This is a genomic window from Niallia sp. FSL W8-0177, from assembly GCF_038006285.1.
GTDB classification, from domain to species: Bacteria; Bacillota; Bacilli; order Bacillales; family Cytobacillaceae; genus Niallia; species Niallia circulans_A.
The window spans coordinates 1-54,303 of sequence record NZ_JBBOUX010000003.1 but is presented as its reverse complement, the minus strand read 5'-3'; the positions used below and the strand labels follow the sequence as shown (position 1 = coordinate 54,303).

At 35.2% G+C, this 54,303-nt stretch carries 42 protein-coding genes; 32 read left to right on the top strand and 10 right to left on the bottom strand.

Annotated elements, in window-relative coordinates; genetic code table 11:
• Nucleotides 1-255 precede the first annotated feature (255 nt).
• On the bottom strand, nt 256-1,377 hold the full coding sequence (gene yfkAB, locus NST77_RS25725) for a radical SAM/CxCxxxxC motif protein YfkAB (RefSeq protein ID WP_095330732.1): 1,122 nt from the start codon (nt 1,375-1,377) through the stop codon (nt 256-258).
• A 192-nt stretch (nt 1,378-1,569) separates the two neighbouring features.
• On the opposite strand from yfkAB, the gene NST77_RS25720 reads away from it, so the two are divergent.
• A complete protein-coding gene (locus tag NST77_RS25720; protein ID WP_095330734.1) occupies nt 1,570-2,058 on the top strand; it encodes a YtxH domain-containing protein in 489 nt (162 codons plus the stop codon).
• A gap of 164 nt (nt 2,059-2,222) precedes the next feature.
• On the opposite strand, the gene NST77_RS25715 is transcribed toward NST77_RS25720, so the two are convergent.
• Nucleotides 2,223-3,008: a tyrosine-protein phosphatase gene (locus NST77_RS25715; protein WP_341123914.1), complete on the bottom strand. Its 786-nt coding sequence runs from the start codon at nt 3,006-3,008 to the stop codon at nt 2,223-2,225.
• Between the two features lie 231 nt (nt 3,009-3,239).
• Here NST77_RS25715 and NST77_RS25710 point away from each other — a divergent pair, with 231 nt between their 5' ends.
• From NST77_RS25710 to NST77_RS25685, 6 genes are all read left to right on the top strand, one after another.
• Nucleotides 3,240-3,845: a TetR/AcrR family transcriptional regulator gene (locus NST77_RS25710; protein ID WP_095330738.1), complete on the top strand. Its 606-nt coding sequence runs from the start codon at nt 3,240-3,242 to the stop codon at nt 3,843-3,845.
• 152 nt (nt 3,846-3,997) lie between these two features.
• On the top strand, nt 3,998-4,183 hold the full coding sequence (locus NST77_RS25705) for an SE1561 family protein (protein WP_047941711.1): 186 nt from the start codon (nt 3,998-4,000) through the stop codon (nt 4,181-4,183).
• A gap of 188 nt (nt 4,184-4,371) precedes the next feature.
• Entirely contained in the window at nt 4,372-5,910 is a 1,539-nt protein-coding gene (locus NST77_RS25700; protein ID WP_341123913.1) for a fumarate hydratase, read from the top strand.
• 94 nt (nt 5,911-6,004) lie between these two features.
• The gene (gene pdaA / locus NST77_RS25695; RefSeq protein ID WP_433780348.1) at nt 6,005-6,826 is read left to right on the top strand and encodes a delta-lactam-biosynthetic de-N-acetylase; all 822 of its coding nucleotides are present in this window, start codon (nt 6,005-6,007) and stop codon (nt 6,824-6,826) included.
• 86 nt (nt 6,827-6,912) lie between these two features.
• Nucleotides 6,913-7,779, top strand: a complete 867-nt coding sequence (locus tag NST77_RS25690; RefSeq protein WP_445668921.1) for a DNA-3-methyladenine glycosylase family protein — start codon at nt 6,913-6,915, stop codon at nt 7,777-7,779.
• A gap of 90 nt (nt 7,780-7,869) precedes the next feature.
• Nucleotides 7,870-8,742: a YitT family protein gene (locus NST77_RS25685; protein WP_095330742.1), complete on the top strand. Its 873-nt coding sequence runs from the start codon at nt 7,870-7,872 to the stop codon at nt 8,740-8,742.
• Nucleotides 8,743-8,787: 45 nt separating this feature from the next.
• On the opposite strand, the gene hmpA is transcribed toward NST77_RS25685, so the two are convergent.
• Nucleotides 8,788-9,996, bottom strand: coding sequence for an NO-inducible flavohemoprotein (gene hmpA, locus NST77_RS25680; RefSeq protein ID WP_341123912.1), 1,209 nt, complete (start codon nt 9,994-9,996; stop codon nt 8,788-8,790).
• Nucleotides 9,997-10,166: 170 nt separating this feature from the next.
• On the opposite strand from hmpA, the gene NST77_RS25675 reads away from it, so the two are divergent.
• Entirely contained in the window at nt 10,167-10,625 is a 459-nt protein-coding gene (locus tag NST77_RS25675) for an RrF2 family transcriptional regulator (protein WP_341123911.1), read from the top strand.
• 80 nt (nt 10,626-10,705) lie between these two features.
• Here NST77_RS25675 and NST77_RS25670 read toward each other — a convergent pair whose 3' ends face one another.
• The 3 genes from NST77_RS25670 to NST77_RS25660 all read right to left on the bottom strand — a co-directional run bounded on the left by NST77_RS25670 (nt 10,706) and on the right by NST77_RS25660 (nt 12,880).
• The gene (locus NST77_RS25670) at nt 10,706-10,846 is read right to left on the bottom strand and encodes a hypothetical protein (protein WP_163184888.1); all 141 of its coding nucleotides are present in this window, start codon (nt 10,844-10,846) and stop codon (nt 10,706-10,708) included.
• A 206-nt stretch (nt 10,847-11,052) separates the two neighbouring features.
• Nucleotides 11,053-12,240 carry a YhgE/Pip domain-containing protein gene (locus NST77_RS25665; RefSeq protein WP_341123910.1) on the bottom strand — a complete coding sequence of 396 codons (1,188 nt, stop codon included), beginning with the start codon at nt 12,238-12,240 and terminating at the stop codon, nt 11,053-11,055.
• Nucleotides 12,241-12,295: 55 nt separating this feature from the next.
• Nucleotides 12,296-12,880 (bottom strand): TetR/AcrR family transcriptional regulator, encoded by a 585-nt coding sequence (locus NST77_RS25660; protein WP_095330750.1) that lies wholly within the window; start codon nt 12,878-12,880, stop codon nt 12,296-12,298.
• A 352-nt stretch (nt 12,881-13,232) separates the two neighbouring features.
• Between NST77_RS25660 and rlmD the strand changes: the two genes are divergently transcribed.
• Nucleotides 13,233-14,624 (top strand): 23S rRNA (uracil(1939)-C(5))-methyltransferase RlmD, encoded by a 1,392-nt coding sequence (gene rlmD, locus NST77_RS25655; RefSeq protein ID WP_341123909.1) that lies wholly within the window; start codon nt 13,233-13,235, stop codon nt 14,622-14,624.
• A gap of 73 nt (nt 14,625-14,697) precedes the next feature.
• Here rlmD and NST77_RS25650 read toward each other — a convergent pair whose 3' ends face one another.
• A complete protein-coding gene (locus NST77_RS25650) occupies nt 14,698-15,792 on the bottom strand; it encodes a GerAB/ArcD/ProY family transporter (protein WP_249937905.1) in 1,095 nt (364 codons plus the stop codon).
• A gap of 663 nt (nt 15,793-16,455) precedes the next feature.
• Between NST77_RS25650 and NST77_RS25645 the strand changes: the two genes are divergently transcribed.
• The 12 genes from NST77_RS25645 (at nt 16,456) to essA (ending at nt 29,891) form a co-directional block, all read left to right on the top strand.
• A complete protein-coding gene (locus NST77_RS25645; RefSeq protein WP_163184897.1) occupies nt 16,456-16,824 on the top strand; it encodes a YwqH-like family protein in 369 nt (122 codons plus the stop codon).
• 86 nt (nt 16,825-16,910) lie between these two features.
• On the top strand, nt 16,911-17,195 hold the full coding sequence (locus tag NST77_RS25640) for a DUF5344 family protein (protein WP_095330787.1): 285 nt from the start codon (nt 16,911-16,913) through the stop codon (nt 17,193-17,195).
• Nucleotides 17,192-18,622: an LXG domain-containing protein gene (locus NST77_RS25635; RefSeq protein WP_095330789.1), complete on the top strand. Its 1,431-nt coding sequence runs from the start codon at nt 17,192-17,194 to the stop codon at nt 18,620-18,622. Before NST77_RS25640 ends, NST77_RS25635 begins: the two co-directional genes overlap by 4 nt.
• 30 nt (nt 18,623-18,652) lie before the next feature.
• A complete protein-coding gene (locus NST77_RS25630) occupies nt 18,653-18,961 on the top strand; it encodes a DUF4176 domain-containing protein (protein WP_095330791.1) in 309 nt (102 codons plus the stop codon).
• Nucleotides 18,961-19,302 carry a hypothetical protein gene (locus NST77_RS25625; RefSeq protein WP_095330792.1) on the top strand — a complete coding sequence of 114 codons (342 nt, stop codon included), beginning with the start codon at nt 18,961-18,963 and terminating at the stop codon, nt 19,300-19,302. Before NST77_RS25630 ends, NST77_RS25625 begins: the two co-directional genes overlap by 1 nt.
• A 22-nt stretch (nt 19,303-19,324) precedes the next feature.
• Nucleotides 19,325-19,870 (top strand): hypothetical protein, encoded by a 546-nt coding sequence (locus NST77_RS25620; RefSeq protein ID WP_095330794.1) that lies wholly within the window; start codon nt 19,325-19,327, stop codon nt 19,868-19,870.
• 129 nt (nt 19,871-19,999) lie between these two features.
• Entirely contained in the window at nt 20,000-20,293 is a 294-nt protein-coding gene (locus tag NST77_RS25615) for a WXG100 family type VII secretion target (protein WP_095330795.1), read from the top strand.
• A gap of 78 nt (nt 20,294-20,371) precedes the next feature.
• A complete protein-coding gene (locus NST77_RS25610; RefSeq protein WP_095330797.1) occupies nt 20,372-20,611 on the top strand; it encodes an EsaB/YukD family protein in 240 nt (79 codons plus the stop codon).
• 14 nt (nt 20,612-20,625) lie between these two features.
• A complete protein-coding gene (essB, locus tag NST77_RS25605) occupies nt 20,626-21,852 on the top strand; it encodes a type VII secretion protein EssB (RefSeq protein WP_095330798.1) in 1,227 nt (408 codons plus the stop codon).
• Nucleotides 21,853-21,899: 47 nt separating this feature from the next.
• The gene (gene essC / locus NST77_RS25600; RefSeq protein WP_341123907.1) at nt 21,900-26,387 is read left to right on the top strand and encodes a type VII secretion protein EssC; all 4,488 of its coding nucleotides are present in this window, start codon (nt 21,900-21,902) and stop codon (nt 26,385-26,387) included.
• Entirely contained in the window at nt 26,387-29,389 is a 3,003-nt protein-coding gene (gene esaA / locus NST77_RS25595) for a type VII secretion protein EsaA (RefSeq protein ID WP_123258911.1), read from the top strand. Before essC ends, esaA begins: the two co-directional genes overlap by 1 nt.
• Complete coding sequence (essA, locus tag NST77_RS25590; RefSeq protein WP_164463960.1) at nt 29,376-29,891, top strand: type VII secretion protein EssA; 516 nt, start codon at nt 29,376-29,378, stop codon at nt 29,889-29,891. The genes esaA and essA overlap by 14 nt, the downstream gene beginning before the upstream one ends.
• An 87-nt stretch (nt 29,892-29,978) precedes the next feature.
• On the opposite strand, the gene NST77_RS25585 is transcribed toward essA, so the two are convergent.
• Entirely contained in the window at nt 29,979-31,532 is a 1,554-nt protein-coding gene (locus tag NST77_RS25585; RefSeq protein WP_047941682.1) for an ABC-F family ATP-binding cassette domain-containing protein, read from the bottom strand.
• Between the two features lie 655 nt (nt 31,533-32,187).
• Here NST77_RS25585 and NST77_RS25580 point away from each other — a divergent pair.
• A complete protein-coding gene (locus tag NST77_RS25580; RefSeq protein WP_341123906.1) occupies nt 32,188-33,138 on the top strand; it encodes a glycoside hydrolase family 43 protein in 951 nt (316 codons plus the stop codon).
• Between the two features lie 213 nt (nt 33,139-33,351).
• On the opposite strand, the gene NST77_RS25575 is transcribed toward NST77_RS25580, so the two are convergent.
• Nucleotides 33,352-33,942 (bottom strand): LysE family transporter, encoded by a 591-nt coding sequence (locus tag NST77_RS25575; protein ID WP_047941680.1) that lies wholly within the window; start codon nt 33,940-33,942, stop codon nt 33,352-33,354.
• Nucleotides 33,943-34,992: 1,050 nt separating this feature from the next.
• Between NST77_RS25575 and NST77_RS25570 the strand changes: the two genes are divergently transcribed.
• Entirely contained in the window at nt 34,993-40,491 is a 5,499-nt protein-coding gene (locus NST77_RS25570; RefSeq protein ID WP_341123905.1) for a 5'-nucleotidase C-terminal domain-containing protein, read from the top strand.
• Nucleotides 40,492-40,840: 349 nt separating this feature from the next.
• Here NST77_RS25570 and NST77_RS25565 read toward each other — a convergent pair whose 3' ends face one another.
• Complete coding sequence (locus tag NST77_RS25565; RefSeq protein ID WP_341123904.1) at nt 40,841-44,260, bottom strand: carbohydrate binding domain-containing protein; 3,420 nt, start codon at nt 44,258-44,260, stop codon at nt 40,841-40,843.
• A gap of 385 nt (nt 44,261-44,645) precedes the next feature.
• Between NST77_RS25565 and NST77_RS25560 the strand changes: the two genes are divergently transcribed.
• The 9 genes from NST77_RS25560 to NST77_RS25520 all read left to right on the top strand — a co-directional run bounded on the left by NST77_RS25560 (nt 44,646) and on the right by NST77_RS25520 (nt 54,057).
• Nucleotides 44,646-45,332, top strand: a complete 687-nt coding sequence (locus NST77_RS25560; RefSeq protein WP_341123903.1) for a response regulator transcription factor — start codon at nt 44,646-44,648, stop codon at nt 45,330-45,332.
• Nucleotides 45,329-46,594 carry a HAMP domain-containing sensor histidine kinase gene (locus NST77_RS25555; RefSeq protein ID WP_341123902.1) on the top strand — a complete coding sequence of 422 codons (1,266 nt, stop codon included), beginning with the start codon at nt 45,329-45,331 and terminating at the stop codon, nt 46,592-46,594. The genes NST77_RS25560 and NST77_RS25555 overlap by 4 nt, the downstream gene beginning before the upstream one ends.
• Nucleotides 46,595-46,710: 116 nt before the next feature.
• Nucleotides 46,711-47,469: an ABC transporter ATP-binding protein gene (locus NST77_RS25550; protein ID WP_163184913.1), complete on the top strand. Its 759-nt coding sequence runs from the start codon at nt 46,711-46,713 to the stop codon at nt 47,467-47,469.
• Nucleotides 47,429-49,816, top strand: a complete 2,388-nt coding sequence (locus NST77_RS25545) for an ABC transporter permease (RefSeq protein ID WP_341123901.1) — start codon at nt 47,429-47,431, stop codon at nt 49,814-49,816. Before NST77_RS25550 ends, NST77_RS25545 begins: the two co-directional genes overlap by 41 nt.
• Before the next feature lie 316 nt (nt 49,817-50,132).
• Nucleotides 50,133-50,498, top strand: a complete 366-nt coding sequence (locus NST77_RS25540; RefSeq protein WP_341123900.1) for a hypothetical protein — start codon at nt 50,133-50,135, stop codon at nt 50,496-50,498.
• Nucleotides 50,499-50,753: 255 nt separating this feature from the next.
• Nucleotides 50,754-51,968, top strand: a complete 1,215-nt coding sequence (locus NST77_RS25535) for a sensor histidine kinase (protein WP_303981487.1) — start codon at nt 50,754-50,756, stop codon at nt 51,966-51,968.
• A 90-nt stretch (nt 51,969-52,058) separates the two neighbouring features.
• A complete protein-coding gene (locus tag NST77_RS25530; RefSeq protein WP_341123899.1) occupies nt 52,059-52,559 on the top strand; it encodes a hypothetical protein in 501 nt (166 codons plus the stop codon).
• A gap of 278 nt (nt 52,560-52,837) precedes the next feature.
• Nucleotides 52,838-53,332 carry a YehS family protein gene (locus tag NST77_RS25525; RefSeq protein WP_095330824.1) on the top strand — a complete coding sequence of 165 codons (495 nt, stop codon included), beginning with the start codon at nt 52,838-52,840 and terminating at the stop codon, nt 53,330-53,332.
• Between the two features lie 17 nt (nt 53,333-53,349).
• Complete coding sequence (locus NST77_RS25520) at nt 53,350-54,057, top strand: M48 family metallopeptidase (RefSeq protein ID WP_095330826.1); 708 nt, start codon at nt 53,350-53,352, stop codon at nt 54,055-54,057.
• Nucleotides 54,058-54,303: the final 246 nt, after the last annotated feature.

Sequence of the window (54,303 nt, the reverse complement as noted above, 5' to 3'; positions counted from 1 at the left end):
GAGGTGTTCATAGGAAGGATGAAAGCAAGAAAAGCGGAGAGGAAAGAGAAAAATGGTGTTCATAAGAGAAATGAAAACCAAAAGGAGGTAAGCTAAGCGGAAAAGTGGTGTTCATAAGGGAGATGAAAGCCAAAAAGAAAAACAGCATTTCTCCTTACCGCAAACTTATACCAATAGTACAAAATCATCATGCAAAAAACTCCCACAACGCACAATAAAAAGTGTCCATCAACTATCAATGGACACTACTTTTTATTATCGACTAATTACTGCATTTCTTTTTGTAAAATCTACATCTTGATAGTAACTGTTTTTTACAAGGACATTTGGTCCAAGGCATTTAACAGCAGGACAATGACAGTTTAGTGAACGAGCTAAATCAGTGGAAAGCCATTTTTGGAAGATATCCTCTAAATTATCTGTTTGAATATTACCAAGAGCTGGAGTGTCACCGAAATCAGTAACGATTACATCGCCAGTAAAAATATTTACGTTTAAACGAGAACGACCATCTGGATCATTTCGAACTGTTACGTTTTTGCTAGAATAAAGGCGATTTAATAACTGTAGGTCTTCTTCTTTCGTATTACATGGATAAAACGGAAGGGTACCGAATAGCATCCACACATTTTCATCGCGAATATCAAGAAGGTGATTGATGCTGTCACGAATTTCGTCTAGTGATAATGTTTCTAAAGCAGAAGCAAAATCTGATGGGTACATAGGGTGAATTTCGTGTCTTTGACATTTCATCTCTTCAACAATTTGCCGGTGGATATGCTCTAAATATGGGAGTGTACGCTTATTTAGCATGGTTTCGGCAGAGACAACCACCCCAGCTTCTACTAAAGCTCTACTATTTGTAATAATGTTGTTAAATAGCTTCCCTCTTTGTTCATAAGTTGGTTTTCTAGCCATCATCGCAAAACCTCGTTCTGCAAATTCCTCTTCTGTTCCCCAGTTATGAGAAATATGCAGTACATCTAAATACGGAATTACGGGTTCATAACGATCCAGACCTAGTGTTAAATTTGAATTTAACTGTGTTTTTACTCCGCGACTATGTGCATATTTAAAAAGAGGGACAACATAGTTTTCTACAGATTTTCGGCTCATCATTGGCTCTCCGCCAGTAATACTTAGTGAGCGTAAATGCGGAATATCATCCAGTTTTTTTAGTAATAAATCAATCGGTAAAGCATTCGGGTCTTTTGGTTGAAGAGTATAACCAACAGCACAATGCTCGCAGCGCATATTACATAAGGTTGTTGTAGTAAATTCAATGTTAGATAAGGTTAATTTTCCATGCTGCTCCATATCCATATAAGCTTCCCAAGGATCAATGCTTGGAGAAATTATGTTTTTTTCAGTAATCATCATAAGCTCCTTTATAAAATAAATAGTTAACTATATCTATGTGTAAAAAAGGTATAGAATGCTTTTTTCATTGTTAGGGATATAAGGCCCCTTGTCATTATTAAAGGAAAAATCCTATCTGTCAAACGTTTTTGTTTAAATATTGCGTAGGCGGGAAAAGAATCTTTAACGAGAAGAAGGGAGATGAATGATATGTCTAATGCAGCAAATCAAGGAAATAAAATTGTAACAGGCTTAGTAATTGGAAGTGTCATTGGTGTCACAGTTTCTCTAATTGATCCAGCTACAAGGAAAAGAACGATGCAGAAATTCGAGAATATAAAAGATGGAAGCACTCGTATTGTTCAGAGTTATAAAGATAACCCAGATGAATTTAAAAAGGATTGGAAGGAAAGATTCCATCGTTCCTCTGATGCCATGAAAGCTATTACGAATGATACCCAGAGATTGTACAAGCAGATTCAATCCACTGTGCGTGAGCGTTCCAAGGACTTAAAAGAAATTACAGAGGATTTCAAACAACTCTACTTTCAAACAAAGAGACAATATAATCAAATTACGAACAGGATAGCTACAACGAAAGATCAAATAATTGAATCATCAGAAATGAAAGAAGGAACCCAGCTTCCTGCTGTTAGAGAAGATATGGAGGTAAAGGAAAAGGGGACAGTCCTACAATAATGTAGAGAAAAGGAGCATCTTAAGTCTTAGAAGATGCTCTTTTTATGTAGCGTTGTCTTCTTTTTAATAAACTTGCTGGGTAGAAAGTTAAGCCAAATCACCAATTAAATTATCTCTAAACCCATCTTCACATGTAATGCCCCTATATTAAAGATCATAACTTTCTATTCAATTAATAATTGTTTGAGCTTGTCTAAATTGCTTTGAGGAATATTACAAGCCACCAGAAGATATGTTTCTATGTTTCCGTACTCCTCGATGATTTTACTATATACGTCTTCTAAGTAATCACGTTGAACCTCTAGCATGGGCTTTAATCGTTCTGGTGATACTTGAAACAAACTCAACCATCTAATAAAGTTTTCGACTTTCTTCATACGAGCAGCTATTAACTGATTTGATACTAGATACTCGTTTATAACCGCCTCATATGGGACACCCACAAGTAATTGAATAATTGCTGATATAAAGCCAGTTCGGTCTTTTCCTCCTGTGCAATGAATCAGGGCAGGAATATTTTGCTGGTTTGAAAGAAAGATAAGAATTTCGCGAATTTCCTTATGACAGCCAAAGGCCATATGTTCATACATTTCTTTCATGATCTTTTCAAAATCAATGGTATTTGACTTGCTAACTAGAAATTTAAAGAATTCAAGACGGGTAAATTCTCGGCTTTTATCATGGATGGATACATTTAATAATTGAATTCTTTTTCCGGTCGGGATACGACTTACCTTTGATTTTTGTTCATTAGGTGTTCTTAAATCACAAATGGCTTTTATATTCAATTTATCGAAGGTTTCCAAATCTTTGTTGGATAACTTAGATAACTCTTCTGAACGAAATAAAACACCAGCTTTCATTTTGCGCCCGTCACTGGTTGTCATACCGCCAATATCACGAAAATTATATAATTTTTCAAATTCAAATGCTTTTTCTAAGGTCTTCATTATCATCTCTCCATCTTTATATTCAATATTGAAAGAGGGGGAATGGATCTAACAATGAATTTCCCCTCCATTGCCATCTCTTTATATGAACAAAAAAGGTCTTATAGTCATATGAATTTAAAAATATGCTATTACTTATTTACTTTTATTTACAAAGAGATTAAGATAAGTATAAACATTATGTGACTAAATGTCTATAAAAAGTCATAAAATATTAAAAGGAGATTTGTCATGCCTAAATTTACAAAACAAGAAAAAGAGCATATTCATCGTTCCCTTATGGAAAAAGGAAGAGAAATTTTTATACAGTATGGACTGGCAAAAACAACTATTGATGATATTGTGCAGGCATGTGGGATTGCTAAGGGCTCTTTCTATAAGTTCTTTCAATCTAAAGAGGAGCTTTATTTTGAAATTCTAAAAAATGAAGAAGAAGTACGTGAGACAGTTCTTGCTGAATTATTTCGTGAAGATCTCTCTTCAAAAGAATTGCTTACTTCATTTTTTCATACATCTTTTACATTTGTTGAGGAAAATCCTTTTCTTCAGCGTGTTTTTCAGAGTGATGAACATGAAAGACTTACAAGAAAACTTCCGGAACAGATGGAAGAGTTCTCGCGGATACATACTCAAAGAGGAATCAACGCTATTAAAACTCTCATGGACCGTGGAGTCTTACCTAATGAGAATCCCGAATTAACGGTAGGAGTTATCCAAGCGATTATGATGATAAGATTGCATAAAGATGAAATAGGAACAGAGCTTTTTCCTCAAGTGATGGATAGAATTATCGATTATATAGCAACAGGGTTAGGGAAGGAAAGTTTCAATAAATAAACAGAAAGGAGCATCTTTGACTGGATGTTTCTTTCTTTTTCCGCTATGAATGTGTAAAAAAATAATACCTGTGCAAAGCTAAAAAGACGAAGGTTGCCGAAAGAAGAAAAATTCGTTACGATTAAGAAGTAGTTTTGAAAGGAGAGAATACATTGGGTAGTTCAATTACAGATAAAAATGAGCAAGTTACTTTTCTAAAGACAAGATTAAATATGTTTATGGATGTGCTAGATGCAATTGATCCAGAAGAAGCTGAACTAGAGGATATTGATCGCTTAATTGAAATGATAGATGAAATAGAATCGAAATGTAATGAGTTTAAACATAGAGATTTATAAGATTGCGCTGCTTGGATGGAGAAAATCATCCAGGCTTTTTTTGTTTTTTTGGGGGAATATTTCTGTAAACGATTGCAAATCACTTCTCTATCGCCGAAGAGAAGAGTATAATTTTTTATAGGGAGTATTTGTATGTAACAAAAAATGTGCAAGGTATGCCTTGCGCTTTTCAAATGAGGGGGAAAAGCATGTATTTTGAAAATCTGAAGAAGAGTATTTACGATTTAATTGTAGAAACATCGACCAATCTTCCAAAAGATGTGCGCCGTGCAATTGCGAAAGCTACTGCATCAGAAAATGCTGGGACTCGTTCGGCGATGAGTTTAGCGACCATTACGCAAAATATTGGGATGGCAGATAAGGAAGTCTCGCCTATTTGCCAAGATACAGGGCTGCCAACATTTAAAATAAAAACACCTATTGCTGTCAATCAGCTAGATATAAAAGCAGCTATTTATGAAGCAATGGAACTTGCAACGAAAAATGGGAAGCTCAGACCAAACTCCGTTGATTCACTTACAGGCGAAAATAGCGGGAATAATTTAGGGGCAGGGACACCTGTCATAAAGTTTGAACAGTGGGAAAAGGATTATATCGATATTCGTTTAATTTTAAAAGGCGGAGGCTGTGAAAATAAAAATATTCAATACAGTCTTCCATGTGAATTAGAAGGGCTTGGCCGTGCTGGGCGTGATTTAGACGGAATTCGCAAATGTATTCTTCATTCTGTATATCAAGCACAAGGGCAAGGCTGTAGTGCAGGTTTCATTGGAGTCGGTATCGGTGGAGACCGTTCTGCAGGATATGATTTAGCGAAAGAGCAGCTATTCCGCTCTGTCGACGATACAAATGATATTCCAGAATTAGCGGCGCTAGAAGCGTATATCATGGAGAATGCGAATAAACTAGGAATTGGTACAATGGGATTTGGCGGGGAAACAACGCTGTTAGGCTGTAAAATTGGCGTGATGAACCGTATTCCGGCTAGCTTCTTTGTATCTGTTGCTTACAATTGTTGGGCATTCCGTCGTTTGGCTATCTCCGTAAACCCTGATACAGGGAAAATTAAGGAATGGCAATATCAAGAAGGAGATAAAATTGATTTCAAAGCAGAAACGGAAGACAATGAAGTAGCGGCAGCAGAGGAAGTTATTACTCTTCAAGCACCAATTAGTGAAGAGGAAATCCGCCAATTAAAAGTCGGAGATGTTGTCCAAATTAATGGAATGATGTATACAGGGCGAGATGCGATCCATAAATATTTAAGTACAAATGAGGCTCCAATTGATTTAAATGGACAAATTATTTATCATTGTGGACCAGTTATGCTCAAAGATGAAGATGGAAATTGGCATGTGAAAGCTGCTGGACCGACAACCAGTATTCGGGAAGAGCCTTACCAAGGGGATATCATGAAAAAATTTGGTATTCGCGCAGTGATTGGAAAAGGCGGTATGGGTGCGAAAACATTAAAGGCATTGGAAGAGCATGGCGGTGTGTACTTAAATGCCATTGGCGGAGCGGCCCAATATTACGCAGATTGCATTAAATCGGTAGAAGGTGTAGACCTAATGCAGTTTGGAATTCCTGAAGCGATGTGGCATTTAAAAGTAGAGAGATTTAAAGCCGTGGTGACAATGGATGCACATGGTAATTCTCTTCATCAAGATATTGAAATGTCCTCTTTAGAAAAATTAGCGCAATTTAAAGATCGTGTATACAAATAAATTTGGTGAGAACGGCTAAAAGATTAGCCGTTTTTTTCTTTGCTTGTTATTACCAAGAATGAATTCCTCCAGTGTACAGAAAATAACAAAAGGAATGAACGGTAAAGGAGGAATTACATTGAAATTAGCAATCAAAGCGTTTATTTGTTTTTCTGCTTTTTGTTTATTTGCCCTTCCTGTTGTAGCGAGTGTATCCAATAAACCACAAAGCTGGGGATTCAAAAAGGCAGCAAATGAACAACCAGCAGAAGCAGGACCAGAGTTAGATGCTTTACTAGAAAAGTATGGTGCTTATTATAAAGATACAAGTGAAGATAAGGTGCTTTATCTAACCTTTGATAATGGCTATGAAAATGGGTATACAGGGAAAATTCTTGATGTTCTAAAAAAAGAAAAGGTACCTGCAACGTTTTTCATTACTGGTCATTATTTAAAAAGTGCTCCAGATCTTGTTAAAAGAATGGCTGCGGAAGGTCATATTATTGGGAACCATTCCTACCATCATCCAGATTTTACCCAAGTTAGTGATGAAAAGTTAAAACAGGAGCTTGATTCCGTTGTGAAAGAAACGGAATTACTAACAGGGAAAAAGGGAATGACTTATTTACGTCCCCCGCGTGGTGTTTTTAGTGAGAGAACATTAAAGCTTGCTCAAGAGTTAGGATATACACAAGTGTTCTGGTCATTAGCCTTTGTAGATTGGAAGACCGACCAGCAAAAGGGCTGGAAGTATAGCTATGATAATATAATGAAACAAGTTCATCCGGGCTGTATTTTATTGCTTCATACTGTTTCAAAAGATAACGCAGAAGCGCTGGAACAAGCAATTAAAGATTTGAAAAAAAGAGGCTATACTTTTAAAAGCTTAGACGATTTAACACTGAAGAAAGAAATGGATGAAGGGATCATGCATTAAGAATGGTAAGCATGCCCAATTAGAGATTTTCTTCTCTTGATTGGGCTTTTTCATGCTATAATACAAGAAAAAAACAGGTGATCACCTTGCATACCATTAAAATTGAAGGACCTTATAATTTTGATCTCGTATTGAGCAGATTAGCCTTAGATCCACTACATGTACTGGATAAAGAAGCAAGATGGGTCAAAGTACCACTTCGTATCGATAACAAACCAATCGTGGTGAAGATACAAGCAACTGGAATAACGGAAAAACCAACATTTCGCTTAGAATGGGAGGAAATAGATTCCTCTTTGCATGACCTCATTTATAAAGAAATCCGCAGAATTTTCCGGTGGGATGAATCCTTGCTCGCCATTCATGAACATTTTCAAGCAACCAAATTAAAGCCGCTCTTTGAGGAGCATTATGGAACACCGATTGTATTAGATTTTCATCCTTACAACAGTTTAGTAAAGTGTATAATCCATCAGCAGCTAAACCTAAAGTTTGCCTTCACCTTAACCCAGCGTTTTGTGACTACATATGGTTTTCAAAAAGATGGTGTCTGGTTTTACCCAGCACCAGAAACAGTAGCAAAGCTTACCGTCCAAGAATTGCGTGAGCTGCAATTTAGTACAAGAAAAGCAGAGTATATTATCGATCTTTCCAATGAAATAATAAAAGGTAATTTAGATCTCGCTAGTTTAGAAAAAAAGTCTGATGACGAAATTATGAAAGAATTAATCCGCTTTCGAGGAATTGGGCAATGGACGATTCAGAATCTATTGTTATTTGGATTAGGAAGGAATAATCTTTTTCCCATTGCGGATAAAGGGATTCAAAATGCGTTGAAAAAGCTTTTACAATTGGATAAGAAGCCGACAATAGAAGAAATGGAAGCTTTGCTCCCGGAATGGCATCCATATTTAAGCTATGCATCCCTTTACCTATGGAGAAGCATTGAGTAGCTCTTTAGCCTTATCTTTAGTTGTTAACAATTAACTATGGTAAAATATAAATAAGTTGATTATTTAAATAGTTTGAAACGAGGAAAGTAAATGGAGAAAAAGACACAGAAAAAACAAAAGAAGCTTCTTAAGGCTTCAAGAGCATTATTAGTTATTATTGGAGGAATTATCACGGGATATGGACTGGAAGCAGTGCTTATTCCCAATGCAGTCTCCGATGGAGGGGTTACTGGTTTAAGTATCGTTGGTTCTCAGTTAATGGGATTTCCCCTTGGAATTTTGATTGGGATATTAAATATTCCCTTTATATTTTTAGGATATAAACAGATAGGAAAAAGTTTTGCTATATATTCGGTTATCGGTATACTCTCCTTAGCAATTAGTACAAGCTTAATGCACCATGTCCCGACCATCATTGAAGGAGATACACTTCTAATAACGGTTGTTGGTGGGATTATCATTGGTTTTGGAATGGGTTTAGCCTTGCGTAATGGTGGAGCATTAGATGGAATCGATATGTTAGCTGTATTACTTTCAAGAAAGTTACCATTCGGAACAAGTGACTTAATCTTATTTTTAAACTTGTTTGTATTTATTTTCGTATCTACCGTATTTGGTCTCCAAGGAGCTATTTTATCCGCGATTGCATACTTCATTGCCTCTAAAGTAATCCACATTGTAGAAGAAGGGTTAAGTGGATCCAAAACGTTTAAAATTATTACAGATGAGCCGGAAATAATGGTTGAAACCATTCGTGACCGCCTAGGTCGTAGTGCCACTTATACACTTGCAGAAGGTGGATACTCGAATGAACCATTTAAAGAAATTACATGTGTAGTCAGTCGCATGGAAGAAAGAAAAATGAAAGAAATTATTCATGAATTAGATCCGACAGCATTTGTCGCTATTTATGATGTATCAGAAGTAAAAGGCGGTAACTTTAAGAAACGGGATATCCATTAATAGAAAAAAAGCCAGTTGTCAGCGGACAAATGGCTTTTTTCTTTCTTATAACTTCATAGAAGGACCAAAGAATTCATAATGAATCTGACTATCATCAACCCCATTTGCTTTTAACCCTGTTATCACTGCTTGTAAAAATGGAACTGGGCCGCAGACATAGTAATGTCCATCTGCTGTGATGGCATTCTCTTTTAGCCAGTCAGCATCAATATAGCCAGCTTTTTGGAAGAAAGGATTTAGCTTATCTTCTTCAGAAGGATTTTCGTATATATAGGAAAGGTTGAAATTCGCAATTTTTTCTTTCAGTTGGATTAATTCCTCTTTGAATGCTTGAACGGAACCACTTCTTGCAGAATGAATAAATTGTACCTCGCGATCTGGCTGCTCTTTTGCAATAGTTCCTACCATGCTCATAAATGGGGTGATACCAACACCACCACTAATAAAAACAATCTGGCTTTCTTCTTTTAAAAGGGTGAAGTCACCAGCTGGAACGGTAACTTCTATTAGATCATCAACATCAATATCGCTATGAAGATAATTAGAAACTTTGCCGTCCGGATTTTCTACTGACGCTTCCTTTTTAACGGAAATACGGAAATATTCTTTATTGCTGGCACATGATAGGCTGTACTGACGGTTAAATAAGAATTTTTCCCCGGGAATGGATAAGCGGATGGTAATGTATTGACCAGCTTCATAGGCTGGCAATGAACTGCCGTCAGCTGGAGCTAAATAAAAGGACGTAATAACATCACTTTCTTTTATCTTCTTCATCACTTTAAATTCTTTATAATCAGCCCAGCCGCCATTTTTAGAAGCACTTTCTTCATACATTTCTTTTTCAATATCAATAAATACTTGGGCAATGACACCATAAGCATCAGCCCATGCTTGGATAATTTCATCAGTAGCAGCATCTCCAAGAACTTCTTTAATCGCTTTTAAAAGAAATTCCCCGACGATTGGATAGTGCTCGGCTTTCACCATTAAACTGCGGTGTTTGTGGGCGATTTGCTTTACAACTGGTATAATAGTCTCAAGCTGATCAATATTTTGTGCTGCTGCTAATACGGTATTAGCAAGAGCGGTTTGCTGGCGTCCTCGTGCTTGATTAGCATGATTAAAAATATTCAGCAGTTCAGGGTGTGCAGCAAACATATTTTTGTAGAAAACAGTAGTTATTTGTGTACCATGTACTTGTAATACTGGTACAGTAGATTTAATAATGTCAATTGTTTTTTGTGATAGCATTTTTATAACCTTCTTTTAAAGTAATATTTTAAATACATCTTTAATGATAAAAGTCTGTCTGGATAAAAGCAATATTTCAAATACATCTTTTTCACTGTTTTTAACATGTTTAACAAAATGTTCACATTTTCACTATTAGAACCGTAAAAATAGCAAAAGGAGATAGGGTTATGCGGTTAACTAACTATTCTGACTACTCTCTAAGAGTATTAATCTACTTGGCAACAAAAGAAACACCAAAACTGACAAATATCAAAGAAATATCCGAAGTTTATAATATATCGAAAAATCACTTGATGAAGATTATTTTCAATCTCGGAAAATTAGGCTATATAGAAACAATCAGAGGGAGAAGCGGTGGTTTTCGTTTAGCAATGGATCCAGCAGAAATCAATATTGGCGCACTTATCCGCCAAACTGAGGAAAACTTCTATTTGGTAGAATGTTTTGAGGATAAAAATGCCTGTGTCATTACGCCGGTATGTTCATTAAAGCATGTTCTAAATAATGCATTGGAACAGTTTTTTAAAGTATTGGACCAGTATACACTAGCAGATATAGCAGAAAATCAGGTGATGTTAAAAGAGTATTTTGCTCTGAAAAATAAAGCAAGTTCAGAAGAAGAATAATCTGCTTTTTTTGAAAATGCATATAAGAAAAAAGGCTGAACATCGGGATCAGCCTCTTTCTTATTTCTATATTCATGTTCTTATTCTTTTGTTTCGTTCTCTGCTGGTGTTTCTGTTTTGGTATCTTCCTTTTGGTCATCTTTTTGGTCAGAGCAGCCAACTAACATTCCTGTAAAAAGTAAAGCAGTCATCATTCCCAATGTTAACTTCTTGAAATTCAAAAGAATCACCTCAACAAAGTAATTTTTCGTACTACCTTAGTATAGAAAAGGATTATTAATCTACTATTAAGCCAATGCTAAATCATGTAATGAATTTCAGTTCCATATACCTAAGGAATGTAGTTTTTATTAGCTGGAAAGGGGGATATTTTAGGAAGCTTTTTCAGTGCTAATGCTGTTTTGAATACCTAGTTTGTAAAACAGTCTTATTGACTCACGACACTATTTGTAGAAACGCTTTTTTTTAGTAAAGCAATTCTAAACAATGCTACAAAAAGGGTTACAGTTGATACGATTAGCAGAGCCATCATCTCAGTTGTTAAACTCTTTCCTCCAAAAATCAATGAATAATAGCCATTTGAGGCATATGTTGCCGGTAAATAGGAACCAATCGTCTGATAGAAGCTGGATAACATCGCTTTTGGAATAATTACTCCTGAAGTAACAAGCTGCAATGAAAGGACAAGGATGTTAAATAACATGCCACCTGGTCCAAATAAAATAACAAACATCTGTGTCAAGCTTAAGAAAGAAAAATAGACAAAAATTTGAAATATTCCTGACTCCATTATAGATATGTGTAATTCAATATTAAATATAGCAAACAATAATAATGTGATGCCAGATAAAAGAATGGATGCACCTATATTAATGATTTGTCTTACTAAGAATATCGACCATTTATTATAATTGCTTTTTATTTTTGATGAAACAATATTCATATTAAGACTCATAATCATAGAGCCTACATATGAAGCAAGTACCATCATCATCGGCACCATAGTAGGAGCAAATCCATCAACATTATTCGTCTTTTCTACAGTTGTTTGAACAGATTGGATGTTTAAAGATTCCAAAGCTTGAGAAATTCCCTTTGAAAATTCTTGTGCGAGCTCATTTGATGGTATGTTTTTTCCTAATTGCTCCTGTAAGTTTGACAGAATAAGTTGTTGTTTATAATTATAAACATTTTCATTAATGGATTGAGTAATATTCTTTGCTGCTCCATCCATTATTTGTTTTGCCAAAGTAGCGTTTCCTTGGTTAATGAAATAGTTAATTTCCGGTTTCCCATTTTCTTGTAGTCGACTAGAGAAGATTGCAGGGATATGCATTACCATATCTACTTTTGATTGATTCATATCTTTTTTTGCAGAATCAATCGATTGGTACATTTTCACTTCAAATGGTACATTTTTCACCACTTTTTTTTCAATCATGGAACCTATTTGTTGGTCTTCATTAACTAAGCCAATTTTCAGTTTGTCGATCCGATTATTAACGCCATCATATGCTGTCATCCATACACAGAAGAAAATTAATAGGAATGCAACCGCAGTGGAAATACCAATAATAGTTTCAGGATGTTTAAAAAATTGTTTTAATGTTTTCATTTAAATTCCCCTTTTTAAAGCAAGTACATGCTTGCATTTATAGTATAAAAAATTACTAGGGTGTTAATCCCCTAGCAAAAAGATAAACACTGTGTTTTATAAAATCCTTTTTTGAACTTGAAATGACACTGTCACCAAAGCGAGATTTTGAAAGAAAGTAGCCGAAATTCAGCCAGATAAAATTCATCGCTTGAAAATCAATATCTGTATCCACTATCTTGCCTCTTCTATTCATCTCATTAAAGTATAATACCATCATTTCTTTTAATTGCTTTGGAATGTTAACAATCGTTTCATTAAGTTCGGGAAACATTTGCGCTTCTCTCATACCAATCATAATTAAATCTTTAACTTTTTCCATATACGTAAGGTAGCCCTCTGCGATTACCCACAAATCTTGTTCAAGATCCCAAACCATTTGTTCATTAATAACTTTTTCTAACATAGGGTGATAGGATACTGATTGAATAGCTGCTTCCATAATCCCCTTTTTATTTCCAAAATGGCGGAAAATTGTTACTTCATTTACTCCTGCTTTTTCGGCAATGGCGCGGGTCGTTGTTCCTTTATATCCATAATCACGAAATAGCTCAATAAACGCTTGAATGATTCGATCTGATGTACTATTTATTTTTTCCATATCCCATCCAACTTCCAAAAATGAATGTAAGTAATTACTTGCGTTATTTAGAATAGCTTAGAATTATCTACATGTCAATACCTTAAGGGATGGTTGACAGTAATTATTTTATAGCTGCCTCAGGAGTTTTCGTTAAAAAAGCAACTATTACAATATTTTTGCAATAGTTGCTTCACTTGTCATTAAGCTATTTACCTGAGGAATTATAGTTTTTATTAGCTGGAAATCTTTTTCAGCTTCTGGGAATAAGAGAAACTGGATATTTCCCCAAAGAAGCTTTAGTATAGGAAGAAGACATAATGAGGAAAGCTAGTAGTACCCTTTTAATAGAAGATAATAGGAGTAATTATAGATGAAAGATAAACAACAAAATACGATGGCGAAGCTGAAAGTAGGACAAACCTTCCCATTGACAATAAAACGTTTAGGGATCAACGGAGAAGGAGTCGGCTATTTTAAAAGGCAGGTTGTATTTGTGCCAGGTGCTCTTCCCGGAGAAGAAGTGGTAGTAGAAGCAACAAAGGTTCAGCCCAAGTTTTCAGAAGGAAAGGTAAAGAAGATAAGAAAGGCCTCGCCTTTTCGCGTACAAGCACCATGTCCTTTTTATGAACAATGTGGAGGATGTCAGCTTCAACATTTAGCCTATGATCAGCAATTGCAGGAGAAAAGAGATATTGTCATTCAATCATTAGAAAGACATACAAAGCTAAAAATTGATAAATTGGATATTCGCCCAACAATCGGCATGGAAGATCCATGGAATTATCGTAATAAAAGTCAATTCCAAGTGGGACAGCAAAAAAATGGTGCTGTGATTGCAGGGCTATATGGACTAGATTCCCATCGCTTAATCCCCATTCAGAATTGTATGGTACAGCATCCGTTAACGAATAAAGTATCAGAAGAAGTCCGCAAAATCTTAGAAGAATTCCAAGTGCCAATCTATGATGAACGGAAACAAAAAGGGATCGTCCGCACGATTGTAACACGCGCTGGCTTTGAATCTGGAGAAGTACAAGTGGTATTGATCACAACACAAAAAGAAATGCCAAGAAAAAAATTAGTAATGGCTGAAATTCAAAAAAGATTACCAGAAGTAAAATCTTTAGTGCAAAACATCAATGGCAACAAAACGTCTCTTATTTTTGGCGAAAAAACCATCCATTTAAGTGGGGAAGAGGTCATTCAAGAAACACTAGGTGATTTAAACTTCGAATTGTCAGCCCGAGCTTTTTTCCAATTGAACCCTGTTCAAACAGTAAAGCTGTACGATGAAGTAAAAAAAGCAGCAGCATTAACAGGAAAAGAAAAAATAGCGGATGCTTATTGTGGGGTCGGAACTATTGGCTTATGGCTAGCAGACGGCGCAAGTGAAGTCCGCGGCATGGATACAATCGAAGCTGCGATTACAGATGCACAAAAAAACGCAGATAGACACGGTATCGAAAACGCAACCTATGTAACAGGCACAGCAGAACACTGGCTGCCGAAATGGGTAGAAGAAGGCTGGCGCCCAGATGTGGTTGTCGTTGACCCGCCGAGAACAGGCTGTGATCGTAAGCTATTAGACGCAATCAAAAAGGTAAAGCCGAAAAAGTTTGTCTATGTGTCATGTAATCCCTCTACCTTAGCAAAAGATATTGATTATATGTCTAAAGATTATAAGGTGGAGTATTTGCAGCCGGTTGATATGTTTCCGCATACGGCGCACGTAGAATGTGTGGCACAACTAACATTGATATAATAGAATTTCTATGCAAGGTAGGTGCTTATTTTACATATCTTGCCAATATAACTATTCAAAAAAGGATACTTGTCTAAGCATCCTTTTTCTTTTTTATTAAGGCTAATACCATAAATAAACTCGGAAGAAGAAAAAATAAAGGTAAGCTTAAAAAATAGGGAACTACCGTTATTGATTCAGTAATATGGTCAGAAAAGTTTATGCTAATCAAAGATGAACAGATGGTTAAAATACACATCATTGGAATGACTAATACGCGATAAGGGAGCTTAAAGATATATTCCAGCCCCTTTAAGGCAGCAAAGGAAAAAATACAAATTTTAATTACTACACCTAATGCAATAATAAATATGGCGAAGGCATCTAGCCTTTGTAAGAAATCACCTATACTAATTAATCTTGTTGCACTTACAAAAGGAAAAGTACTACGAGATGCAACGTATGGACCTAAGGAAGTAGTCACAATGAAGGTTCCTATTGTTAACCAAAATCCTGATGAAAGGACAGAATAAACTAATGTGTGTCTTGCATATTGTTGTTTAGGTAAATGAGAAAATAAAAATGTTAAAGCGAATAATTGACCATATGGCCTTATCAGTTCGTATGGGAAAATGGTATTTAACAATGGTTTAACCCCTGTAGCTAAAATAGGAGTAACTCGCTCTAATTTTATATCGTTATTACCAAATAATAGAATGGTCACAAGGATAATAAAAAGAATAGAGTATGGTGTAAATACTTCTGTAACTCTTCCAAGCACTTCCACCCCTAAATATATGATATATGTAAGGATGATCACAAAGCTTAAGCTGCAAACTTCTATTGGAGTGTTAGGGAGAATAAAGGTTGTAACTAATTCTCCAAAATCACGAATAACCCTAACGGCTAAATAAAAAAAATAGAGTGTATAGATATATGTAATAAAAATAGAAATGGGACGATTTAATATGTATTCAAGCATTTCGGAAAAATGTTTATTGGGAAATATTTCTTGGAAATGGTAATAAAATAATGCGATGAAAATGCCAATAATGGAAGAGCATAAAACAGCAATCCAGGCATCCTGTTTTGCATTTATCCCAATCCCGATAATAAGAGAACTCCCCAAATTAAATCCAATAATAATGTGGAATAATTGGTTTAAAGAAATTTTTTCTTTTAACACCATTTTCGAAACTCCCTTTAGGAATATAACTTCTGATCTATTTTATCATTGGTTAAAATCCTGAAAGTATTCCTATATATTGAAATATTGTAAGTATTTTTGCGCTGGCATAATGGTATTACAAATGGAATGATGGCTTTGTTGGCAAGTTTAGGATAAAGAGAAATTTTAGACTATAAAAGAGATAGGTTGCAGAATTGATTTCTCATTCATTGGCAATCTTTAATTTTTATTTAAAATGTATTCAGTACCCAATCCTCACAATTCCAATAAACAGTCGTGATTTCATAATAGAAAGCAGTTTTGTGAGATACTTCCTGTTTTTTGATTAATAGGAAGAGTATCTATACCAATTGACCTTTTTTTCACTTTTATGTTTAAAACTAAAAAAACAGGGTATTGCAGAATAAGGAATTTATTTACAGATTGAGCTTTCAGTATGCAATTAGACTATTAGATACTTACATATACAGAGATTTCAAATTAATTTACTTCTATTTACCTAACATAAATATGGAATAATTAGATATTTTTTCTCATTATTCCATATTTTAGGCGTGTTATAATGAGAAAGATTGGAAAAAGAAGGGGTTTTGAGAAGGCGTCATCACGTAAGGAAAAATACATAGTTATTAAGACGAATAGCACCAGAAAGGGTGATCTTACTTGTCTATATTCTATTATTATGGGTTGTTGCAAGAGAAGGAAGACCAGCTTCGCAGGCTAAAGAATGGGAAATCTGATCTGAAGGCTATCAAGCATGAAATGACAAGTTATAGTGATAATGTTGTCAAGCCAGATTTATCAGCTTCAACTTGGCATGGGACATTAGCTGTAGAATTTGAAAATATAAGAACAAAGGGAGCTTTTCAACAATATCAAGATATTGAAATAAAGCAGTTACCTAATAGGATTTCTGAAATCAATGAAAAGATTAACAGTCTGCAAAGTGAAATGAACAGCATAAGACATACGATCCATGAACTCGAAGAAGAAAGAGAAAAGGAAATGAAAAGAAAACAGGAAAAGAAATAGATGGAATTATTATTAAATGAGGGTATTTACTGCAGATAATTTTATTTATTTTTTCTAAATTTTAGTAGTAAAGTTGTGGTGAAAATATGGGAGAAATAAAGTTTGATTATAGTGGGATAGAAAGTGTTTTGAAAAAAATGGATACTAATATAACTGCATTTCAAGCAAATCTGCCAGAAAATAATGCTAAGAATAATAAGTTAGATTTATTAACGGAACTAGAAGAAGTGAATGCATCATTTGTAAAAATAATGAATGAATATAAAACCCTTTTGCTAAAAAATGCAAATACAGTAAGAGATTCTGTAACATTAATGAGGGAGACAGATGAAGCACTGAGAGACGTTATTTCTTCAGAGGTATTAAGATGAAAGTATTAGAGGTTGCAAGTTTAGAAGAGTATTTAGACCAAACGATAAAATCCTTTAAAGAAAAGGTAGAGCAGATTCATTCTTTAGAACAATCTGTGATGGAATTAGTAGGTTTGGATGGTTCCTTTCATGGAAAAGGTGCTGAATCAATCAAATTCTTTTATGAATCAAGCCATAAGCCTTTTCTAGTGAAACTAAAACAAGTTATTCAAGATTATCAAGAAAAAATATCTAAATGCAGAGAGGCAATAAATTCTTTTGAGCCAAATGAAGATGGTTTTATTCGACAGAGTTTTTTACAAGAAGAGCTTTCAGACCGCCTAACGTCCGTACAAAACTATACAAATGATGTTATCGCAGATGGAAATAGTGTAATGGAAAAAATTTCAGATATTATTTCTTTAGCTAGTCTTGATGATTCCATGTTTAATAGCGAGATTAAAAATGCTAAAAATAAAATAGCGGAAACAATTAATCAGCTTGAAACCATAGATCGGCAAAATGCTGATTCCTTTAATGAAATAAAAAGTGACTTAGCAATCATGCAAAGTTATTTATCAGAGCTAAATACAAATGTTAACTTAAATCCTGAACTGATTCGTCATTTCAGTCCATACAACCTTTTAACAAGCACTAGCCATTTTTTATTGGTTTCTAGTATAAAGCCATCTAACAGTAGATTTGACAGTAACCCTCCTTATCGTAACGATTCCCAAAAATCTATCTTTCTATTAGATGCATATGGACAATATCCATATAGATGGCTGGGATTAAATTATACTTCATCATCAGAGAAGCAGGAAGTAGATAAGGAAATTAATGAGGACGGATTTCTAGTCGGAGACAAAGTGACAAAAGGGGATTTTTCAGCAGAAGGCGGACTTGGAAAAATAGAAAATGACTGGTCTGGTTTCGATGACTTCAAAAATGGAAGTGGCCAGCTTGGTGGCGCTAGTTCTTTCAGGGGCATTCATGCTGGCTTAGAATATGATACAACTATTTTGGATAGTAGCTTCAGCCAAGATATTTTATTTGCAGAAGGCCAGGCAAGTGTTGGAGGAAGCAGTATTCTGCCGATTGCTAAAGCAGGTGGGTCTGTTTATACTGCACAAGTAAAATCTCAGATAGATAAAGAGGTCGACTTTGTAGGAAGTACTGGATTAGAAGCCAAAGGGGAAATTCTAAAAGCAAATGCCTTTGCCGGGGTTGATGGTAGTTCCGTTGGCTTTGGAGCAAAAGCTTCCGTAGCGGAAGGAGAAGTCTCGGGAATAGCGCCAATCCCTTTTACAGACTATACGATTAAAGGGACTGTAGGCGCTTCTGCTGTCGGGATAGGTGGAGAGGCAAAAGTAGGGAAAGAAATTGTTCTCGATCTTCGCTTGCTATTAGGAGTAAAGATAGGCATAAGTTTTGAAAAAGAGGAATAAAGAAATCCAGTAATAAAAGGAGAAAGTACAATGTCGCAAGAGGTCAACTCATTAATCATTGATAAAGGAACCGAATTATTGCCGATTGGAACAATTGTATTGCTCGATATATTTTCACAGCCTTTGATGATTTATGGGAGAATGCAGCAACAAGCAGAGAAAAACAAAATTTGGCAATATGTGGCATGTCCTTATCCACAAGGACATATCTCTGATGAAACAAATGTTTTTTTCAATCATGAGCAAATCAAACAAGTCATCTTTAAAGGATTGGAATCAGAGGGAGAAAAATTAATGAGAGAAAAGTTAAATTCCTTTCATCTAAGGGATGAAAAGTGATGAAAAAGATAGTTAGCTTTTTTGGGGAACCATATCATATTATATGGTCTGAATTTCATTATTTAGCTAATTTGAAGAAAGATTCAGGAACAAATGCAAAGGAAAAAGGCAGAATAGCTCAGCTTCAGGTCTTTAATACTCTGCTCCTAGTAATCTATTCGCTATTTTTAGTTATTTTCTTTGTTTATATTATTTTGCTTTTTATCGTAAAGCTTTATGCATTATCAGGAATTATTGTCGGGCTGTTGATGATGACCATTATTAAATTGGTGCAAAAGAAGAAGTATCTAAAACGCCGGAATGCGTTTATAAAAAATGATCCTACATTGATAGAATCATAGAATAGAGAAGAGGTATCGCATCTTGACCAAACTATTATACAGCATAATCACTGTAGTATTGATGCTTGTTGGCTGTAGCAATGATTCATCTACTTCAGAAAAGCAAGAGACAAAAGGAAATGTCAATAAAGAAGAAATTTCTTACAAAGACAAACAAGGGGAAATCGTGGATTTTATTAACAATGACATCCAAAAAATAATAGCATATGAAACAGAAGCGAATCAGCAATTAGCGACCGTTTCTGGCGATAATTATAATTCCGATAAGGAATTATATGAGGTGCTGACAAGTAAGGTCATTCCTACTTATGAAAAAGCTGTTAATGAAGCGAGGGACCTTCAAGTGTCTACTGAAGAGCTAGAGCCAATGAAATCAAAAATCAAAGAAGCGACTAGCACTTACTATGAAGCTTTAATACTAGAGAAAAAGGCACTAGAAAAGAAGGATAAAGGACTTATTGAAGAGTCAAACAAAAAAGGACAAGAATACATTGAACTAATTAATAGCTATCATGAAGAGATGAAAAAGTTGGCAAGTAAATATGAAATTGACTACCAGAAAAATTAATTTCATGCCATTAGTAGATTATAATAGTTAGTTTATAAAATGAATATAATTTAAAAGATTATTTAATTGTGGTAACTGCATAATGTCATTCATTGTGTGTTATATATAAAAAACAAAAGGAGAGATAATATGTCAGGGATCATTCGCGTTACACCAGAAGAATTAGTAGGTATGGCCGATCGCTATTCTAGTGAAGGAAGTCAAGTGGGAGATCAAATTTCTCGCTTAGACAACATGATTCAAGAATTAGAAACTATGTGGGAAGGTCAGTCAAGCAGAGCGTTTAGCGAACAATATCAATCGTTAAGACCATCCTTTGTAGATATGCAGCAGTTGCTTGAAGAAATTTCTTCTCAATTAAAAAGTACAGCAAAAGCATTGGAAGATGCAGACGCTCAAATTGCAAATCAGATTCGAGGATAAGATTGAAAGATTGAATATGGTTTATTAAGAGCGCTTTTCTGTAAATGGAGGCGCTCTTTTCTTTTAAGAGGTGATGACATGTACATTGAAGTAACGGTAGATCTTTCTAAATATAATGGAGAATATTTAGAACTTCGACTCTCTGATTATCATACAGTGAAGAAGTTAGTGGATATTGCCTGGAAGACAACTAACAGGCTAGATACACCAAGAAATGGATATTGGATAAAGGTAATGAATAAAAAGAGAGTTTTTTCTGGAGAAAAGCGGTTAGCAGATATCGGAATAATGACAGGTGACAAGATTCAAATATTATAAAGGAGACAGCAAGTATGTCAAATGAACATGTATCATATATGGAAAAAAAGCTGGATGCTGTTATCCAGAAGGAAGACCAGCGAATTATATTTAATTTTCAAATTGAGAAAATTAAGCTGAATCATTTGCTGGAAGCAGCTTTTCTAGAAGATATAGATAGTCAAGTTAAGAGAACTCTTAATAAACATGAGGATTTATTACAGATAGAGGTTCAATTGCCTAAGTCTTTTATTTATAATCAAGGAATCTTCTCTTTGAAAAAAAAGGAACAATACATAATTGCTCATCAATTGCTTGAAAAGGTCCGCAATCACTCCTTATCCCGTCTTCATTTATTTATATGTCCAGAAAATATTGCTGTCGATCAAGGTTTGGCGCCTTATTTCCTCCATTATGGAGTAAAAGAAAGTATTCCTCCATATGAAGATAATAGGGAGGAAGAATGGCTGCAGCTGAAAGCAATGACAGCAGCATTGATTGATAATCAATATTCCTTTGAACAATATATTGCCTATTATGAAACATTGAAATTAAGTGAAGCAGCAGTTGCGATTATGAAAGCAAATAATTATGATGATCTGCAAGCTGTTCTTGATCAAGCTTTTTTACAGGAAAAAAAGGAATATGAACAGTTGGTCGAACTTCCGAAAAATAAGTGGAAGCAGATGAAATATGCCATTTGGGCAACTAGTATTTTATTAGTACCAGCAATTATTTACTCTATCTATACCCTGTTTTTTCTCCAGCCAAAACATAATCATATAATGGATGCCCAACAACACTTTTTAGCGGATGCTTACAGTGATGTAATCACTAGTCTCGAATCATATGATATTGATAGTTTGCCGACTGTTGCGCAATATGAATTAGCAACAGCCTATATATATAGTGCGGACTTATCCGATAAACAAAGGGATATTGTAAAAAATACAGTTACTCTTCAATCTGATTCTAATTATTATGAATACTGGATTAATATTGGAAGAGGGGACGCTGAAGCTGCCTTGGAGAATGCTCGCTTGCTAGAAGATCGCAGTCTTATCATGTATGCTTTGCTAGAGTATCAGGCCCATGTTCAGAGAGATGATTCGCTCACCAGTGAAGAGCGTCAGCAACAAATCGATAAAATTGAAAATGAGCTAAATAAATATGAGCAAGACATGAAAGAAGAATCTTCTCAAAAGGATACTCTTCTGAAAAAAGATCAGACAACAAAAGATCAAGGCCAGAATCCTAAATAAAGAAGAAAATATAAAAATAATAATAGCAACAATTGTGAGGTGATGTAATGTATACGCTGTTTGTTTTCCATGAACAAACCTATTATTCTATTAAATTAACAAAAAATAGCAGTATTACCATTGGTCCAGAATTTGGAGACAATATTACTCTTCCATCTTTCCCTTCTTCCATACTTGTAAAAGTGGGGGAAGATGACAGGGCGATATATAGGATAGGTTCGACTGAAACTGTGATGGGGACAGAGAAGTTTTATCAACTAAGCCTGGAAAGTCAAAGCCTTACGCTGTTTATGACAAGCAGGAAGAAGCTCGAAAAAACTTACTATATTGGAAATCAGTCTGAAGTAGTATGTATGGTAGAACCAGTTTCAAAGGATGAAGAATGCCATTTCGAAAAAAAATCTATTTACATAAAAAAAGCGCATATGCAACATGGCGCAAAAGGGCTTTCTTTAATAAAAAATCAGAAGTATTGGGAAATTATTTCTAGAGATTCTACAGTTTATCTAAATGGTCATTTGGTTTTAGACAAACAAAAGCTAGAGGTTGGCGATATACTCTTCTGGAATGGCATATATGTTACATTGATGGATCAGGATGTAATTCAAATAGAGAGCTTCTATGAATTTGAGTCATCTCTAAAAGAGATTTCCCTTCCTCAATCAGAGATGATGAAACGCTATCCGAATTATCGGAGGACACCTAGAATGCTGTATGAATTACCTAAGGAGAAAGTGCAGTTATCCTTTCCAGGTCAAGAATCGATGCAATCTAAAAGAAGTCTATGGCTAATCATTCTTCCACCTTTAGTGATGATGATCGTGATGGGACTTGTTGCTTTATTAATACCAAGAGGAATTTTTATTCTTATTTCCATTGTGATGTTCTCTATGACTATTATTACTTCCACGATTCAGTATTTTAAAGAAAAGACATCCAGAAAAGAGCAAGAAGAACGAAGAAAAAGAGTCTATTCTAATTATCTGGAAGAAAAAAGAAGGGAGCTTGAATCCTTAGCTTCAAAGCAGCGACAAGTACTGGAGTTTCATTTTCCTTCTTTTGAAAGAATGAAATATTTGACGGAACAGATTTCTGACCGAATCTGGGAGCGAAGTATAGATAGTAAAGACTTTTTACAATTTCGACTGGGGACAGGGGATGTTCCTGCAAGTTATCAAATAAGTGTAAACTCTGCTGATTTATCTAATCGGGAGATGGATGAATTGCTTGAAAGGTCAAAGCATCTGCAGAAGACCTATCAGCATGTGAAAAATCTTCCAATTACTGCCGATTTATCGAAAGGATCCATTGGTCTTATTGGTAAGATGTCCGTATTAAAGGGAGAATTGCACCAAATCATTGGGCAGCTTGCATTTTTTCATAGTTATCATGATGTACGATTTCTTTTTATTTTTCATGAGGAGGAATATAAGTATTGGGAATGGATGAAATGGCTGCCTCATTTTCAAATTCCTCAATCTTTTGCTAAAGGGTTTATTTATAATGAACAAACGAGGGATCAGCTATTGTCATCTATTTATGAATTGATCAGGGAAAGAGATGTGGATGAAACAGATGAAAAAACTCGTTTTGCTCCCCATTTTGTCTTTATTGTTACGAATCAGGAACTCCTAGCTGAACATGTAATTCTAGAATATTTAGAAGGCTCTTACAGTCATCTGGGCATATCTGCTATCTTTGCAGGTGAAGCAAAAGAAAGTTTCTCAAATAATATTCATACATTGATTCGATATGTGAACGGAAGACAGGGCGATATATTAATCCAAAATAAAGCCGCAGTGCAGATTCCTTTTAATTTGGATAATCATGCTTTAAATGGTAATGAAGAGTATGCCCGCATGCTTAAAACACTTAATCATCAGGTGGGGGTTACTAATTCTATACCAGAAACGGTTTCGTTTATGGAGATGCTTAAGGCAAAAGATGTTGATGAAATTCCAATTAAAGAAAATTGGCTCACAAATGAGTCTGCTAAAACATTGGCCGCTCCAATCGGACTGAAAGGTAAGTCTGATATTGTCTATTTAAATCTCCATGAAAAAGCTCATGGACCACACGGATTGTTGGCAGGTACAACTGGGTCGGGGAAAAGTGAACTTTTGCAAACATATATTTTATCACTTGCAGTTCATTATCATCCACATGAAGTAGCATTTTTACTCATTGACTATAAAGGTGGAGGGATGGCACAGCCATTTCGAAATATGCCACATTTGTTAGGTACTATTACCAATATTGAAGGCAGCAGAAACTTTAGTAATCGTGCTCTTGCTTCTATTAAAAGTGAACTTAAACGAAGACAGCGTTTGTTCGATAAATACGAAGTCAATCACATTAATGACTATACAAGCATGTATAAAAGGGGAGAAATTGAGGAGCCGCTGCCGCATTTATTTCTTATTTCTGATGAATTTGCTGAATTAAAGAGCGAGGAGCCTGATTTCATTAAAGAACTGGTAAGTGCTGCTCGAATAGGGAGAAGTTTAGGGGTTCATCTAATATTGGCAACACAGAAGCCAGGTGGAGTAATTGATTCTCAAATCTGGAGTAACGCTCGTTTCCGCATTGCCCTTAAGGTTCAAAATGCAGAAGACAGCAGGGAGATTTTAAAGAACAGTGATGCAGCCTCTCTTACTATTACTGGTAGGGGCTATCTGCAAGTCGGCAATAATGAGGTGTATGAATTATTCCAATCTGCATGGAGCGGTGCGAATTATCAAGAAGATACTTCACAAATGGAAGATGAAATTGCAATTGTATCGGATCTAGGGTTAATTCCTTTATCAGAGTTATCCGTACAGGAAAAAACGAAAGTGCAAGCAAGCAGTGAGATTGATGTTATCGTGGGAAAAATAGAAGAGCTACAAAAGGAGCTTCAGCTAACAAAACTATCAAGTCCATGGCTTCCGCCTTTATCTCCAAGAATATATCGTCCAGATTATCAGCCTGATGAGAACTACAGAAAAATTAATCTGGCTATGATAGATGATCCCGAAGCGCAAAGTCAATCGATCTATCCCTATACTTTGCTAGAAGACGGAAATGTTGGAGTCTTTGGCACATCTGGCTATGGAAAAACGCAGAGCTTAATTACTCTTCTTATGGGAATTGCAGAAAATTATTCTCCAGAAGAGGTCCATTTTTATTTAATGGATTTTGGCAATGGTGGATTAATGCCTCTTAAGCAACTTCCTCATGTCGGTGAATTATTCTTAATGGATGAACAGCAAAAAATCAATAAATTTATGGCTATTTTGCAGAATGAGATAAATCTAAGAAAACAGCTTTTTCAGCAAACAGAAGTAAGTTCTATCTCTATGTATAATCAGCTAAATGATGAGACGCTTCCAGTGTGGTTTATCGTGATTGATAATTACGATATTGTCAAAGACGAAATGGCTGATTTAGAAGCACAGATAAATCAATTCGCTCGGGATGGTCAATCATTAGGAATATATATGTTCTTTGGCGCTACTCGTGTAAGTTCCATTAGACCATCTTTGATGAATAATTTAAAGACGAAAATAGTGCATTACTTAATGGACCATACAGAAGCTTATTCTATTTTGGGAAGAATTCCTTATGAACCCGAGCCTATTCCAGGCAGGGCTATTATAAAAAAAGAAGGCACATATTTTACGCAGATTTTACTGTCTTGCATTGGTGATAATGATTTCGACCAGCTAACGGAACTCAAGGCATCCATTCAAAATCTACGAGAGAAATATGAATCCTGTCGAACTCCTCAAAGGGTTCCAATGCTTCCAAAAGAGTTAACTAACATTAGCTTTAAGGAATATATAAAGGAAGAAACTTCAGTCGGTCTCTTACCTATTGGTTTAGACGAAGAATCTGTCCAGCCTGTATTTGTTGATTTTCATGCTATGAATCATTTCATGATTTTAGGCCAAGCACAAAAAGGAAAGACAAATGTTATTAAGCTACTTATAAACCATGCCATCCAACAAGGTATGGAAGGAATTGGAATATGGGATTCTATCAATCGCGGGTTAGCTTATTTAGCGGAAGATGACCGGGTTCAATATCTAACAGATCGAGGTACTGTTGCTAAATGGCTAGAATCTACTGAAGCCATGCTTTTAGAAAGAAATCGTCAATATGATAAGGCGATTTTAGAAGGAAAGGCACTTCCGATCTTTACTCCTTTGTTGTTTGTTGTAGATGGATATGGAAGATTACTTCAGGAAATAGACAATAGAATGCAGGAGATGATTGTGAGACTAATGAAAAATTATAGTCACTTAGGGTTTCAGATTGTAGTTTCAGGCAGTACTAATGAATTAACAAAAGGCTATGATCCGTTAACTTTAGAAATAAAGCAAATTAGGCAGGCATTGTTGCTAATGAAGAAATCGGAACAATCCTTGTACACTTTGTCATATGAGCGTAAGGAACCAGAAATCCAGCCTGGCTATGGATATTATGTAAAAAATGGGCTTGAGAGAAAAATTCAAATTCCTTTAGTGCTTATGGAGAGGAAGGTATATTCTTGATGGGAAAAGTGAAATTGTGGAAGATGGTTATTGCCCTGGTTGTTATAATTGGTGTTCCAGTATTATTTTTTCAGCTGATTGGAGATCATCCATTTTTGGAGAAGCCAAATACAACCAAAACAATTGCAATTGTGAATGAAGATGCTGGTGTTGATATTGCTGGAGAACATAGACTTTTAGGGGGAGATGTCTCTTCCATTCTCTCCAACGAGTCTTCTTTTCAGTGGACTGTTGTTTCTAGAAGCGCTGGAGAGAATGGATTAAGGAATAAGAAATATGATGCTGTCATCTATATTCCATCTAATTTCTCTGAACAAGTGATGGCATATGAAGAAGAGAATCCGAGTAAAGTGACATTTAAATATAATGTTCAAAGTCAGTTAAATGCAGTAAATACTGAAAAAGTAAATTTGGAGATAGAAAGGGCTACAAAGCGGGCAAATGAACGTATCAGTTCCTTATATTGGAATTATGTAGCGAAAGATATGGAAATGGTACGCTCTGAATTTGAAGAAATTTTGCAAAAGGAAATAGACTTTCAGCAGACTATGCTAGCTTTCTATAAACCAAGTTCCAAGAATCTTGCTGATGAGATTTTAGAACAAGAGGGCGTATTAAAGTCCATGAAGTCATCTATAGAACAAATTGGCACGCAAAGTGATAGTCAGAATCAATCTATGAAGTCATTTTCTGAGGATTTAAGCAGTTTAGTTGACTATATCAAGGCATATGAAGAGTATCAGCAACAACAAAAACAAAAATTGACAGACTTGCAGACTACTGCTCTTTCTACAGTACAGTCAGCGACAGAAGCTTCATCTCCTTATTTTGCGGAACAGTCACTTTTTCTGTCTGAGAATAACCAACAATTAATGAGCAACGTTAATTCCGTTTATGAAAAGCTAGACAATAGTAAACGGCTATTAACATTACTAAAAGAAAATAGATTACTGGCTTTGGATAAACAAAGGGAAGCAATTCTTGACTATCAGAGCAGAATGCTAGATTATTACAAGCAATTAATTGATACAGAATCCTTGAATTCTTTTCAAGAAAAGATAGTGAAAACCAAAGAAAAATTAGCAGAAGGGGAAGGTAGCTTGTTACCAGAAGCACCGCCAGAAAATCCAGAATCTCCTAATTTGCCGACATCTGATGAAGATAAGGATACGGACGACCAAACAGGAGAAGAGTTTGTATTAAAAAGTACGCAACATACAAAGGGAAATTCAAATACTGATAATGGAGCAAACAGGGAAACGAAAAGTTTGTCTGCAGAAGAGCAGTTAGCACAAATGGAAGAATTATTGAAAAAACTTCATGAATATATACAGGCAGATCAACAAATTCCTGATGAAAGTAAGAGTCAGTTTGAAATACAATTAAAGGACATTCAAAAAAACTTGCAGGATGTGAAGCAATCACTTAAAACGAGTGACGAGGGTAACAATCAAATTATTCAGCAATTAAAAGAAAAAATTGCTGCACTTCTCACTGACAATGAAACGCTGGCAAATACGATCAAAGAGCTTACAGAAAATAAAAATTCTCTTACCGAAGAGAACAGATTGCTGAAAGAATATATAGAATCTCTCATAGAAGTAAATGATGAATTGCGAGAACAGCTGACACTTCTTACAAACAATATGAATTCTATTATAGCTAGAATAGAAGAGAAAGAAGAGGCAATTTTAGCATCACCAGCACTGTCCGGGGATAGAAGACTTATCCTTGAAACTTGGTTCCATAAGGAATTTCTTACTGGAGATATTATGGATTTGCTCTATTACTATGCTTATCTAGATCAATATGAAACGACGTTGAACAATATGCTTTCTGAGAACAAAGCAAAGAGCGAAGTAATGAAAAACGAACAATTCCTTACAGAACTTACAAGGATTTTTCAATTAACAGATGCGGAAACAACTGACTGGACAAATGTGGAAGCAGAAATACCGACAATTGGAGATGGCTTAACAGCACTTCAAGACCAATTTGTTGTATTCTTGGCTAAATCAAAGGAAAGCCTTGACACACATCACACAGAATTAACTCAGAATTTATCCGAGATTAAAACAGAAGGGGAAGCATTACTTCAGCAAATACAGCAAGGGGAACAAACTACGACACATGAACCAGGATCGGCAAAGGGAACTCAACTGGTAACGGTACATTCACAGATCATCGAGCAAGTGAATGCTATTCATTCTTCCATAAAAGACGCAGGAAAGCACCAGCAGACTGTTATTGACCATACGAATGAACTGCATGATGAAGTTTCGTTTGTACAGACAGATGCAGATGCCTTAAATAATAAATGGGCTGTAAATGTAGATTCAACAAGAAAAATAAAGGATGATGTCTTTAGTGTTCTGCAAAATGCATTTATTGAAGGACGCTCTAAAGGTGACGTTTATAATTTCTTATCTAGTCCACTACAATTAACAGCTGGTGCAAGTGAAGTAAAACAGGAAAAAAATATTCCGCCTGTGGTTATTATGTTTATTGTTTTAATTAGCAGCTTACTAATTGGGTATACAACCTATTACTTTAAACGTATTCCATTGTGGTTCCGTGGAACCGTCTTTCTTTTACTTAATTTGATTGTCGGCTTTGTGATTAGTTTATATGGATTAAATATCTATGAACTCTCTCAAGCCAGTACGATGCAATGGACTGTATTTACTATCCTTTTATTATTGGTGAGTTCTAGCATAATTGCAGTCAGTTTTGCAGCACAAAAACTTCTTGGTTTATTCCTTACAGTCGGATTAATTATTTTATATGTAACACCGCTATTAGCTTTAACAACACCGAATTTCAGTTATGATGATCCGATGTCCAAAGTTTATATGTCTATTCAATATGGAACGCAATCGTTATTTGCTCCGGCAGCTATCATTCTATTGATTGGGTTACTGATACTGATAGGAGTACAAATTCTTATAGAAAGATGGAAAAGCAATGAAATAGAGGATGATTCGAGAAATGAATCGATATAGTAAACATATCTTTCTTAGTCTAATCTTAATTGTAATCATGGCTATCTTCAGTTGGCTGACCGAGCAAACGGCAAGGGCAGATTCTATGATTGATAGATTACAGCCTAATGAATACGAAAGCGGTCGTAATCAAAAGAATACAGATTTTCTAAAAGAATCGAGCCAATCATCTAAGACAGATGGTTTAACTGCAGAAAAACGTGCTATTTCTTTTGATGGAAGCAAAGCAAATGACCATGACAAATGGAAAGGACAGCTTTTTACACAAAAGGTGGAAACAGGCAGTAGCATTACTAGGAAAGCAGAGGAGCTTCAGTTATTTACAGATGATGAAGAGAATGTTCACTACAGAGTGGACAGTGTAGGAGCGGAAAATTCTACAGAGCTATCGATGGCTTTATTAATAGGCATTTTAATTAGCATCTGTCTGTTGCTTCTCATCTTTATATTATTTGTATTTTACCGGAGTAATCTGAAAGTAATGAGGAAAGGAAACCTGTAAGATAAAACATTGATGTATATAGCTGGGATATAAAGATTAAGGGGTACCCAATTGGATTCTATTCATTTGAGTACCCCTCAATTTTATTTAAAATACTTTCGTTGTCCAATCTTCACAATTCCAAATATCTGTCGCAATTTCACGATAGAAATCAGGTTCGTGGGATACCATTAAGATGCTTCCGCGATATTCCTTTAAAGCACGCTTCAATTCTTCTTTTGCATCTACATCTAAGTGATTGGTAGGTTCGTCTAGTATTAATAAATTCGTTTCTGTGTTTAAAATCTTGCACAAGCGAACCTTGGCTTTTTCTCCACCAGAAAGGACTTCAATTTTACTTTCAATATGCTTCGTTGTTAATCCACATTTTGCAAGAGCAGCACGGACTTCTGCTTGATTCATACTTGGGAATTCGCTCCAGATTTCTTCGATACAAGTGTTGTAGTTGGATTCTTTCACTTCTTGCTCAAAGTAACCAATATGTTGATAATCACCGCGCTCTACTTTACCCGAAAGAGGATTAATCAAGCCGAGAATACTTTTTAAAAGCGTAGACTTACCAATACCGTTTGCCCCAACGAAGGCAATTTTTTGTCCCCGTTCCATTTTTAGATTAAGAGGGCGAGAAAGTGGTTCATTATAACCAATAACAAGATCCTCCGTCTCGAAAATCCAACGACTGGCTGCGCGAGCTTCTTTGAATTTAAACTCAGGTTTTGGTTTTTCCTTCCCTAATTCAATAATGTCCATTTTGTCGAGCTTCTTTTGACGAGACATGGCCATATTACGAGTCGCAACACTTGCTTTGTTACGAGCAACGAAATCTTTCAAATTAGCGATTTCTTGTTGTTGACGCTTGTAAGCAGACTCTAGCTGCTGCTTTTTCATTTCATATATTTTTAAGAAGTTATCATAGTCGCCAGCATAGCGATTCAATTCTTGGTTTTCCATGTGGTAAATCAAGTTAACAACACTGTTCAAGAAAGGAATGTCATGGGAAATCAAGATAAATGCATTCTCATATTCCTGTAAGTAGCGTTTCAACCATTCGATATGCTGTTCATCCAAGTAGTTTGTAGGCTCATCTAGTAATAGAATTTCAGGCTTTTCTAGTAATAGCTTAGCCAGCAAAACCTTCGTGCGTTGTCCACCGCTAAGATCAGCTACATCACGATCTAGTCCGACATCGTCTAATCCTAGACCACGAGCAACTTCCTCGACTTTCGCATTAATTTGGTAGAAATCATTACTATCTAGCGTTTCCTGCAGCTCTCCCACTTCTGCAAGTAATGCATCAATATCAGCACCTTCATCACCCATTTTTGCATAAAGCTCATTAATCTCTGTTTCCGCATCAAAAAGATATTGAAAAGCAGTGCTTAGCGCTTCACGCATCGTCGTCCCTTTTTGAAGGACTGCATGCTGATCTAAATAACCAACACGGACTTTTCGTGACCACTCAATTTTCCCTTCATCAGGCTGTAGCTTTCCAGTAACAATATTCATGAAAGTAGATTTACCTTCACCATTTGCCCCAACTAGTCCAACGTGTTCTCCTTTTAAAAGCCGAAAAGACACATCATTAAATATTGCACGATCCCCGAAACCGTGACTTAAATTTTTTACGTTTAATACGCTCATTTTTTAACCCCTTTTCTACTATCACATGTTGATATCATACTTGATTTTGGCTGGATTTTCTAACTGGAAATTTATATTGTCTAAAATGTCTTTTGATTTGGATGGTAAAGGAACTTTCACCGTTTTTTATTGATTCTATATGGAAATCTTTTTCTTGCTTCTCATAATAGGATAAAAATCTATTATACAATATGATAAGAGGTTTTCCCATATGGGAATAGTTGAATAAAAAATGAAATAATTGGTTGATGACTAAAAAGAAATTTAGAGGGTACATTCCATCGTAAGGCGAAAAGATAGAGCGGCTAAACATATAATAATCTATGTGATCTAAAAAAAGTGCAGCCTATTCATACTCTTTGGTAATTTTAAAGGAAAAGAAAGAATTGTAGAGAATAAATAGATTAGATAAGTAAAAGAGAGAGTAGGGATATGTATGGAATTCGGGGATTAATGAAACTATAAATATTCGTTTAGGAGATTAATAGGATAAAGATTATATATTTTCGGTGAAACGGGATTCTATATAAAGGGGGGATATAACGGAGAAGCAGAGTTTGCTCCTTCTCTGATTATAGCTGTTAATAGGAAGAAAAAATGAAAACCCTTACTTTTCGGCCGGTTTCATCATAAAAAAAGGTTAGAGGAGGAAACGATGAGCAAATTAACTTTTTATAACCCAATTCTAGAACCAGGGGCAGATCCTTGGGTGTATAAAGATAATAATACTTACTATTTTATGGTAACGAAAAGGACAAGACTTGATTTATGGAAGTCACCTACATTAAGTGGGATAGCAAAAGGGAGTTGTAAAACGATTTGGACTGCTCCGAGTGAAGGAATCAATTGTGCTAATATTTGGGCTCCAGAAATTCATCGGATAAATGGGATATGGTATATATATGTCACAGCGAATGACGGAATAGGTGATGATCAATCAAGGAAGATTTTTGTGTTAGAGAATTCCGCGGAAGATCCGTTTAACGGGGATTGGGTAGAGAGGGGGTATGTAAATACAGAGTACCCTGGTTTAGATGGAACGATTTTTGAACATAAAGGTCGACTTTATTTTGTTTATGCTGGATATGGGAACTTTCCTGAGTATGGATCAGCTCTCTATATAGCCGAGATGGAAAATCCGTGGACAATTACTGGTCCGAATATATTATTGTCAAAACCTGAGTATGATTGGGAGAAGCAAGGGGGAATGGCGATTAATGAGGGACCGGTAATGTTAAAGAGAAATAGTAAGTTGTTTCTAATCTATTCTGCAAGTACCACTTGGTCAGATGATTATAGTTTAGGTATGTTAACAATCTCAGAGAATGAGGATGTCATGAATCCCCAGATTTGGTTTAAATCTACAGAGCCTGTGTTTAAGAAAAGTATCGAAAATAAGGTATTCGCTCCTGGCCATAACAGTTTTACACAATCCCCTGATGGTACAGAAGATTGGATTGTTTATCATGCTATCTCCGAATCAGAAGGAGGAAGCCAGCGACGAAGTACCCGGATTCAAAAATTCATTTGGAATGCCGATGGTTCTCCTAATTTTGGAATCCCATTATGTACATCAACACCGATTACCATTCCTTCTGGTGAGTGATAAGGAGGGAACAGAGAAATTCGGGATGAGGAAGGTCGCTGCAGTGGAAATTTCCAAAAAGATAATGATATTAAAGTGAAGGGTAATAGATGAATTTTTTCGATTGTTTTTAGAGAAGGAAGCGTTCAGCAAGAAAAAGTGGTCATTCCACTTTATTATTTGGAAAATTGGAGGGGGGATTCACCACCCTCCTCCTTGTCGTATGTATGCATTTTAATGTAAAACAATGGAAATGGCACTATATATTAATAACAAGGCCATTATGATATTAAATGGCTTCTGATACTTTGATAATGACTTCTGAAAGATGGAGCCAAATATACTCCAACATAATGAGCTGAGAAATCCGATAATCCCTAAAAATAATGAAAAGATAAAATAACTAAAGTAAGAAGTGTAGTAAGGTAATATAAAGGTTGATACAACTGTAATCCCATACAAGATCCCTTTTGGATTAATAAATTGTATTAAAACACCTATTAAAAAAAGATTTTTGTTCGTCTCGTCATTTTTTTCGTTATTATTGATACCTTTACTGGTAAGTGTTTTATAAGCTAAGTACAGAATATAGCCGACCCCTAAAATAGTTAAAGGTATCTTTATAATAGGCAGGATACTTATAAGCAAAAGATTAAAAATACTACACATCAAGGCTAAAACAAAAAAGCCGGCTGAAACCCCCAGACTGAACTTAATAGTTTTTTTAAATCCATATTTATTAGCAAACGACATTGCCATAAAATTATTTGGACCTGGAGTAAAGCTGCTAACTAATACAAACAAAAGGAATGATAAAAAGGGCATATTTAACCTCCATTTCTACTTGATAGATTGTAATCTATGAAGATTACAATCAGACTGTAAACAAACTTCTGTATTTGGAAATAGAAGATGGAATAGAGTATATTTATTAGTCTCTTTGAATCAGGTTCTTGCTTTTTGCTCCGGGGTTCGCTTTCCATGGGGATCGCGTTATCCGCGTAACGCCTTTATCTTGCAGGGCATCAAGATGTCTCGCTAATCCACAGAATCCTCACCCCGCTATATTCCAAGAAACGCATGAAAATACAATTCTACTTCTCCAATATCTTTTTGTCGACAAACTGAATGTAATCTCTAAAGATTACAATATATCACACTTTTTATATTATACAAAGTAGTGTTTGGTGAATTTTTCTAAATATCAAAATTCGATACAATTTAGGGCTGAATTTTTAGAATTCAGCTTTTTTTAGTAGGAAGTAAATATAAATTTTTTTAAGAAATGGAGCAATGCTGGTTGATAGGAGTTTGTTACTAGTTTTTTTCTAGTTTCAAGAAACATAGAAAGAAGAAGTTTGTCTTTTTAAAGGGTTTATTTTGAATTTATGTTACAAGAAACGCTTTCTAAATTAAAAAACCTATCCATATGACGACAAATAGCATTAAAATTCTATTTTTTTTGTAAATTCTTTATATTTTTGAAAATGTATCTTGTTATGCGATTTATATCATTATACAATGATTCACGGATAGGTTTGTTATATTTTAATAGTAAAAATATAACTTATTATCCTTCGATTAGTTGTATAGGTGTTTAGGCCTATAACATTTTATGAGCTACAACTATATTGTCAGAAAAAGGATGTGACAAAGAAACTAGCTAATTTTGCAGTGGTACAGTGGATTGTGAAAAAGTTATGGATGGGAAGTTAAATATGGAAAACTACTATTCTATTAGGATAATTTTCTAACAGGACTAGGACCTTAGTAGTTCATCTTCAGAATCTTGTATGTGTCATTTTCAAACAAGATAGTCTCCTTTCGAGACGTCCGAATCATGAAGCTAATCTAAAAAATATGAGGAGAAAAAACATGAAAAGAAGAAATAAGAGGAATCTTAGTGTTATTACGATAATTGCTATACTTTTTAGTTTATTCTCACCAGTAGCTAATCTAAATGTAAAGGCAGAAACGGTTGTAGCTACAGATTTGATTATCTCAGAATATATCGAGGGAAGCAGCTTTAATAAGGCGATTGAGTTATATAACGGAACTGGCGCTGATCTTGATTTAAGTCAGTACAGCCTTGGAATTCATACAAATGGTGCAGAGAAAATTTCCCATAAGCTCTCACTGAACGGTACATTAAAAAATGGCGAAACTTATGTTATTTATCACGGTCAAGCCGATGAAAAAATAAAGGCAAAAGGAAATCTAGAAAATTCGACGGTAATTAATTTTAATGGTAACGATCCTCTTGTTCTATTAAAAGGAGAATCTATTATTGATTCACTTGGCCAAGTTGGCTCGAATGCTGATTTTGCTAAAGACGTTACGTTAATTAGAAATAGTGATGTTTTATCTGGTGACAAAAATATTAAAGATAGTTTTGATCGAAATGTAGAATGGACGAACAAAGGAATTAATTCCTTTGATAATCTTGGCATACATACTTTTGGTACAGCTGCTCCTGAAGAGCCAACTGAACCTGCAGAACCAGAACCTGCTATTTCGATCGCAGATGCTCGTGAACTTGGCACTGGTAAAACAGTTACGATAGAAGGTATTGTGACAACAAATTCAGGACTTTGGGGAAGCGAAACTTTTTATATGCAAGATTCCACTGCTGGAATGTATGTATATGCTAGTCCTAAATCTGTTAAGCCAGGAGAGAAAGTAAAAATAACGGGCGTATTGAAGACATATAAAAATGAACTGGAAATCGAACCAGAAAGCCTTGATATCGTGTCTTCAAACAATGATCTGCCAGCAGCACAGTCTGTTACGAAAGTAACTGATTCCACACAAGGTGAATTGCTTACGTTACAAAACGTTACAATTTCTGAAATGACAAAGGATAGCTATGGCACTGCTACATTCCAAGCTGTATTTGAAAGTGGAGAAAAGGTACGTGTTATTCACGATAATCGTACAGGTTCCACTTATGATGACTTAATCAAGCAATACAAAGAAGGAGATAAAGTTCATCTTACCGGAATCGGATCAATTGATGAAACGGGGTATCATCTAAAAACTACTGGTCTTAATAGCTATGATTTAGTGAACAAGCCAGCCGTTTATTCCACACAAACACCAGGGGTAGTTCCAGCTGGTACAAAGGTTGAGTTGAATTCTGGTCTAGAAGATGCTGCTATTTACTACACAACAGATGGTTCTACACCAACTGAAACAAGTGTAAAATACACACAGCCAATCGCTTTAAAAACAGGTGAAACTACGATTAAAGCAATTGCTGTAACAAATGGTACAGTAAGTGATGTATTTAGCTTTACTTTTAAAATTCTAAATACGGAAAATCTCCGTATCCATGATATACAAGGAAAAGGGCATATTTCTGAATATAATGGTTCTTCTGTTACGAACATAACTGGTGTTGTAACCCATGTATTTGGTTCAAGCAGTTTTGTTATGCAGGATGTGGATGGAGCAGATACAGATATCGAAACATCTGAAGCAATTGAAGTATACAAGTCCTCTCATGGGGTTTCTGTTGGAGACAAAGTTTCCGTTAATGGAACTGTTACAGAATATGGTGGAGGAGCTAATCTGTCTAAAACACAAATTACCGCAACGTCCATTACTAAAGATGGAACGGCTGAACTACCGGCTCCACTTATTATTGGGAAAGATATTTTTCCTCCAAACAAAGTAATTGATAATGATGAAATGACATCTTTTGATCCAGATGAAGATGGGATCGACTTTTGGGAATCTCTTGAATATATGCGTGTATCATTCCCAGATGCACTAGTAGTAGGACCTCCATATTCGAATGATGTACCTATTATTGTGGAAAGCACGACGAATAATACATTAAATAATCAAGGTGGATTAAATATTGCTGAAGACGATTATAATCCAGAAAAAATCTTTTTAGATAATGTGGGAGGTGATTTCCAGCCAGGTGATAAGTTTAATGGTGACGTTGTCGGTGTCGTAACCTATTCAAGTAATGGTTATCAATTATCTGTTAATAAAAACGAATTACCTACTTTAACAAAATCCAATTTAACACAAGAAGTTACTCATATTGTCCCGGCAGAAGATAAATTAACTGTGGCTTCATACAATATTGAGAATTTCTCTAACAATAAAGCAAACACTCCAGATGCCAAAGTAGCTAAAATTGCCAAGTCATTTGTAGAAAACATGAAATCTCCTGATATTATTACGTTAGTAGAGGTTCAGGATAATGATGGAGAAACTGATTCAGGAAATTCTGATGCATCAGAAAGTTATCAACGTTTAATCAATGCAATTGTTGCTGCAGGTGGTCCAGCATATAAATGGATAGACGTGGCTCCTGTAAATAACACAAACGGAGGAGCTCCTGGTGGCAATATTCGTGTTGGTCATCTTTACAACCCTGAACGTGTAACATTGGTTGAAGGAACGAAAGGAAAAGCAACGGAAGCAAATGGTTGGACGGAAACAGGGAACCTTACATTAAACCCAGGTGTTATTAATCCACAAGCATTTAGTAACACACGTAAACCACTTGCTGCAGAATTCGAATTTAAAGGTCAGCGTGTTGTAGTAATCGGAAACCATTTGAATTCTAAAGGTGGAGATCAAACTTTATGGGGAGCTAACCAGCCGCCTGTACTGTCTTCTGAAGCAGAGCGCATCAAGCTTGCCCAAGAAGTAAACAACTTTATTAAAGAAGGGCTTGTCAAAAACCCTAACTTAAATGTGGTTGTAACTGGAGACATGAATGATTTTGAATTTACACCGGCTCTTAAGGCTTTAAAGGGTGAGATTTTAACAAATATGGTGGAAAAGGTTCCAGCTGAAGATCGTTTCTCCTACTTCTTCCAAGGTAACAACCAAGTACTAGACCATATTTTAGTAACAAATAGATTAGCAAATGTAACAACGGCTGATATGATTCATATTAACGCCAACTTTACGGAAGCAACTGGACAAGCATCTGACCATGATCCAGTAATGGTTCAACTTGATTTATCTAATTTACCAGAAGTACCTGATTTAACTATTATGCATACTAATGATATCCACTCAGCTTTGGATAACATACCGAAGACAGTTACTGCGGTAAAAGAAATAAGAGCAGCAAATCCAGATGCCCTTCTCCTTCATGCAGGAGACCAATTTACAGGGACCTTATACTTTAATGAATTCCAAGGAAAAGCTGATTTAGCGATGCTGAATTTGCTTGGCATTGATGCAATGACCTTTGGAAACCATGAATTTGATTTAGGATCTTCTGCAGAAGGTCATCAAGCGCTAGCTGACTTTATTAAGGGAGCAAACTTCCCATTTGTCAGTGCGAATGTTGATTTTTCGAAAGATGGGAAATTTACTGGACTTCAGAACAAATCGATTGAATCGAATAGTGAAAACGGAAAGATATATAATGGCATTGTCAAAGAAGTAAACGGAGAGAAAGTTGGGATTTTTGGATTAACGACAGCGGAAACGGCGGATATTTCTAGCCCAGGATCGATTGCTTTTGAAAACTATTTGAAAGAAGCAGAAAAAGCAGTAGAAGCTTTTGAAGAAGCAGGGGTAAATCGAATTGTTGCCTTGACCCATATTGGATATGATGATAATGCAGCAATTGATAATGATTTAATTCTTGCGGAAAAAGTAGTAGGTATTGACGTGATTGTCGGTGGTCATAGCCATACAACATTGGAGAAACCAGTAATAGTAGACGAGGATGAAACACCTACGCTAATTGTTCAAACTGGTAACTCAAACAGCAATCTTGGCGTTGTAAATGTAACTTTTGATGAAAATGATGTAGTGAAGACTTATGACGGTCACTTAGTAGCTATCGGTGCTCAAGAAGAGGATGAAGAAGCTGTTAAAGTATTGGAGCCATTTAAAGAGAAAATTAATCAAGTGGCAAAAACGGAAATCGGCGTGTCCACACCAATTGCATTAGAAAGTCCACGTACGAATGGCGATGATACAAAACCAAGTGTCCGCAAGAATGAAACGATTTTAGGGAACTTGATTACTGATGGAATGCTTGAGAAGTCAAGAACGTTCACTGGTAAAAATATTATTATGGCCCTGCAAAATGGCGGGGGAATCCGTGCAGCAATTGATAAAGGACCAATCACTGTTGGTGAAATAATCACGGTCCTTCCATTTAACAACACATTAGCAACCATGGATGTAACAGGTGCTGAGCTAAAAGAGGCATTTGAAATTTCTTTAGGTCAGTATCCAACAGAAAATGGTGGTTTCTTACATGTAGCGGGTGGAAAAGTTGTATATGATGAAACAAAACTACCAGGAGAGCGAATTGTATCTGTTTCCTATTTAAATGAAGCTGGTAAATATGTAGAAGTACAAGATGATACGATGTACACAATTGCTACAAATGCATTTACTGCCAAAGGTGGAGACGGCTATGACGTTTTTGCTAAAGCTTATGCAGAAGGACGCGTTACAGACTTAGGACTATCTGATTGGGAAAACTTCCGTGACCATTTAGTAAGTATTGGAAGCGAGGGAATTCCTACTGAAGTAGAAGGAAGAATTATTGATGTGAGTCAGGAGCCAGGAGAAGAGCCAGGAGAAGAGCCAGGGCAAGAGCCGGGTGAAGAACCAGGACAAGAGCCGGGTGAAGAACCAGGTAAAGAGCCAGGACAAGGACCTGGAGAAAAGCCAGGCAATAAGCCAGGAGAAAAACCTGGTAACTCAAATAAAGTAAAAGAAATTAAACCGAAAGTAATAAAGGATGGTAGCAAGTATAAGATTAGTGATTCTGCCCTTGCAAATATTGCGGATAATGCTGTAGTTGTTATCAAACTGGATAACAAAATCAATGCAACATTTACATTAACAAAAGAGCAAGTCCAAGCTTTACAGAAAGCAGGAGCAACGATTGTAGTAAGTAATGGAAATGTAGAAGTACAAATCTCTGCCTCCGTTCTTCCGTTAGCTGAAAACGTAAATATTAACGTGAAGAAAATGGAAGTAAAAGGTCCCATTATTGCTTATGACTTTACAATAGAAGCTGATGGGAAAACGTACCATGAATTTGATGATAAAGTGAAACTCACATTTAAAGTTGATCCAAAACAAGTCAAAAATCCTAAAACTGTAAAAGTTTATTATTGGAATGAAAAAGCAGGAAAATGGGAATTGATTGGTGGAGACTATAAGAACGGCAAGGTGTCCGTTTATACGGATCACTTTAGTACGTATGGTGTATTTGAAGGACAGCCAAAGTCTTCTAATGTTCCAGCTCAAGCTAATGAGCTTCCAGATACAGCGACAAACAACTTTAATATTTTAGTTGCAGGGTTTATGTTACTTATAGTTGGTATTGGTTTGTATTTTGGGAAGAGAAGAAATTCGAGAACAAATTAATTGGTATTAATCGAGTGATTTTTATCTTCCTTAGCAAAACTAGGTAGAAGGGGAAGAACTCAGAATCCCCTAATATTAGAAAATAAAGAAATAGCGTTTTTTTAAACATTTTCGTTAAGGTATTTAAAAATAGGATAGCCTTGATAAAGAGGATGATCTCCCTGAATAGGGGATCATCTTTTTACTTCTTACTTTTTAATAGAAAAACAGAAGCTAAAAACTAACAATAAGTGCGGTTATTGGAAGTTTTTCTTAATTTCTACAATTTGAATAAAGACTCTATAGATGCAAGCCTCTTTTTTTAGTCATTTGATCTATAGAGTTCATTATTATGTTATATAGTATTTCTTTATGGGTGTCCCCTTGTTACTTGACCATTTTTAAGAATGTACTCCCCTGATTTAAAGTGATAGTTACTACCTTGATTGTTGTCCCATGAATTATTTCCATTATTAAAAGCAGCTTCTAGACCGTCTGCTGTACCAATATCCAATGTAATCACAAAGTAGCCTGGATAATCGCTTTTGGACATTTGTGTTCCAGGTAATGTACTCCAATGCCCGTCATATGGTGAATAGTGAATCCGAGGTTCATTCCATCCAGTATAATAATAAATGGTTACTTTATTAGTGGACGGAGGTTCCCCTTCTAAAAGTTGTCCATTGTCCATAGTAAAGGTGCCATTTGTAAAAGCGTAATTTTTCCCGTTGTTATTATCCCACTTTCCTTGACCATTATTAAAGGCTGCATTTATTTTATCGGCCTCTCCTAAGGGAATGGTTGTTACATAGTAAGCTGGAATACTAGATTGCTCCATTTTCTTTCCAGGTAGATGTGTCCAATCTCCATCGCCAACTTGATAATGGATGTAAGGATTCTCAACACCTTTATAATAAATCGTTACTTCATTTGTGCGAATCTCTGTTGTTGTAACAGAAATAATATTGCTGCTTTTTGATTTCCCTATATCATTGATGGCTATTACATAATATTCGTATTCTGTCTGTGGACTGACACCAGTATCCTTATAGGAGGTAGTAGATGTTTCTCCAATTTTTTCTGCATCTCGGTATACAGCATAATGAGACACGTTAGCTGATGAAGCTTCCCAATTTAGTGTTACGGAACTAGCATTCACTTCCGTTGCTTTTAAATTTTTTGGAGCTGAAGGGACAACTGGAGCAGTTGGATCACTATCATGCCATTCTCCATCAAACCATCCGCTTGTGCTTCTTATGAATCCAGGCTGATTAGGACCAGGCCACTGATTATTAGCATCCTTAAAAATTACATTCATACTCTCGGTTCCTTTAACGGTATATACATACCAATCATCTTTATAATGCTCCATCTTTGGTGCGTTATTCCAAGAAGGTTCATCAACTTTTGGTTCCGTATCATAATAATAAAGATGAGGTGTACTCCAGTTATCTGGTTTCTTAAAGTAAATAGTTAAGCCATCAATTTTTGTGAAAGTATAGGTTTTCTCTGCTTCCCCATATTGATTTTTGGCCGTTAAGGTAAGAATAATTTCATCCCCAACCGCGGTATCTGCACCCAATGAGATGGTTTTCCCTTTTGTATATGCAACTGGCTCTCCCTCGTTAATTTTATAAAATGCTTCTTCAACATTTTGATAATCCAAGGTTACATCAACTGTGTCGTCATAGAATGTACCACCAGGCGGATTAGCAGAGACTTTCGGCAATGGAGCGATTTTTTTATAAGTATACTCTTTTGCAACAGGACCTGAGTCATTTTCGGCATAGAGTTTTAGGACAAGTGTTTCGCCTATTTCTAGAGATTTTCCGATCGATAATTTTTCTCCATCAACAAATGCAGTACCATTTTCACTAGGATCGGATCCATCTACTGTGTAGTAGCCTTCGGCTGTATTTTTTAAACTAAAATATATTTCCAACTCTTCTGTATCAAATTCACTACTATTAGGAGTTACGGAAATGGATGGCAGAGCCTCTCCTTCGCGTTCTATTAATAAAACACCGTTCTTATGTGGTGTAAATGTAACCTTTCCATTTTGAACAGTAGCTGTATTGCCTGTATAGAAATCTTTTAGTTTATCTCCATCATTAAATACAGATGAAACGTCAATCGTTGTTTTGCCACTAGCTCCTACTGCAACAACAACTCGATCGTCTAATTCATTGCTGCTGAGGGTACGGCTAAATGTATAAGGGCTATTTCCAATTTGCTTATGCTCACCTGCACCAATTGCCTGGTGCCTATTTCTAAACTGCCCCATTTTTTGCCAATGAGTGAGAACTTGTTCGTTAATTGAATCCCAATTCATGGAGGATCTTGTTCCCTGATTAGGATCCGACCCTGTTGGACCGAATGGTCGGGCTGTTTCATCTCCATAAAATATTTGAATACCACCAGGTAATAACATTAAATAAGTTCCACCATCAATTAATCGATCTCTAGGATAAAGCGATGTATCATGTTGAGATAGATAGCTCAGTACATTGAAATCTGGATCGGTATTGATTTTGCTTGCATAATGTGAAAACGTATCTTCCATTGATGCTAGATTGTATGCTGGACCATTTGCACCTTCTCCTTGGAAGGTAAAATTAATAATAGAGTCAAAACCATTGTAAAAATACTCACTTTTTCCTACTCCGTGTCCCCAAACTTCACCTGTCATCCAAAAATCATCATCCCATTGCGCACCAGGGGCATCTGGATTATTGGCCCGCCATTTCCAAAGTGCATCATTGGCTTCTTCTTTTAGTTGTTTCCATCGGTGGATTTCTACATGTTTGGCTGTATCAACTCTAAATCCGTCAATTCCGAACTCTTCTACCCATGAGGATAACCATTTAGTGATGTAATCAGCAGGGGCAACTCCCAAATTTTTACGTAAATCTTTTGCAGCTGGAACAATCCAAGAATCGTATGATCCATTTTGCTCCTTATTCCATTTATTTTTTAATAAGTTAGGTAGACCTAAGTCTTGCGTAACATCTGTACGGAAATCAGGAAGTCCAGAAAGACACATATTTTTATCATCATTCCCACATTGAGTATAGCCGCCAATCCCAGCTTTTACCCAATCTCCCCACCAATTTTTCCATGCATTCGCATCATCATAATTGATATAATTATGAACATCATGCCAGGATTGTCCAGAACCTGGTGTCCAAGTTTCAGGTACTCCTGGATTACCAAAATTGTATTCATGCATATCTTTAATAGTATTATATCCAGCATGGTTCATGACAACATCCATAATTACTCGAATGCCTCTTTCATGAGCCTTATTAACAAACTCTCTCATCTCATTTACAGTTCCCATGTTTTGGTCTACCATGGTGTAATCTAATGCATAATATCCGTGGTAAGAATAATGAGCGAAATCACCGCTATTACCCCCGCCAACCCAGCCATGGATCTGTTCATAGGGAGCAGTAATCCATATTGCGTTGATTCCTAAATCTGTAAAGTAACCTTCGTTCAACTTATTTGTAAGCCCTTTCAAATCACCGCCGTGAAAAGTACCGATGTTACTTCCGTTTGCATCTGTTTGCGGTCTTCCATAGGAATTATTATTAGCGGTGTTCCCATCAGCAAAACGGTCTGTCATAGCAAAATAGACTGTTGCATTATCCCAGGAAAAGTCGTTTTCTTCTAAATTAATAGTCTCTGCTTTAACTTGATGTTGTTCATTTGAACCTTGAAACGTTAATCCAGAAAAGATAGTAAGGAAAATTAAGAATAAGTAACTTATTTTTTTGAAAAAAATCATTTGATCCCTCCTATATTTGTAAAAACGTTTGCACCAAGTATTAAAGTTCACCTCCTCATTTTTTAATAGGTATTAAGTTTTAACTATGCAAACGATTTCAATGTTGGTACGAGGATATAATAGCATAAATTTATTTAATAATCTTTAATAATAGTAGAAATGAGTAAAAAGTCGGAATAGTAAGAAAAAAGATGGGAAAAAAGCAGTTTACAAGAGATAAGGAGAGGTGGTTAATAAGCATCTATATATTGGGGTAGCGTTAGCGGACAGAGTGAAGCGGTAAAATTAATTTCTCTCTAGAAATTGCCATGCGTTCGTAATTCTCATGTATACTAGAAATATCCAGTTAGCAAACTAGGATAATCTTTTTCTAGGAGAATTATGGATGAAATTAGATTGTTTAATTGTTGATGATGAGATAGCTTTGGCTGAGACAACCTGTGAGTATTTCAATATGTTTGAAGTCAAAACATCATTTGTGACAAGTGCGGAAGCCTGTGAACGATTTTTAGAGGAGCATGAACCATCTGTTATTCTTCTAGATATTAATCTTGGGGATTCTTCTGGTTTTGATTTATGTAAAAAACTCCGCCAAACAATTGAGGTTCCTATTTTATTTATCAGTGCCCGTTCCAGCGATGACGATGTTCTAATTGCTCTAAACATTGGTGGTGACGATTATATTCACAAGCCGTATACACTAAGTGTTTTACTAGCAAAAGTGAAAGCCGTCTTAAAAAGGTTGAATAGTAGTTCTACGAATCATCAAGAAGTTTTGGAATTTGGACCAATTCAAATAGATATAAATCTACATCGTGTACGAGTAAATGGTTCTGTTATTCAGCTGAAAGCAATGGAATGCAAACTTTTGTCCTATTTGGCAAGAAATAAAAATCGGATTATTACGAAAGAAGAATTATTTCAACAAGTATGGGGCGATACATTTGTTGGGGATGGCACCTTAAATGTCCATATTCGCCATTTACGTGAGAAAATTGAAAGGAATCCTAAGGATCCACAATTTATAAAAACGATATGGGGAACAGGCTATGTTCTCGAGGATCTCCCATGAGAATAAAGTTACTGATTGTAACTATTGTAGTGCTGTTCAGTGCCGGTATTGCGCTTGCTATTATTGTAGTAAAGAACAAGGATGTTTCCAATGTTGACCTTGTAGCCATTAATGATTTAGCTAAAACAGTCGAGAAAAATTGGGGGGAAATCAATGAACAAACCGTCAGTGACATCAGCCAAACATTTTCTATTCTCGACTATAATGGAAAAGTGATTTATCAAACATCAGATAATCATTTTACTAATATATTTGAATCAATTAAAAATCGAGATATAGTGATAGATTTACAGCAAAATGACAATATTGTCGGCAAATTAATTATCCATAATGATGAACAAGAAATTGTACAGCAAATGAAAAGGGAAATAATCACATCTGTTATTTTGATATTGGCTGTATTAATGGTTATAAGCCTTTTTTATCTAATATTTATATATAGAACGGTGCTCCGGCCATTTCAGCAGCTTCAGCACTTCGCTGCGAATGTAGCGAGAGGCAATTTCGATGTCCCATTAAATATGGGTAAAAACAATTACTTTGGTGCTTTTACAGAAAGCTTTGATTTATTGCGTGAGGAGCTTAATGCTGCACGGCAAAGGGAATATGAAACTAATCGTAGCAAAAAAGAGCTTATTGCGACATTAAGTCATGATATTAAGACACCTGTTGCTTCTATAAAAGCAGTCAGTGAGTTAATGCTGATACAAGCTGGCGGTGATAAAGTAAAGAAACAGGTGAATACGATTTTAGCAAAGACAGAGCAAATTGATTTACTGGTAACTGATATGTTCCATGCCACTTTAGAGGAATTACAGCAATTAAAAATCTCGATTACGGAAGTGTCAAGTGAAGTACTAGTTACAATGATAGAAAATGTTAATTATGATCAGCAAATCGCCTATGATCCTATTCCACCATGTATTATTTCCATGGATCCTGTGCGAATCCAGCAAGTGATCGATAATATTATAAGTAATGCCTATAAATATGCTGGGACAAGGATTACTATTAAGTCTCAAATTAATCAAGGTTATCTCAGCCTATATATAATGGACTATGGAACTGGAATAAGAGAAGACGAATTGCCTTTGCTGTTCCATAAATATTATCGAGGGGGAAATGTAGAAGGTAAAAGTGGTTCAGGACTGGGGCTATATATATCAAAGTATTTCATAGAAAAAATGCATGGTCAAATTTGTTGTTACAACCGACAAGATGGTTTTACCATTGCCTTAAAATTAAGGCTTGCAGGAAATTAAGAATTAATTAAGAATTGCACAAAGATTTAATAAGACTCCTTTTAGTAAGATAAGACTGTAAGCTTCTTTACAGTCTTTTTCTATAGCTTGAAAATAATAAGGGAGAATAGATAACTATGGAAATCATTATAAAAACGGAGAAGTTATGTAAAACCTTTTCTAGTGGGGGAATCCAGCAACATGTTTTAAAAAATTTAGATATCAATATAGTGGAAGGCGACTTTACCATTATCATGGGAAGTTCTGGATCTGGGAAATCCACACTCCTTTATGCTATTAGTGGGATGGATAAACCCACATTGGGGGAAATCAACTTTGCGGGGAAACATTTATCTAAATTAAACAACGATCAATTAGCTATATTTAGAAGAAGTAACTGTGGCTTTGTGTTTCAACAAATATATTTATTAGACAATATGAGTGTGATGGATAATATATTGGCTAGTGGTCTTTTAGTAACAAAGAATAAGCAAGAACTTCTAAAAAAAGCAAAAGAAATATTACTGCACGTAGGTATAAATGAAAGCTCATGGCCTAAATTTCCAACCCAGCTTTCTGGTGGTGAGGCACAACGAGTTGGTATTGTGAGAGCTATTATTAACCAGCCGAAAGTACTATTCGCAGATGAACCAACTGGTGCATTAAATTCAGCATCGAGCACGAATGTGTTAGATATCTTCACCCATATAAATCGTGATGGACAAAGTATTGTCTTGGTAACACATGATATGAAAACTGCATTGCGGGGAAATCGAATTTTATATTTAAAAGATGGAGTAATCTGTGGAGACCTCGATTTAGGTGTTTATGACGATAAGGAGGATTTTGAGCGTCATGAAAAGCTTAAACACTTCCTTGCAGAAATGGGGTGGTAAGATGAAGCTGATGAATCTAGCTATTACCAATATCAGAAAAAGCAAGTCTACTACTAGTGCTTTATTTATCTTCATTTTAGTTGCTACCCTATTACTCAATCTTGGCTTAATGGTTATTATTCAACTTAGTGCATTTTTTGATCAAAAAGCAGAGCAATTAAAAGATCCTCATGTAACGATTGCTATGGATAAAGAAAGCTATCATACGAGCTATCAGGAATTTTTAGAAAAATATCCTGGGATAAAAGCAACAGAGACAGAAGAGATTATCAACATGAACCTTGCTAATTATCATTTTGGCAATGGGGAATTAACGAATAGCGTAATTATCTTTAATGCAGATGCTACTCGTACTATTGGAGCCTTAAGAATGATTGAAAAGTTAAATACATCTAGTTCTAATGATATTTTTGTGCCGTACAGTTTTAAAACAGATGGGGCCTATCGTTTAGGAGATGACTTTACCATCACTTATCAGGATAAAATGTATGAATACCAAATAGCAGGATTCTTTGAAACAACAATGTTAGGTACAAATAACATTGGTGTAATGAAATTTATGTTACCAGAGACTTCCTATCGATCACTTGCAGGAGCAATAGACAGTCAGTCAAAAGGGATGAATATGTCTGTTTTGCTGGATGATCGAACAAAATCTCCCCAGCTAAAAAATGACTTTATGGAGTATATTCAAGAAACTCAACGAGCAGAGGAAATTTCTTTCATAATGGCTTTAGATATGGGAGAGGTTAAAAATGTCAATACATTAACGATTAATATCATCGCAACCATATTAGTAGCATTTGCTGCCATTATTATCATTATTTCATTAATTGTTATTAAGTTTAGTATTTCTAATAATATAGCAGATGGTATGACTAATATAGGGATATTAAAATCAATCGGTTATACAAGTAGACAGATTATTTCATCAATTATTCTGCAGTTTATCTTGATAACTCTTCTCGCTAGTGTGATAGGAATAGCCTTGTCCTATATCTTAATGCCTTTAATTGGGGGAATTATTTCCACCTTAACTGGATTAATATGGACTCAGAGATTTGAGATGGTTGTTAACTTAATCAGTATTTTGTTTGTGACGATTTGTGTAGTTATTGTCACATTAATATCAGCCTTACGTATCCGTAAAATTATGCCCGTTGCAGCCCTGCGTAGAGGAATTCAGACACATAGTTTTAGAAAAAATCATATTCCTTTGGCAACTACAAAAGGTAATCTTCATTTTCTTCTTGCTATAAAATCAATGTTGACGAATTCTAAACAAAATATCATGATTATTTTAATTGTGATGGCTCTCACCTTTGCGACAGCTTTTTCGACGATACTCTATTATAACATTGCTTCTGATAAATCGGCGTTTGTTAACTTATTTGGATCAGAACCGGCAAATGTATATATTGCTGTTAAATCTGATACAGATACAAGAAAACTTTTAAGCAATATTGAACAAATGAATGGTGTTAGGAAAGTGAATATCTTCGACACGATTACTACGAAAATTGATGGCCAAACCGTTTATACGAACGTGACGGATCATTATAAGGAGTTAGAGAATAATGTCGTCTATGAAGGGCGTCAGCCAAAACACGAAAATGAAATATCTATCTCTTGGATGGTATCAGCTCAAATCAATAAAGGAATAGGCGATATCGTGAATGTAGAGTATGGAGCTGGAACAGTTAGTTATTTAGTTACAGGGCTTAGTCAATCGATTGGCAATTTGGGACAGATAGCATCCTTAACAATGGACGGAATTCAACAAATACAACCAGACTATAAAGGATCTACTTTTTATGTATATTTAGAAGGGATATCCAATAAAGACTTTATGAAAAAAGTTCAAGATCAGTATGGGAAAGAGATAATGGAAACATTGGATATCGATGAAAATATAGAGAGTCAAACAGGTATGTATACTGCTGCAGTATATGCTGTTATGGTGATGGTTGCATTCATTACTATTTTAGTTGTAGTCATGATTTTGTATTTAGTTATTAAAATGATGATTATTAAACGAAAGCAAGAGTTGGGAGTCTTGAAAGCATTCGGTTATTCAACGTTTCAACTAATGAATCAAATATCTATTAGTTTTCTGCCGATTATTACTATAGCTGTTATACTTGGCGGTATTTTAGGCTACTTTTTTACTAACCCGATGCTCTCCTTATTATTATCGAATGCTGGCGTTAAAAGGTTGGAGTTCACAGTTCATTTACCTAGTGTGGTAATTATTTGTGTTTGTATTATGGTTTTAGCTTATATTGTTTCTATGATTATTTCGCTTAGGATTAAGAAAATATCTGCATATGAACTAATTACAGAATAAAGAAAAACCGTGCAATAAATATAAAGCAATAGGAAACTTTAGGAGTTCTAAATAAACAGCGGGCAATTTAAAAACCAGCTCATTATCTTTATTAGAGCGATTTTCTATTCTATCTTAAAGTTTAATTAAGATAAAATCCGATTTTTGGGGAATAGTAATCTTAATGAATGATAAAGGGTGGGCACGATGAAAATAATGAAATATTCCAAGACACTGTTGATTTTGTCGATGATCGTACCTTGGGTTACGGTACCCTTATTAGGTAAAAATACACTTAAACGATATATATATAGCTGCAAGCACGTTTATTGCGTTGATGGTGAGAGTGACAAATATTGTTGCTAAAAGACGTAAATGGTGGTGGTGGTATGAAAAAATCCATCAAATAATACCAGGAGACATTCCGTTTATGCTAGGATCCTTTTTTGTAGGTTCCATTTGGATATTAAAATGGACATACGGAAAGTTCTTTACTTATATGGGGATCAATATGGCATTTGATTCCATGTTTACCTATGTTATTGTACCTTATTTAACTAAGTTTGGAATAGCATCTTTGGTACGAATATCCAAAATGCAGATAATGTATGTGTTTACGGTTTTAGCTTTAATTTTATATGCCTTTCAATTTTTATATGAAAAGATTCAGTTTAATAGATGGAAACTAAAACATAAAGAGTAAACGAGTTTAGCAAGACCAAAACATATAATGGTATAGTGAAACGGATAAAAAAGGGAGTAGTTTAAGAAAGAACGAATGGAATAATCACAGATTCGTTCTTTCTTTATCTATTGTAGTGAAAATTAATTGTGATAATGAGTCTAAAGAATCGAACATTAAGGTGTGTTAAATAGAGTTAATAGTAAAATATACCCCTTTGGTCTGAAAAAATGTTATATTTTAGATGGAAAAAGATTAAGAGCAGAAGGGGTACTCATGAAAGAGATCAAAAATAATGTAAATAGAAAAATATACTATATTATTGTTTGGACAGTGATAGCTATTATTATAGCTGGATTATTTATTTATAATCCCCGCTTAGATGATTTTGGAGTGGCATATATATTTCAGCTGATAATGGCATTTTGTCTATCTCTTTGTTTGTTGCTGTATCCAAAGAATGGGACAGATAGTTATAGATTAATCATTATCTTATTGGCCTCCACCTACTTTTATACATTGTGTATTCTATATCCCGAAACTGGATCTAATTTTATTTTACTTTGTTTTATACCAGTGCTTTCTATTTTATTTTTCAATTCGAAGCTATTTTATTTTTCCTTGTTTTTAAATAGTTTCTTCATTTTGCTTTTATTTGCTTACATTCTTTTTGTGAATCAAAAATCTCAATATAGCTATATAGAACAAGATGTAATTGGAAATTTATTGAGCTTTCTTGCGAGCCAAATTATCGTTTATTTTATTTTTTATTTAACAAATGTTCGAATAAAGCGGCAACATGTATATGACGAACAAATTCAGCATTCAGAGAGGTTGAAGACATCTGGTCAGCTTGCGGCTGCGGTTGCTCATGAAATTAGAAATCCTTTAACGGTTGTGAAAGTTTTTTTGCAGTTTTATAAAGAAGATCATTCCTTTACTCCTAATCAGAAGCATCATTTTGCATTAATGATCGATGAATTGAATATGGCAGAAGAAGTAATTTCTCAATTTTTAACGATGGCGAAACCGGAACAAGAAAAAGTAACAGAAATCGTAGATGTTAAAGCTGTCCTTCAGAGTGTAACAGATTTACTGCATTCATATGGACATTTACACGATAATCAAATTGAATTGAATGTGACAGATGATTGTATTGTTTCTGCAAACATCATTGAATTAAAGCAATTGTTTATTAATATTATAAAAAATGCTATTGAGGCTTCTAAATATGGTGATTTAGTAAAGGTAACGGCAAAAAGAGAGCAAGATTTTGTTGTCATAAATGTCATCGATTATGGAAAAGGGATGTCAGAAGAAGAAATTGCCTTTCTAGGAACCCCTTTTTATTCTTTAAAAAGAAAAGGAACCGGTCTTGGCTTGATGATTTGTTTTAATATAGTAGAAAAATATAATGGCGAGCTAAATTTTAAAAGCTTAAAGGATCATGGAACGACGACCATCATTCGTTTTCCGTATTATCTAGTATAAATAGAAAGCTAAAACCTAGGGAATACTCTTTTTCTAGGTTTTAGCTTTTATAGATGAAAAAGGAAAACGATTGGAATGATTTTTTTCTTTATGGGGATAACTAATAAAAAAGGAAATAAACAAATGATTGGACTTTTCATCGCTATTATTGGGGTCAATATTTTTGCATTTAAGGTAAACAAATATGTAACAAAAGCTCAAATGGTAAGCATCTGGGCCTTTACCGTTGCATTTCAAGCGGGCTTTGATATTTATATATCTTTTAAATACCATGGTTACTGGTATTTTGATAAAGATGCGATTGAATGGATAGGGCTTCTTCCACATCTCGCTCTTGTGCCACCTGTGAATATTATCTTCCTAAATTGGTATCCGTTTAAAAAATCATTTATTAAACGTTTGATTTATTTTGCCTGCTGGACGATAGGGATTTTAATTTATGAGGTCATTACACTTTTACCAGAGCCATGGGGATATTTTCATTACGGATGGTGGAATGTGTGGATTTCTGTAATGGTTGATCCGGTACTTTTGTATATTTTATTACTGTATTATAAGTGGATATCTAAGTTAGATAATCTCCCTAATTAAAATTCATTTAGCCCAAGAAATTGGGTTATTTTTGTTAGAAAGGGATTGTTTGTTTAAGGAAAGGAAGCAGTATGCATTTCTTTTTGAATTGGGATATGCCTAGTGGTTAGCTATGCACTTTCAGAGAGCAAGCTGATGACTATTTAATTATTAGTAGAAGCTCCTTTGTGATCTAGAGGTACTATACTTTTTAAGGATAATTATTTATGATTAACACTAGAACTCTACTGAAGGTAGATGAAAAGCATATAGTTGTTTTGAAAAATGGAGGTAAAATCATGGAAAATAATGATATTTTAATTCGTTTAAGATACGCGTTAGAAATAAAAAATAGTGAAATGGCAGAAATTTTTAAGCTTGGGGGAAAAGAGGTTTCTGTACCTGAAGTAGTAAGAATACTGAAGAAGACAGATGAAGAGGCAGAAAATGATGATCAAATCAAATTGACAAATAGTATGTTAGATTCCTTTTTAAATGGCTTTATTATTTATAAGCGAGGAAAGCAAGAGCCAAAACCAGGACAACCAAACACACCTGAATCATCGATAAAAAACAATACAAGTGTTAATAACATTTTATTAAAGAAAGTTAAAATTGCGCTGTCATTAACGACAGAGGATATGATTGATATATTTAAAAAAGCGGGGTTAAATGTGTCCAAAGGAGAATTAGGAGCTTTTTTAAGAAAAGAAGGCCATAAAAACTATAAAGTATGTTTAGATAATTTCGCCAGAAACTTCTTAAAGGGATTAGCTATTAAATACAGAGGATAAGTAAAGGTAGTGACGATATGCTACATACCTACTTAGGGGAAACAATCCGTTATGAAATAAAATATAAAAATCGTACCTCCATTGGAATAACAATGGATGGCTATGGAAACATTGAAATTTTGGCTCCCAAAAAGACACCAGACGAATATGTCCATCAAGTACTAGAGCAAAATTGGAACCAAATTCAAACCAGAATAAAAGAAATGCAGACAAGAATGGCAGGTCCACAGAAAAAGGTATATGAGAATAAAGAGAGATTTCTTTATTTAGGTAATACATATCCTATTCATATTATCCAAGAAATGGCGGTTGTCCAAGAACAGGTTAAATTCGAAGAGGACAAGCTGTGTATCTATATAAAAGAGTATGATAAGAAAAAAATAAAAAAATTATTAAAAAGGTATTATTATCAGCAAAGTAAGTCTTTAGTGGAAGAGAGGGTCTCCTTCTATCAAAGTAACTTTAAAACAAAGCCTCGGTCGATACGGATTACGGATAGCAAAACTAATTGGGGCACTTGTGATTCTAATTTCCAATTAACCTTCAATTGGAGGTTAGCGATGGCTCCAATTGAGGTAATTGATTATGTTGTTGTTCATGAAATGTGTCACATGGTTCATCTTAATCATGATCGCTCTTTTTGGAGACTTGTTGGGAAGATAATGCCTAACTACAAGGAGAAAGAGAAGTGGCTAGCTTTATCTAATTGGAAAATGACAGTCTAGTTATATAAGGGGAGAAAACAGAATTTTGACTGGAGCATTAATCCAGTCTTTTTTCTTTTTTGAATGATGGAGGTTGATAGCTTAAAAGCTATCATTAATTTCTTGTACTTTGGCTGATAAGAGCTGGAGTTTGGCTGATAAATTCTAGGTTTGGCTGATAAGAGTTGAAGTTTGGCTGATAAATTCCAGGTTTGGCTGATAAGAGCTGGAGTTTGGCTGATAAATCCCAGGTTTGGCTGATAAGAG

Excerpts from the sequence above, each read along its gene's own strand:
- NST77_RS25630 (WP_095330791.1), top strand. The coding sequence starts at position 18,653 with ATGTCGCAAGAGGTCAACTCATTAATCATTGATAAAGGAACCGAATTA.
- yfkAB (WP_095330732.1), bottom strand. The coding sequence starts at position 1,377 with ATGATTACTGAAAAAAACATAATTTCTCCAAGCATTGATCCTTGGGAA.
- NST77_RS25580 (WP_341123906.1), top strand. The coding sequence starts at position 32,188 with ATGAGCAAATTAACTTTTTATAACCCAATTCTAGAACCAGGGGCAGAT.
- NST77_RS25525 (WP_095330824.1), top strand. The coding sequence starts at position 52,838 with ATGGAAAATAATGATATTTTAATTCGTTTAAGATACGCGTTAGAAATA.
- NST77_RS25535 (WP_303981487.1), top strand. The coding sequence starts at position 50,754 with ATGAAAGAGATCAAAAATAATGTAAATAGAAAAATATACTATATTATT.
- rlmD (WP_341123909.1), top strand. The coding sequence starts at position 13,233 with ATGAAAGATAAACAACAAAATACGATGGCGAAGCTGAAAGTAGGACAA.
- NST77_RS25640 (WP_095330787.1), top strand. The coding sequence starts at position 16,911 with ATGGGAGAAATAAAGTTTGATTATAGTGGGATAGAAAGTGTTTTGAAA.
- NST77_RS25635 (WP_095330789.1), top strand. The coding sequence starts at position 17,192 with ATGAAAGTATTAGAGGTTGCAAGTTTAGAAGAGTATTTAGACCAAACG.
- NST77_RS25615 (WP_095330795.1), top strand. The coding sequence starts at position 20,000 with ATGTCAGGGATCATTCGCGTTACACCAGAAGAATTAGTAGGTATGGCC.
- NST77_RS25545 (WP_341123901.1), top strand. The coding sequence starts at position 47,429 with ATGAAAAGCTTAAACACTTCCTTGCAGAAATGGGGTGGTAAGATGAAG.
- NST77_RS25575 (WP_047941680.1), bottom strand. The coding sequence starts at position 33,942 with ATGCCCTTTTTATCATTCCTTTTGTTTGTATTAGTTAGCAGCTTTACT.
- NST77_RS25565 (WP_341123904.1), bottom strand. The coding sequence starts at position 44,260 with ATGATTTTTTTCAAAAAAATAAGTTACTTATTCTTAATTTTCCTTACT.
- NST77_RS25560 (WP_341123903.1), top strand. The coding sequence starts at position 44,646 with ATGAAATTAGATTGTTTAATTGTTGATGATGAGATAGCTTTGGCTGAG.
- NST77_RS25675 (WP_341123911.1), top strand. The coding sequence starts at position 10,167 with ATGCGGTTAACTAACTATTCTGACTACTCTCTAAGAGTATTAATCTAC.
- NST77_RS25540 (WP_341123900.1), top strand. The coding sequence starts at position 50,133 with ATGGTGAGAGTGACAAATATTGTTGCTAAAAGACGTAAATGGTGGTGG.
- essC (WP_341123907.1), top strand. The coding sequence starts at position 21,900 with ATGTATACGCTGTTTGTTTTCCATGAACAAACCTATTATTCTATTAAA.
- NST77_RS25685 (WP_095330742.1), top strand. The coding sequence starts at position 7,870 with ATGGAGAAAAAGACACAGAAAAAACAAAAGAAGCTTCTTAAGGCTTCA.
- pdaA (WP_433780348.1), top strand. The coding sequence starts at position 6,005 with ATGAACGGTAAAGGAGGAATTACATTGAAATTAGCAATCAAAGCGTTT.
- NST77_RS25650 (WP_249937905.1), bottom strand. The coding sequence starts at position 15,792 with ATGGTGTTAAAAGAAAAAATTTCTTTAAACCAATTATTCCACATTATT.
- NST77_RS25720 (WP_095330734.1), top strand. The coding sequence starts at position 1,570 with ATGTCTAATGCAGCAAATCAAGGAAATAAAATTGTAACAGGCTTAGTA.
- NST77_RS25700 (WP_341123913.1), top strand. The coding sequence starts at position 4,372 with ATGTATTTTGAAAATCTGAAGAAGAGTATTTACGATTTAATTGTAGAA.
- essA (WP_164463960.1), top strand. The coding sequence starts at position 29,376 with ATGAATCGATATAGTAAACATATCTTTCTTAGTCTAATCTTAATTGTA.
- NST77_RS25570 (WP_341123905.1), top strand. The coding sequence starts at position 34,993 with ATGAAAAGAAGAAATAAGAGGAATCTTAGTGTTATTACGATAATTGCT.
- esaA (WP_123258911.1), top strand. The coding sequence starts at position 26,387 with ATGGGAAAAGTGAAATTGTGGAAGATGGTTATTGCCCTGGTTGTTATA.
- NST77_RS25665 (WP_341123910.1), bottom strand. The coding sequence starts at position 12,240 with ATGAAAACATTAAAACAATTTTTTAAACATCCTGAAACTATTATTGGT.
- NST77_RS25555 (WP_341123902.1), top strand. The coding sequence starts at position 45,329 with ATGAGAATAAAGTTACTGATTGTAACTATTGTAGTGCTGTTCAGTGCC.
- essB (WP_095330798.1), top strand. The coding sequence starts at position 20,626 with ATGTCAAATGAACATGTATCATATATGGAAAAAAAGCTGGATGCTGTT.
- NST77_RS25520 (WP_095330826.1), top strand. The coding sequence starts at position 53,350 with ATGCTACATACCTACTTAGGGGAAACAATCCGTTATGAAATAAAATAT.
- NST77_RS25610 (WP_095330797.1), top strand. The coding sequence starts at position 20,372 with ATGTACATTGAAGTAACGGTAGATCTTTCTAAATATAATGGAGAATAT.
- NST77_RS25585 (WP_047941682.1), bottom strand. The coding sequence starts at position 31,532 with ATGAGCGTATTAAACGTAAAAAATTTAAGTCACGGTTTCGGGGATCGT.
- NST77_RS25550 (WP_163184913.1), top strand. The coding sequence starts at position 46,711 with ATGGAAATCATTATAAAAACGGAGAAGTTATGTAAAACCTTTTCTAGT.
- NST77_RS25710 (WP_095330738.1), top strand. The coding sequence starts at position 3,240 with ATGCCTAAATTTACAAAACAAGAAAAAGAGCATATTCATCGTTCCCTT.
- NST77_RS25660 (WP_095330750.1), bottom strand. The coding sequence starts at position 12,880 with ATGGAAAAAATAAATAGTACATCAGATCGAATCATTCAAGCGTTTATT.
- NST77_RS25530 (WP_341123899.1), top strand. The coding sequence starts at position 52,059 with ATGGGGATAACTAATAAAAAAGGAAATAAACAAATGATTGGACTTTTC.
- NST77_RS25715 (WP_341123914.1), bottom strand. The coding sequence starts at position 3,008 with ATGAAGACCTTAGAAAAAGCATTTGAATTTGAAAAATTATATAATTTT.
- NST77_RS25625 (WP_095330792.1), top strand. The coding sequence starts at position 18,961 with ATGAAAAAGATAGTTAGCTTTTTTGGGGAACCATATCATATTATATGG.
- hmpA (WP_341123912.1), bottom strand. The coding sequence starts at position 9,996 with ATGCTATCACAAAAAACAATTGACATTATTAAATCTACTGTACCAGTA.